The organism is Marinobacter sp. (assembly GCF_048266785.1).
Lineage (GTDB): Bacteria > Pseudomonadota > Gammaproteobacteria > Pseudomonadales > Oleiphilaceae > Marinobacter.
Genome location: NZ_JBLWYX010000002.1, coordinates 1 through 54,260, shown reverse-complemented (window position 1 = coordinate 54,260; position 54,260 = coordinate 1). Strand labels below are relative to the sequence as shown.

63 protein-coding genes and 1 pseudogene are annotated in these 54,260 nt (G+C 55.0%); 31 read left to right on the top strand and 33 right to left on the bottom strand.

Features of this window, described 5'->3' with window-relative positions; genetic code table 11:
• The first annotated feature begins 229 nt into the window (after window positions 1-229).
• Together ACN0V1_RS03705 and ACN0V1_RS03700 are read left to right on the top strand one after the other, a co-directional pair.
• Entirely contained in the window at window positions 230-2,140 is a 1,911-nt protein-coding gene (locus tag ACN0V1_RS03705; protein WP_417543709.1) for a 3-oxoacyl-[acyl-carrier-protein] synthase III C-terminal domain-containing protein, read from the top strand.
• Between the two features lie 280 nt (window positions 2,141-2,420).
• Window positions 2,421-3,230 carry a PEP-CTERM sorting domain-containing protein gene (locus ACN0V1_RS03700; RefSeq protein WP_417543708.1) on the top strand — a complete coding sequence of 270 codons (810 nt, stop codon included), beginning with the start codon at window positions 2,421-2,423 and terminating at the stop codon, window positions 3,228-3,230.
• A gap of 415 nt (window positions 3,231-3,645) precedes the next feature.
• Here ACN0V1_RS03700 and ACN0V1_RS03695 read toward each other — a convergent pair whose 3' ends face one another.
• Window positions 3,646-4,731 (bottom strand): aldo/keto reductase, encoded by a 1,086-nt coding sequence (locus ACN0V1_RS03695; RefSeq protein ID WP_417543707.1) that lies wholly within the window; start codon window positions 4,729-4,731, stop codon window positions 3,646-3,648.
• A gap of 106 nt (window positions 4,732-4,837) precedes the next feature.
• Between ACN0V1_RS03695 and ACN0V1_RS03690 the strand changes: the two genes are divergently transcribed.
• The 8 genes from ACN0V1_RS03690 (at window position 4,838) to ACN0V1_RS03655 (ending at window position 10,006) form a co-directional block, all read left to right on the top strand.
• Entirely contained in the window at window positions 4,838-5,356 is a 519-nt protein-coding gene (locus ACN0V1_RS03690) for an AraC family transcriptional regulator (protein WP_417543706.1), read from the top strand.
• A gap of 208 nt (window positions 5,357-5,564) precedes the next feature.
• On the top strand, window positions 5,565-6,566 hold the full coding sequence (locus ACN0V1_RS03685; protein ID WP_417543705.1) for a TRAP transporter substrate-binding protein: 1,002 nt from the start codon (window positions 5,565-5,567) through the stop codon (window positions 6,564-6,566).
• A gap of 60 nt (window positions 6,567-6,626) precedes the next feature.
• Entirely contained in the window at window positions 6,627-7,127 is a 501-nt protein-coding gene (locus tag ACN0V1_RS03680; protein ID WP_417543704.1) for a TRAP transporter small permease, read from the top strand.
• The gene (locus tag ACN0V1_RS03675; protein ID WP_417543703.1) at window positions 7,120-8,400 is read left to right on the top strand and encodes a TRAP transporter large permease; all 1,281 of its coding nucleotides are present in this window, start codon (window positions 7,120-7,122) and stop codon (window positions 8,398-8,400) included. Before ACN0V1_RS03680 ends, ACN0V1_RS03675 begins: the two co-directional genes overlap by 8 nt.
• Window positions 8,401-8,436: 36 nt before the next feature.
• Window positions 8,437-9,336, top strand: a complete 900-nt coding sequence (locus ACN0V1_RS03670) for an amidohydrolase family protein (protein ID WP_417543702.1) — start codon at window positions 8,437-8,439, stop codon at window positions 9,334-9,336.
• Window positions 9,337-9,435: 99 nt separating this feature from the next.
• Complete coding sequence (locus ACN0V1_RS03665) at window positions 9,436-9,561, top strand: hypothetical protein (RefSeq protein WP_417543701.1); 126 nt, start codon at window positions 9,436-9,438, stop codon at window positions 9,559-9,561.
• 23 nt (window positions 9,562-9,584) lie between these two features.
• Window positions 9,585-9,824, top strand: a complete 240-nt coding sequence (locus tag ACN0V1_RS03660) for a DUF2780 domain-containing protein (RefSeq protein WP_417543700.1) — start codon at window positions 9,585-9,587, stop codon at window positions 9,822-9,824.
• A 29-nt stretch (window positions 9,825-9,853) separates the two neighbouring features.
• Window positions 9,854-10,006 carry a DUF2780 domain-containing protein gene (locus ACN0V1_RS03655; protein WP_417544038.1) on the top strand — a complete coding sequence of 51 codons (153 nt, stop codon included), beginning with the start codon at window positions 9,854-9,856 and terminating at the stop codon, window positions 10,004-10,006.
• A gap of 20 nt (window positions 10,007-10,026) precedes the next feature.
• Here the strand turns inward: ACN0V1_RS03655 and ACN0V1_RS03650 are convergent, their stop codons facing one another.
• The 4 genes from ACN0V1_RS03650 to ACN0V1_RS03635 all read right to left on the bottom strand — a co-directional run bounded on the left by ACN0V1_RS03650 (window position 10,027) and on the right by ACN0V1_RS03635 (window position 12,516).
• The gene (locus ACN0V1_RS03650; protein WP_417544037.1) at window positions 10,027-10,257 is read right to left on the bottom strand and encodes a VF530 family DNA-binding protein; all 231 of its coding nucleotides are present in this window, start codon (window positions 10,255-10,257) and stop codon (window positions 10,027-10,029) included.
• Entirely contained in the window at window positions 10,197-10,682 is a 486-nt protein-coding gene (locus tag ACN0V1_RS03645; RefSeq protein ID WP_417543699.1) for a CAP domain-containing protein, read from the bottom strand. Before ACN0V1_RS03645 ends, ACN0V1_RS03650 begins: the two co-directional genes overlap by 61 nt.
• 90 nt (window positions 10,683-10,772) lie before the next feature.
• Window positions 10,773-11,171: a hypothetical protein gene (locus ACN0V1_RS03640; RefSeq protein ID WP_417543698.1), complete on the bottom strand. Its 399-nt coding sequence runs from the start codon at window positions 11,169-11,171 to the stop codon at window positions 10,773-10,775.
• Window positions 11,164-12,516, bottom strand: a complete 1,353-nt coding sequence (locus ACN0V1_RS03635) for a GMC oxidoreductase (protein ID WP_417543697.1) — start codon at window positions 12,514-12,516, stop codon at window positions 11,164-11,166. The genes ACN0V1_RS03640 and ACN0V1_RS03635 overlap by 8 nt, the downstream gene beginning before the upstream one ends.
• Window positions 12,517-12,989: 473 nt before the next feature.
• Between ACN0V1_RS03635 and ACN0V1_RS03630 the strand changes: the two genes are divergently transcribed.
• The 4 genes from ACN0V1_RS03630 to ACN0V1_RS03615 all read left to right on the top strand — a co-directional run bounded on the left by ACN0V1_RS03630 (window position 12,990) and on the right by ACN0V1_RS03615 (window position 17,790).
• Window positions 12,990-13,931 (top strand): selenium-binding protein SBP56-related protein, encoded by a 942-nt coding sequence (locus tag ACN0V1_RS03630; protein ID WP_417543696.1) that lies wholly within the window; start codon window positions 12,990-12,992, stop codon window positions 13,929-13,931.
• Window positions 13,932-14,012: 81 nt separating this feature from the next.
• Window positions 14,013-14,609, top strand: a complete 597-nt coding sequence (locus ACN0V1_RS03625) for a hypothetical protein (protein WP_417543695.1) — start codon at window positions 14,013-14,015, stop codon at window positions 14,607-14,609.
• Window positions 14,610-14,673: 64 nt separating this feature from the next.
• Entirely contained in the window at window positions 14,674-15,702 is a 1,029-nt protein-coding gene (locus ACN0V1_RS03620; protein WP_417543694.1) for a DUF6635 family protein, read from the top strand.
• A gap of 99 nt (window positions 15,703-15,801) precedes the next feature.
• Window positions 15,802-17,790 carry a hypothetical protein gene (locus ACN0V1_RS03615; protein ID WP_417543693.1) on the top strand — a complete coding sequence of 663 codons (1,989 nt, stop codon included), beginning with the start codon at window positions 15,802-15,804 and terminating at the stop codon, window positions 17,788-17,790.
• A gap of 19 nt (window positions 17,791-17,809) precedes the next feature.
• Here the strand turns inward: ACN0V1_RS03615 and ACN0V1_RS03610 are convergent, their stop codons facing one another.
• The gene (locus ACN0V1_RS03610; RefSeq protein ID WP_417543692.1) at window positions 17,810-20,266 is read right to left on the bottom strand and encodes an EAL domain-containing protein; all 2,457 of its coding nucleotides are present in this window, start codon (window positions 20,264-20,266) and stop codon (window positions 17,810-17,812) included.
• Window positions 20,256-21,098 carry a tetratricopeptide repeat protein gene (locus ACN0V1_RS03605; protein WP_417543691.1) on the bottom strand — a complete coding sequence of 281 codons (843 nt, stop codon included), beginning with the start codon at window positions 21,096-21,098 and terminating at the stop codon, window positions 20,256-20,258. Before ACN0V1_RS03605 ends, ACN0V1_RS03610 begins: the two co-directional genes overlap by 11 nt.
• Before the next feature lie 177 nt (window positions 21,099-21,275).
• Between ACN0V1_RS03605 and ACN0V1_RS03600 the strand changes: the two genes are divergently transcribed.
• The gene (locus tag ACN0V1_RS03600) at window positions 21,276-21,833 is read left to right on the top strand and encodes a cytochrome b (protein ID WP_417543690.1); all 558 of its coding nucleotides are present in this window, start codon (window positions 21,276-21,278) and stop codon (window positions 21,831-21,833) included.
• A gap of 99 nt (window positions 21,834-21,932) precedes the next feature.
• Complete coding sequence (locus ACN0V1_RS03595) at window positions 21,933-22,277, top strand: hypothetical protein (RefSeq protein ID WP_417543689.1); 345 nt, start codon at window positions 21,933-21,935, stop codon at window positions 22,275-22,277.
• Between the two features lie 364 nt (window positions 22,278-22,641).
• On the opposite strand, the gene ACN0V1_RS03590 is transcribed toward ACN0V1_RS03595, so the two are convergent.
• The 4 genes from ACN0V1_RS03590 to ACN0V1_RS03575 form a co-directional block, all read right to left on the bottom strand.
• Complete coding sequence (locus tag ACN0V1_RS03590; RefSeq protein WP_417543688.1) at window positions 22,642-23,097, bottom strand: CopD family protein; 456 nt, start codon at window positions 23,095-23,097, stop codon at window positions 22,642-22,644.
• Between the two features lie 165 nt (window positions 23,098-23,262).
• A complete protein-coding gene (locus ACN0V1_RS03585; RefSeq protein ID WP_417543687.1) occupies window positions 23,263-24,954 on the bottom strand; it encodes a methyl-accepting chemotaxis protein in 1,692 nt (563 codons plus the stop codon).
• Window positions 24,955-25,189: 235 nt separating this feature from the next.
• Entirely contained in the window at window positions 25,190-26,020 is an 831-nt protein-coding gene (eutC, locus tag ACN0V1_RS03580) for an ethanolamine ammonia-lyase subunit EutC (protein WP_417543686.1), read from the bottom strand.
• Window positions 26,013-27,425, bottom strand: coding sequence for an ethanolamine ammonia-lyase subunit EutB (locus ACN0V1_RS03575; RefSeq protein ID WP_417544036.1), 1,413 nt, complete (start codon window positions 27,423-27,425; stop codon window positions 26,013-26,015). Before ACN0V1_RS03575 ends, eutC begins: the two co-directional genes overlap by 8 nt.
• Before the next feature lie 223 nt (window positions 27,426-27,648).
• Here ACN0V1_RS03575 and ACN0V1_RS03570 point away from each other — a divergent pair, with 223 nt between their 5' ends.
• A complete protein-coding gene (locus tag ACN0V1_RS03570) occupies window positions 27,649-28,605 on the top strand; it encodes a helix-turn-helix domain-containing protein (protein WP_417543685.1) in 957 nt (318 codons plus the stop codon).
• Window positions 28,606-28,743: 138 nt separating this feature from the next.
• On the opposite strand, the gene ACN0V1_RS03565 is transcribed toward ACN0V1_RS03570, so the two are convergent.
• On the bottom strand, window positions 28,744-29,292 hold the full coding sequence (locus ACN0V1_RS03565) for a PRC-barrel domain-containing protein (protein ID WP_417543684.1): 549 nt from the start codon (window positions 29,290-29,292) through the stop codon (window positions 28,744-28,746).
• A 193-nt stretch (window positions 29,293-29,485) separates the two neighbouring features.
• On the opposite strand from ACN0V1_RS03565, the gene ACN0V1_RS03560 reads away from it, so the two are divergent.
• A complete protein-coding gene (locus ACN0V1_RS03560) occupies window positions 29,486-29,827 on the top strand; it encodes a DUF3135 domain-containing protein (protein ID WP_417543683.1) in 342 nt (113 codons plus the stop codon).
• 41 nt (window positions 29,828-29,868) lie between these two features.
• On the opposite strand, the gene ACN0V1_RS03555 is transcribed toward ACN0V1_RS03560, so the two are convergent.
• Complete coding sequence (locus tag ACN0V1_RS03555; protein ID WP_417543682.1) at window positions 29,869-31,662, bottom strand: DEAD/DEAH box helicase; 1,794 nt, start codon at window positions 31,660-31,662, stop codon at window positions 29,869-29,871.
• Between the two features lie 87 nt (window positions 31,663-31,749).
• Between ACN0V1_RS03555 and ACN0V1_RS03550 the strand changes: the two genes are divergently transcribed.
• Window positions 31,750-32,040, top strand: a complete 291-nt coding sequence (locus ACN0V1_RS03550; RefSeq protein ID WP_417543681.1) for a hypothetical protein — start codon at window positions 31,750-31,752, stop codon at window positions 32,038-32,040.
• A 30-nt stretch (window positions 32,041-32,070) separates the two neighbouring features.
• On the opposite strand, the gene ACN0V1_RS03545 is transcribed toward ACN0V1_RS03550, so the two are convergent.
• From ACN0V1_RS03545 to ACN0V1_RS03530, 4 genes are all read right to left on the bottom strand, one after another.
• Window positions 32,071-32,232: a hypothetical protein gene (locus ACN0V1_RS03545; RefSeq protein WP_417543680.1), complete on the bottom strand. Its 162-nt coding sequence runs from the start codon at window positions 32,230-32,232 to the stop codon at window positions 32,071-32,073.
• A gap of 211 nt (window positions 32,233-32,443) precedes the next feature.
• A complete protein-coding gene (locus ACN0V1_RS03540; RefSeq protein WP_417543679.1) occupies window positions 32,444-33,748 on the bottom strand; it encodes a ferric reductase-like transmembrane domain-containing protein in 1,305 nt (434 codons plus the stop codon).
• Between the two features lie 512 nt (window positions 33,749-34,260).
• The gene (locus ACN0V1_RS03535) at window positions 34,261-34,503 is read right to left on the bottom strand and encodes a hypothetical protein (protein WP_417544058.1); all 243 of its coding nucleotides are present in this window, start codon (window positions 34,501-34,503) and stop codon (window positions 34,261-34,263) included.
• A 12-nt stretch (window positions 34,504-34,515) separates the two neighbouring features.
• The gene (locus tag ACN0V1_RS03530) at window positions 34,516-36,117 is read right to left on the bottom strand and encodes a winged helix-turn-helix domain-containing protein (protein WP_417543678.1); all 1,602 of its coding nucleotides are present in this window, start codon (window positions 36,115-36,117) and stop codon (window positions 34,516-34,518) included.
• 177 nt (window positions 36,118-36,294) lie between these two features.
• Here ACN0V1_RS03530 and ACN0V1_RS03525 point away from each other — a divergent pair, with 177 nt between their 5' ends.
• Window positions 36,295-36,516: a tautomerase family protein gene (locus ACN0V1_RS03525; protein ID WP_417543677.1), complete on the top strand. Its 222-nt coding sequence runs from the start codon at window positions 36,295-36,297 to the stop codon at window positions 36,514-36,516.
• A gap of 120 nt (window positions 36,517-36,636) precedes the next feature.
• Here the strand turns inward: ACN0V1_RS03525 and ACN0V1_RS03520 are convergent, their stop codons facing one another.
• Window positions 36,637-37,530 (bottom strand): DUF4124 domain-containing protein, encoded by an 894-nt coding sequence (locus ACN0V1_RS03520; protein WP_417543676.1) that lies wholly within the window; start codon window positions 37,528-37,530, stop codon window positions 36,637-36,639.
• Window positions 37,531-37,701: 171 nt separating this feature from the next.
• Here ACN0V1_RS03520 and ACN0V1_RS03515 point away from each other — a divergent pair, with 171 nt between their 5' ends.
• Complete coding sequence (locus ACN0V1_RS03515) at window positions 37,702-37,944, top strand: hypothetical protein (RefSeq protein ID WP_417543675.1); 243 nt, start codon at window positions 37,702-37,704, stop codon at window positions 37,942-37,944.
• A 135-nt stretch (window positions 37,945-38,079) separates the two neighbouring features.
• Here the strand turns inward: ACN0V1_RS03515 and ACN0V1_RS03510 are convergent, their stop codons facing one another.
• The 4 genes from ACN0V1_RS03510 to ACN0V1_RS03495 all read right to left on the bottom strand — a co-directional run bounded on the left by ACN0V1_RS03510 (window position 38,080) and on the right by ACN0V1_RS03495 (window position 41,673).
• Window positions 38,080-38,559, bottom strand: coding sequence for an FKBP-type peptidyl-prolyl cis-trans isomerase (locus ACN0V1_RS03510; RefSeq protein WP_417543674.1), 480 nt, complete (start codon window positions 38,557-38,559; stop codon window positions 38,080-38,082).
• A 70-nt stretch (window positions 38,560-38,629) separates the two neighbouring features.
• Window positions 38,630-39,271: a DUF1294 domain-containing protein gene (locus tag ACN0V1_RS03505; RefSeq protein WP_417543673.1), complete on the bottom strand. Its 642-nt coding sequence runs from the start codon at window positions 39,269-39,271 to the stop codon at window positions 38,630-38,632.
• A gap of 331 nt (window positions 39,272-39,602) precedes the next feature.
• Window positions 39,603-39,977 carry a hypothetical protein gene (locus tag ACN0V1_RS03500; RefSeq protein ID WP_417543672.1) on the bottom strand — a complete coding sequence of 125 codons (375 nt, stop codon included), beginning with the start codon at window positions 39,975-39,977 and terminating at the stop codon, window positions 39,603-39,605.
• Window positions 39,978-40,146: 169 nt separating this feature from the next.
• Complete coding sequence (locus ACN0V1_RS03495; RefSeq protein WP_417543671.1) at window positions 40,147-41,673, bottom strand: M28 family metallopeptidase; 1,527 nt, start codon at window positions 41,671-41,673, stop codon at window positions 40,147-40,149.
• Window positions 41,674-41,959: 286 nt separating this feature from the next.
• Here ACN0V1_RS03495 and ACN0V1_RS03490 point away from each other — a divergent pair, with 286 nt between their 5' ends.
• Window positions 41,960-42,763: a DUF3750 domain-containing protein gene (locus ACN0V1_RS03490; protein WP_417543670.1), complete on the top strand. Its 804-nt coding sequence runs from the start codon at window positions 41,960-41,962 to the stop codon at window positions 42,761-42,763.
• Between the two features lie 184 nt (window positions 42,764-42,947).
• Window positions 42,948-43,172: a hypothetical protein gene (locus ACN0V1_RS03485; RefSeq protein ID WP_417543669.1), complete on the top strand. Its 225-nt coding sequence runs from the start codon at window positions 42,948-42,950 to the stop codon at window positions 43,170-43,172.
• A gap of 164 nt (window positions 43,173-43,336) precedes the next feature.
• On the opposite strand, the gene ACN0V1_RS03480 is transcribed toward ACN0V1_RS03485, so the two are convergent.
• The 4 genes from ACN0V1_RS03480 to thpR (ACN0V1_RS03465) all read right to left on the bottom strand — a co-directional run bounded on the left by ACN0V1_RS03480 (window position 43,337) and on the right by thpR (ACN0V1_RS03465) (window position 44,963).
• Window positions 43,337-43,765, bottom strand: a complete 429-nt coding sequence (locus tag ACN0V1_RS03480) for a DUF4399 domain-containing protein (protein WP_417543668.1) — start codon at window positions 43,763-43,765, stop codon at window positions 43,337-43,339.
• A 183-nt stretch (window positions 43,766-43,948) separates the two neighbouring features.
• Complete coding sequence (locus ACN0V1_RS03475; protein ID WP_417543667.1) at window positions 43,949-44,218, bottom strand: hypothetical protein; 270 nt, start codon at window positions 44,216-44,218, stop codon at window positions 43,949-43,951.
• 5 nt (window positions 44,219-44,223) lie between these two features.
• Complete coding sequence (locus tag ACN0V1_RS03470) at window positions 44,224-44,394, bottom strand: type II toxin-antitoxin system HigB family toxin (RefSeq protein WP_417543666.1); 171 nt, start codon at window positions 44,392-44,394, stop codon at window positions 44,224-44,226.
• Window positions 44,328-44,963: an RNA 2',3'-cyclic phosphodiesterase gene (gene thpR, locus ACN0V1_RS03465; protein ID WP_417543665.1), complete on the bottom strand. Its 636-nt coding sequence runs from the start codon at window positions 44,961-44,963 to the stop codon at window positions 44,328-44,330. Before thpR (ACN0V1_RS03465) ends, ACN0V1_RS03470 begins: the two co-directional genes overlap by 67 nt.
• Window positions 44,964-45,178: 215 nt before the next feature.
• Between thpR (ACN0V1_RS03465) and ACN0V1_RS03460 the strand changes: the two genes are divergently transcribed.
• Together ACN0V1_RS03460 and ACN0V1_RS03455 are read left to right on the top strand one after the other, a co-directional pair.
• Complete coding sequence (locus tag ACN0V1_RS03460; RefSeq protein ID WP_417543664.1) at window positions 45,179-45,730, top strand: hypothetical protein; 552 nt, start codon at window positions 45,179-45,181, stop codon at window positions 45,728-45,730.
• A 39-nt stretch (window positions 45,731-45,769) separates the two neighbouring features.
• The gene (locus ACN0V1_RS03455; protein ID WP_417543663.1) at window positions 45,770-46,384 is read left to right on the top strand and encodes a PEGA domain-containing protein; all 615 of its coding nucleotides are present in this window, start codon (window positions 45,770-45,772) and stop codon (window positions 46,382-46,384) included.
• Window positions 46,385-46,583: 199 nt separating this feature from the next.
• Here the strand turns inward: ACN0V1_RS03455 and ACN0V1_RS03450 are convergent, their stop codons facing one another.
• Window positions 46,584-47,276: a transposase gene (locus ACN0V1_RS03450; protein WP_417543662.1), complete on the bottom strand. Its 693-nt coding sequence runs from the start codon at window positions 47,274-47,276 to the stop codon at window positions 46,584-46,586.
• 92 nt (window positions 47,277-47,368) lie between these two features.
• On the bottom strand, window positions 47,369-47,533 hold the full coding sequence (locus ACN0V1_RS03445; RefSeq protein ID WP_417543661.1) for a hypothetical protein: 165 nt from the start codon (window positions 47,531-47,533) through the stop codon (window positions 47,369-47,371).
• A gap of 211 nt (window positions 47,534-47,744) precedes the next feature.
• Here ACN0V1_RS03445 and ACN0V1_RS03440 point away from each other — a divergent pair, with 211 nt between their 5' ends.
• Window positions 47,745-48,494 (top strand): SDR family NAD(P)-dependent oxidoreductase, encoded by a 750-nt coding sequence (locus ACN0V1_RS03440; protein ID WP_417543660.1) that lies wholly within the window; start codon window positions 47,745-47,747, stop codon window positions 48,492-48,494.
• 118 nt (window positions 48,495-48,612) lie between these two features.
• Here the strand turns inward: ACN0V1_RS03440 and ACN0V1_RS03435 are convergent, their stop codons facing one another.
• Window positions 48,613-48,939, bottom strand: a complete 327-nt coding sequence (locus tag ACN0V1_RS03435) for a hypothetical protein (RefSeq protein WP_417543659.1) — start codon at window positions 48,937-48,939, stop codon at window positions 48,613-48,615.
• Between the two features lie 331 nt (window positions 48,940-49,270).
• Here ACN0V1_RS03435 and ACN0V1_RS03430 point away from each other — a divergent pair, with 331 nt between their 5' ends.
• The gene (locus ACN0V1_RS03430) at window positions 49,271-49,951 is read left to right on the top strand and encodes an arginine N-succinyltransferase (protein WP_417543658.1); all 681 of its coding nucleotides are present in this window, start codon (window positions 49,271-49,273) and stop codon (window positions 49,949-49,951) included.
• 52 nt (window positions 49,952-50,003) lie between these two features.
• Here ACN0V1_RS03430 and rho read toward each other — a convergent pair whose 3' ends face one another.
• Window positions 50,004-51,209, bottom strand: a complete 1,206-nt coding sequence (rho, locus tag ACN0V1_RS03425) for a transcription termination factor Rho (protein ID WP_417543657.1) — start codon at window positions 51,207-51,209, stop codon at window positions 50,004-50,006.
• A gap of 27 nt (window positions 51,210-51,236) precedes the next feature.
• Between rho and ACN0V1_RS03420 the strand changes: the two genes are divergently transcribed.
• Entirely contained in the window at window positions 51,237-51,668 is a 432-nt protein-coding gene (locus ACN0V1_RS03420) for a tautomerase family protein (RefSeq protein ID WP_417543656.1), read from the top strand.
• Between the two features lie 93 nt (window positions 51,669-51,761).
• The gene (locus tag ACN0V1_RS03415) at window positions 51,762-52,085 is read left to right on the top strand and encodes a thioredoxin family protein (RefSeq protein ID WP_417543655.1); all 324 of its coding nucleotides are present in this window, start codon (window positions 51,762-51,764) and stop codon (window positions 52,083-52,085) included.
• A 92-nt stretch (window positions 52,086-52,177) separates the two neighbouring features.
• Here the strand turns inward: ACN0V1_RS03415 and thpR (ACN0V1_RS03410) are convergent, their stop codons facing one another.
• The gene (gene thpR / locus ACN0V1_RS03410; RefSeq protein WP_417543654.1) at window positions 52,178-52,723 is read right to left on the bottom strand and encodes an RNA 2',3'-cyclic phosphodiesterase; all 546 of its coding nucleotides are present in this window, start codon (window positions 52,721-52,723) and stop codon (window positions 52,178-52,180) included.
• A gap of 217 nt (window positions 52,724-52,940) precedes the next feature.
• Here thpR (ACN0V1_RS03410) and ACN0V1_RS03405 point away from each other — a divergent pair, with 217 nt between their 5' ends.
• Window positions 52,941-53,264 (top strand): type II toxin-antitoxin system RelE/ParE family toxin, encoded by a 324-nt coding sequence (locus ACN0V1_RS03405; RefSeq protein ID WP_144778183.1) that lies wholly within the window; start codon window positions 52,941-52,943, stop codon window positions 53,262-53,264.
• The gene (locus tag ACN0V1_RS03400) at window positions 53,261-53,551 is read left to right on the top strand and encodes a helix-turn-helix domain-containing protein (protein WP_417543653.1); all 291 of its coding nucleotides are present in this window, start codon (window positions 53,261-53,263) and stop codon (window positions 53,549-53,551) included. The genes ACN0V1_RS03405 and ACN0V1_RS03400 overlap by 4 nt, the downstream gene beginning before the upstream one ends.
• A 46-nt stretch (window positions 53,552-53,597) precedes the next feature.
• Here the strand turns inward: ACN0V1_RS03400 and ACN0V1_RS03395 are convergent, their stop codons facing one another.
• The gene (locus tag ACN0V1_RS03395) at window positions 53,598-54,053 is read right to left on the bottom strand and encodes a metallophosphoesterase family protein (RefSeq protein ID WP_417543652.1); all 456 of its coding nucleotides are present in this window, start codon (window positions 54,051-54,053) and stop codon (window positions 53,598-53,600) included.
• A gap of 14 nt (window positions 54,054-54,067) precedes the next feature.
• Window positions 54,068-54,260: pseudogene (locus tag ACN0V1_RS03390) on the bottom strand (hypothetical protein); the annotation flags it as partial.

The window sequence follows — 54,260 nt, the reverse complement described above, 5'->3', positions numbered from 1 at the left end:
CATAACAATAACCAGGCACGGGCTGCAGAATCGGTGGAACAACTCCATACCGTCAGGAGGCAAATATGGTCAACGAAAATGATATGAAACACCTGGGCCGCCGGGTTGGCCTTGGGCGAATCGCGACTATACTGCCTAGTACACAACAACGAGAAACTGGCGAATTATCGGGGCAAGCTTTGGTTCCCGAGGCCGGCAGAGACGCAGGCAAAATCTGCACGGAGCATTCATGAAACCGTTTCGACTGAACAGACATGGCAAACTGGTGTTTCCCTCAAGCATCTTTACCGAGCTCGACTTCTCGATCATCACCGATCTCAACCAGTTGAAGGCAATCATTCGGCGCGACTTCGAAGTGAAGGCGCCGACTGGCACCGAAATCGCCGAGCGAGCGGCGGCAGGTGGCTATGCGACGCGCTACGATCTGTTGCGTGATATCGGCTTGCACCTTTTCTGGGCGAACCGGTACCCGCTGGTGATGTACAACAAGCAACCGATGCGCTGGCGCGATGTCCCGCGCACCCGCGACGATGTATTCGTGCCTCTGCTGCAGCCCTGGGAGGGGCGCGCAGCCAAGTCCGCAGGTGTCCGCGAGGCCTACGAGCAACTGCCGGCAAAGTGGAACGGAACGGCGGAGGACGAGCTGTTCGACACACTTTTCGACGGCTTCTCAAACAAGCTCTACCTGGCAGCGTCACTCCCGCCGATCAAAGCCACGATTGCCGAGGCGCTCGCCACTGGCGATGCCAAGACGACCACCCTCGGCAACTATAATCCCGACCATCCGCGCTACAGCGTCGACGACATCCTTGATGTCTCAGAGGAGCAGCCCGAACTTGAGGCGCTCCGGCGCTGGGCGATGGTGCTGCACAACCAGCACCCCTGGGACCGGAGCCAGGCCAGGCTGAAGCCGTTGGCCGACATGCAGGATGACGACATCGTCGTGCTGTTTTATCCGAAAAACCGCCACGTGCTCGACTTCATCAACCGCGAAAAGAGTGGTACCACCGACGCGAAGCAGGCGCCGACGCCAGATCCAGCGGTCGAGCCCGTGAGACCCTATCCGCCGGTGGTAATTGGCGACAATGCGCCGATCCAACCGAAAGTCGAGGCGCTGGCAATCCGCAAGGGTGAGGTCATCTGCTCAAACGAGGATGTGGTCCGGAACTCCCCATCCTCGTGGTCGCCAATGAGCGCGCAGGAAATCACCGACAAAACCGGCATCGAACGGCGCCGTTATACCGCCGAGCCACTGGAGAATATCGCCCTTGAGGCCGCGCGGGCAGCGATGAAGCATGCCGGTCGCGGGTCCGAGGAGATCGGTGCGGTGCTGTTCTGCTCCTGTACCTCGAGCCGCCTGATCCCGTCGACCGCCACCTGGCTATCAGGCCAGTTGGGCATCATGCAGACCCATTGCTCGGTCGACATGGTCGCTGCGTGCGCCGGGTTCCCGTATGGCGTCGCCGAGGCGATCCGCTTGCTGCGGGAGATCGAACGTCCGGTCCTGCTGGTCATGGCCGAGAAGTTCTCGGACAAGATCGGCAATGCCCGACCGTCGCGGATGATCTTTGGCGACGGCGCCGCCGCCATGGTGATCGCGCCGTCCGACGGTGAACGTGACATTCATGTGGTCCAGACCTATGCGAGCGGACCCGCCAGTCAGGTGAACTCCATCATCTGGCCGAATCACGACTTCGACAACGACATCACGGTCTATGGCCCCGAGGTCAAGGCGTTGGTCAAGCGCTACCTGAACCAGATGATGGGCGAGCTTTCCGAACTCGGATTTGAGATCGACATAATCGTGCCCCATCAAGCCAACAAGACAATGATCATAGAGATCGCCGAGCCCCAGGGGATCGACGCCAAGGACATTTACTTCAACATCGCCGAGGTCGGCAACGCCTCTGCGGCGAGCATCCCGATTGCGCTGGCCGACGCCGTCTTCGACGGGGCGGTCAGCAAACGGTCGCTGGTTTTCGCTCCGGGCTTCGGCGCCGGCGCCGTCGGTGGCTACGTTATCCTGTCGCTGGACCCGGCGATGGTCGCGCCGGAGGTGACCACTTCTCTCGCCATGAGCCCATGGCCGACGAAGGCGCACTCCTCGATTGAAGATATCAAGGAGGCGTTCCATACATAAACTCTCGTTTCAGCGAATTGACGAGTCGTTTCTGTTGCGCCTTCTGGATTTGCCGGAGTTGCTCGGAAAACCGGGACCGAAAATAAATCGGACCGAAAATAAATCTGTCCCGGTTTTCCACTCGAAACAGCCCTCAATTCTGTCAACTTTTTTTGCATATTAGGGCGTGCGCTTGTTCGTTGTGCTTTCAACCCACTGATAAAGATAGTTATCCAAACCTGGTACGGATATCGCTTTATTTATGCTGGATTGATGAATTACCTAATTTGGGGATACTCCTATGACACGAACAAAAAGCACCTATCTGGGCTTACTCGCGGTCCTGCTGGCGCCGATGGCGGCGAATGCAGTTCCGATTACACTCATCTACGTTAACAGCAGCTCCGGCGCGTTGTATTCATACGATTCGAGTGCCGCATATTCTGAGACGCTCATTGCAGGCTCGACCGGGGCTTTCAGCATTTCCTCGGGGCCAGCAGCGAACACCATCTACATCCAAGCTGGCAGTGGAGCGCTATCCACGTACGACCTCACGACTGATGTGCAGACTAACGTCGGCGGCTCCGTTCCGGGCAATGCGCTTGGGGAAGGTCGCGATGGATTTCTGTATGCCGGTTCAGGCGCAAGTCTTTATCAGGTAGATCCCGGCACCGGCATTTCCAGCTTGATCGGAGGTGGCACATACGGTTACGCAGGCGACATAGCCGTTGATCCAACCAGTCTCAGTTCAATGTATGGCGCCGTTTCGACCTCGACCGGAGTATCGCTCGTGACGGTAGACAAGACAACCGGGGCGCAGTCGCTTGTTGGATCCTTCGGCGTCGCCGGCTCTATTTTCGGGCTCGGCTTTTCGCTCGACGGGTTGCTGTACGCGACAGGACCGACCGCGAGCGGTGGCGGTATCTATACCATAGACAAAACGACAGGCGCAGCGTCGCTGGCTCGCACGGTTGGGTATTCACCATTCGACATGGCGACACAGCCGTTCGAAGTTGACGAGCCAACCACCGTTCCAGAACCTGCCACCCTTTCCCTACTAGGTCTTGGTCTTCTCTGCATGGGTGCGGCAAGACGCAGATGTAAAGCCTGATCCATTCCGACAGTTTGCAAAAACCCGTCCTATGCGTCTGCGCGGCAGAAGTGTTCTGAGCAAGGGGTTCTGCCGCGCCAAATCACAGTTGGCCTAAAACCAGGACAGATTTATTTTCGGAGCGACGTAAGGGGAAAATTCAGCGCAATAATTGTGGCCTAGACGGGCATAAACTTCTCCTTGCGTCTATGGCACTGAATCCCTTCGGTACATCGAACACAAACGTTAACCGAGGTGTTGGGGAGTTTCATACCGATCAAACCACGCTCCCGACCAGAAAATAAATCTGTCCCGGTTTTCCTGCTCGCCATGAGCCCATCGCCGACGAAGGCGCACTCCTCGATTGAAGATATCAAGGAGGCGTTCAATACATAAACTCTCGTTTCCGGCAAAATCGAAGGGGCACTGTCGGAGACTACGCCCTCATATGAGCCCGATACTCGCCCTGTCGCTCCAACATCCATCCCGGATACTCCGCGGGCAGGCGGCTGACGTTCTCCAGAGCCGCCAGCTCATCGTCTGACAAGCGAATGCGCGCCGCCTGAATGTTATCCCGCAACTGGTCTTCCCGTTTCGCGCCAACAATCACCGAGCTAACAGCGTTCTGGTGCAGCAGCCAGGCGAGGGCAATTTGAGCAACACTGGCCGGATGGCCGTCGATCTCCTTACCTACGGCAATCTCTCGCATAACGTCGATGACCTTGCTGCCGCGTTCGCGGTTAACAGGGGGAAAATCGAATTTCGCGCGGCGATTTTCTTCGGATGCTTCCGGCCCCTCATACTTGCCAGAAAGGTAGCCACCTGCCAATGGGCTCCATACCATCAGTCCGATGTTTTCGGACTCCAGCATGGGAATGATTTCCCGCTCCACGTCCCGGCCAACAATGGTGTAGTGGGCTTGTAATGACAAAATCGGACACAACCGGCGGGCCTGGGCAATACCAACAGCTTTCATCACTTGCCAGGCGGCCCAGTTCGACAGGCCGATGTAACGGATATGGCCGTGCTGAACCAGGGTATTCAACGCCTCCAAGGTTTCTTCCATCGGCGTGGCCGGGTCAAAACCATGGATCTGGTACAGGTCAATATAATCGGTTTGCAGGCGCTGCAGACTGGCCTTGCACTCGTTCATGATGTGCACCCGGGAGGCACCGCGGGCATTCGGGCCTGCGCCCATCGGGCCGAGCACCTTGGTGGCTATCACGACGTCTTCGCGCTGGACGTCAAGATTTTTCAACGACTGGCCCACAATGCGCTCACTGGAGCCCCCGCCGTATACATTGGCGGTGTCGATGAAGTTGATGCCTGCGTCCAGCGCCATTGTCATCAGCTTGTCGGCCTGCTCTTGCTGCAGTTGGCCGATCAGCCCCCACATATCGTCTCCGCCGCCAAAGGTCATCGTGCCCAGACATAACTCGGATACAAACAAACCCGACTTACCCAGTGTGCGGATACGGAGAGGGGCGTCATTCGTGGATTGGGGTATATTGGGCGTTGTCATAATCGATCACCTCATCTTTGCGGAAGAACCTGCCGGTGCAGGATGCGGGATTCATGTTACGGTGAGATAGAGGAAATTCGGCTGGCAAAAACTCTCAGGTCCTTGCATGATCCTATCAACTCGAAAAGCCTCAGCCCGGAAGCTGCTCCGCGATCTCGTCGAGCAGCAGTGGCTTTCCCATGGCCCTGAGTGCGCAATTGATGGCTTGCGCCTTACCCGGTCTCTTGAGCCCAGCGGCACCATTCGGGCCCTGTATCAGACCTCATGCTGCATGGTGTTGCAGGGCGCCAAGGTCAGTGCGATTGGGGATACGGTATTTCATTATGGCCAGGACGAGTGCCTGTTTGCGTCCGTCAATGTCCCGGTGAACTCACGTATTGTGGAAGCCACTGCCGATAGACCCTATCTGGCACTGAGTCTATCCATTGATCCGACGGTGATTTCCGAGCTGTTGGTGGCCCAGCCGGAAATGGCGTACCGGGGGCCAAAGCAGGCGGCGCTGGTAACAGCCAGAATGCCGGATGATTTGTACGATCCTGTCATTCGTTTGCTCCATCTGCTCGATCAACCACATAACCGCGAGGTACTGGAGCCGCTTGTCCGCCGGGAAAAGACAAGGTCATAATGCGATCGAGCGTGGCAATTGAAACATGGACATGAGGCGATCAGAACGAAATGGCAAAGCAGGGGCAAAAGCCAGGGTCTGCCCCCGGTTCTCGTCTTTTACAACATTGCACTCCGGAAAATCAGCACTACACTGATATTGTTTATTTTCTTGGCTCCTGGCCAATCCCTAATCTAACCGGCTATAAGAATAACCCCCGGAGATTCAGATGGTTAATCATACCCTTACTCGATCCACCTCTCTTTTTGCCTCCACCGTTGCTGTCTTTTTATTTGCAAGTAGCGCTTTCGCCGCCACCGAAATCAAACTCGGATGGACGACCTCCGATAGCGAGGTAGACCCTTACGCCATCGCCGCTCGTTACTTTGCGGAAGAACTCGAAAACGCAGCACCCGGTGAATTCGACGTTTCGTTCTTCCCTAATCACCAGCTCGGTAACGATACCGCGATGCTTGAGGGGCTACAGTTTGGCACTATGGATGCTGGTGTGATCACCGGCACCCAGGTAGGCCAGTTGGAGACGGCGTTTCAGCTCAATGATCTCCCCTTTCTTTACGCCGATAGCGCCCAGGCTCATGAGGTGCTGGACGGCGAAGTCGGTCAGGAATTGCTCAAGCGACTTGAGGCCCAGGGCATCATAGGACTGGGTTTTGCCGAGGCAGGTTTCCGGCATACCATCAATAATTTACGACCAGTGGCAAAGCCAGACGACTTCAAGGGTATCAAGCTGCGTGTCCAACCCAGTGACCTGTTTATCGACAGCTTCCGTGCGATTGGCGCAAACCCGACGCCAATGGCCTGGAGTGACGTTTTTACTGCAGTACAGCAGGGCACTGTCGATGGCCTGGAGATTCCGCTTGCAGTCATCTTTGCTAACAAATACCCGGAGGTTACAAAGTACCTCTCATTGACCAACCACACCTACAACGCCCTCGCGTTGTTGATCTCAAAAGACGTCTTCGACGGCTTGTCGGAAGAGCTTCAAGGCGCCGTCGGTGAAGCCGCCAAACGCGCCATCGAACGCCAGCGGGCAACTGTGGCCGCCAATGAAAAAGACATCCTGCAACAAATCAAGGATGCCGGTATGGAGGTCAATGACATTGACGATGTCGAGGCTTTCCGAGCCAAAGTCGCCAGCGTTTACGATGCGTACAGTGACAAAATCGGTGCCGACCTTGTCGACAAGGCGCTGGGCCAGGTGAGCGAATAAGCAGGCATACACCGAGCGCCGACATAAATTGGAAATCGATCTTCGTGGGACATCTTCTCAATGTATCGTCATGTGGATACTGCCGGACGCTGGGTAGTCAGAATCTCCTACCTTCTGGGGGCGATGAGCGCGCTGGTTATGCTGGGCAGCCTCCTCGTCGGGGTCTTCTACCGTTACGTACTTGACGCTTCTCTGGCCTGGAGCGATGAGGTCGCTACCCTCGCTTTCATTTGGACCATATTCCTGTTTTCAAGCGCTCTTGTCCGCGACTTTGGCCATGTCCGGGTCGCACTTTTGCTGGACGCCCTTCCCCGTGTGGCCGCTGAAGTTTTCGAGCGGGCCATCGTTATTCTAGTGTTAATCTTCGGCTATATCCTGCTCACGACGGGCTGGGATTATACCGTGTTTACGGCGAACCGCGTGTCGGCGGCTGTCCGGTACCCGATGTGGCTGCAGAATGCGGCAATCCCCGTTTGCGGTGGTCTGATTATCTTCCACGCGGTGGTTCTCTTGCTGCGCCCTACGTGGATCAGGGATATGCCTGAGGTGAACAATGGGTGACATCGGCTCAGTCATGATTGTCGGTCTTTTTGTCATGCTGATTCTCGGGGTCCCCATTGCCATTACCCTGGGCCTGCTCACAGCTGTCGGCGTCTGGATGGCGGACAGCAACCCCATGATCATGGCCCAGCGCTTTCTGGCAGGTGGTTCAGTTTCCAGCCTTCTGGCTATCCCCGGATTCATTCTTGCCGGCGAATTGATGAGCGCGGGCGGGCTCTCCCGCCGTCTTGTGCGAGTGGCATCGGTATTTTTTGGTCATCTGACCGGTGGACTTTCCATGTCTACTGTCGTGGCCGGCACGTTTTTCGGGGCAATTTCCGGTTCTGCGCCAGCGACTACCGCGGCAGTCGGCTCGATCATGATCGATGAGCTTGAAGCCAAGGGGTATAAACGGGGTTATGCCGCAGCACTGGCTACCGCCGTGGGACCGCTTGGCCAAATGATTCCACCGTCTATCCCGATGGTCGTTTGGGGCGTACTTGCAGAGGAGTCCATTTCCAGACTTTTCCTCGCCGGGATTATTCCCGGGCTTATTGCAGCGGCTGGCTTTTGTGTCGTCAGTGTTCTGTATGCACGGCGCATGGGAATACCCAGGGAAAGCCGTGCAACCAAAGCAGACATTCTGTTTGCACTGCGCGATGGGTCCTGGGCACTGTTAGCGCCCGTGGTCATCCTTGGGGGTATCTATAGCGGGATCTTTACACCCACAGAGGCTGCAACGGTAGGCGCATTCTATAGCGCTCTGATCGGCCTGTTTTTTTACCGCGATCTGCAGTTCAGGGAACTCCCTGCCATCCTGATCAAATCCATGCGTACAACGGCTGTCATCATGTTCATTATCGCTGTTGCCTATGGTTTCGCGTGGGTTATGGCCAGCGAACAGATCCCCGGGAGACTTACAGAAAGCTTGCTCGCGCTGACCACAAATCCGTTTCTTCTCCTGTTGATCATCAATCTCATGTTGCTCGTTCTGGGCGCAGTGATGGATAACATCTCCGCCATGGTGATTCTCAGCACGGTATTGATTGGTCTGGGTCAACAGATTGGTCTGGACCCTATACAACTAGGTGCCATGGTAGTTATTAACTTTGCCGTTGGAATGGTAACGCCTCCCGTTGGTTACTCCATTTTTGTCGCCTCCAGTATTAGCGGAATGCGGGTCGAGACCATAGCCCGCCATATCTGGCCGTTCCTGTTGGTACTCCTCGGTGTGGTTGGCCTGATTGCCTATGTACCAGCCGTGACGCTCTGGCTTCCTGGTTTTTATGACTGAACATGCCCCCCACGACCAACAGGCGAGACACCGACGATGATTGCCCCATCCGATATTCCGGCACCGAATCCAACTCCCAGCCAGCCTGCTCAAAAGCTACCTGCTGGCGCCTGTGACACCCACGCTCATCTCTTTGGGCCCCAGGAACGTTACCCCTATCATCCAGATCGAAACTACACACCGCCCGATGCCAGCGAAGAAGCTTATCGACACTTGTTAAAAACCCTTGGATTTGAGCGCGCGGTGTTAGTACAACCCAGTGTCTATGGGACCGACAACAGCAGGATGCTAGACACACTCTCCCGCATCACCGCTGACGACGAGCTGCAATGGCGGGGGGTTGCTGTCGTCGATCGTCATGTCAGTGATGACGAATTACACTACATGCACAAAGTAGGGGTACGTGGGATCCGAGTGAACCTGGTGTTCTCGGGGGGAGTCACCTTTGATGACGTCAAGGCCCTCGCTGATCGCATCAAGGCGCTGAATTGGCATATTCAGTTTTTGGTTGATGTATCAAAGTTTGAGCGCCTGGCGGAACGGCTGAACAATTTGCCGGTGCCCTCGGTGGTAGACCACATGGGCCATATGCCGGCCTCGCTCGGCATCAACCACCCAGGCTTTAAAGAGCTTCTGAGCCTGTTAGCAGATGGACGAACCTGGGTGAAACTCACGGGTCCAAATCGCATCAGCGCTCTGGATCACGCGCCGTTCACGGATGTTGATCCCTTTTTCCGGTCACTACGCGCAACCCGTGAAGACCGTTGTCTCTTTGGCACAGATTGGCCGCACGTCAAGCTTCCAGGTTCCATGCCCAATGATGCCACTCTTGTCGATGAGTTTTTGAGACTGGTGCCTGAATCTTCTGGTCGTCAGGCTATCCTCGTCGATAACCCTGAGCGCTTGTATCAGTTCACCCAGAACACAAGTGATTAGCTCTATAAAACCGGGACAAATTAATTTCCAACAGCCGGTCTCCCCGGTATTCCAACCCCGTGATCCACTTACGGGCTGCATTACACCGAAGGCTCTTTGATGCCTCTGCTGATTATGCGCCAGGTGTTTGAACAGGTAAAAACCAGCCCGATGATCAAGACGCAGAACGTGACAATGAACGCTATTCTCAAGAAATTCCTTTTGTTTCAAGCCTCTATCTGCTAGCGCCTACCGCCGGCGCTTTCAGCTTGGATGGCGCCCTCTCCAGCGGGGCACAAGCACTCTCCCCAGCAACGGAAATCAATGGTGAAGCCCGGCAACTGCCAGGTCAGCTCAAGGATCAACTCGCCATCACCGAAACTCAGGCGGTTGGTGGTACCGGTGCATTACTGCAACTGGCAAAAAATGAGCTTGGCACCGACACCATGAGCACTCTCCCTAGCAAAGCTTCGGGCCATCCAGCCTGTTGGGGGGAGCCAGCAATCTGAGCGAAGGCCTGCTCTCCAATATTTCGTCCATGAATGGGGTGCAGTCGGCCTTCTCAGCGCTGGGTATGGACAGCGCCATGATCCAGCAATTTGTACCCATTATAATGGGCTTCTTGGGAGACCAGGGGGTTGGCTCTTCATTGCTTGGCCAGTTGCAGGGTCTTTGGACGCCTGCCAACTGAGTGGATAACCGGGATTCGGTTTAAGGCAGGCGGGGAAATGTTGAGATATACAAGCCTTCAACCTTATCTCGGGCCCACTGGGTCTTACGTAAAAACTTCAACGATGACTTGATTGACGGATCGTTTTTAAAGCATTTTATGTCGATTCTTTGGGCTAACCCATCCCAGCCGTAGTGTTCTTGAAGACTTGTTACAACTCTCTCCAGAGTAACCCCGTGCAATGGATCATTCGGTTGTTCATTTCGGTGAATTCGGCGCTCATTATATTGGCGCAGTGTCCCGGGCTTGAAAGCCACCCATCAACGACTTGATCGACAGAGCTCTGGCCCGCTGCGATATTTTCGCCCACCGCCGACCAGCTGTAACTTCTGTCATCTACCCGCTCGCCGGTTTGAACACCTTCAGGGCCGGTATGACTAAAGAACTCCAGCTCTGCCATATCCTCCGAATGAGCCCGGGCGGCATCCTCGAGCTTGCAGTTCCAGGCCAGCGGTTCTGCTGCATCAAAGTCCTGGTCGCCGCATTGCCGGGGCTGGCTGCGAGCTTCATTGACGCGATTCAGCAAAGCCCGATCAGTTTCGTCCATCTTGCAGTCGCCGGCCACAAGAAAACCGGAAAACCCGAGCAAAACCAGCAGGGCAAGGGCGTATGATGAACGGGGAAATGAGAAAGTCATAACACACCTACCAAGTACGCTACAGAATGGGCAAAAAAGCCAGGCCCAGTCGCTGGCGCCTGCTGTTAGTTAGGCTTACTGATCAATGCTTTACTTGAGTTCATCTACAGCGTGATAGTCATTAGACGATAGCAGGTATGCCAGGGCGTACAACTCGAGTTCAGTCTGTGTGTAATAAAAGCCTTTGTAGATAATGAGCGGCTCATGCAACGCCAGGTTGATCATCTTTTTATGGTTTATTCCGTGGCGTGTCGAGATAACGCCTTTGTATGCCATTTCTGAGTGGAGCGCATCCACAGACCAGCCTGCAGAGTATTCGAGGAAAAGTGGGTCTGCGAGCTCCGCAAGCTGGTCACTGAGCGTCGTTGTGGGCGCCTCTATGTCGCCGCTCTCAGGGAGACGCCCGTTGAGCACAAGCCGCGCGCAACTGCTGATGCTGAGCCATATCGCCGCAGCGCTGAGACCGGTGAGTAAGGTGCGCCTATCCATCAGCATGACCTTTTAAAGTGCTGGCAAGGTACGCGCCCAGGCGCAACGCCAGTGCCACAATGGTGAAGGTTGGGTTGGAGGCGCCGCCGGCTGGAAAGACCGACGACCCGGCCACGTATAGGTTATCGGTCGTGTGCACGCGGCAGTTGCTGTCGACCACCGAATCGGCCGCCGACAGACCCATTCGTGTTGTGCCCATCAGATGTCCGCCATCATGCAGCTGGAATTCGGGCTGCAGAATAGAGGGGCGCCCCAACCCCGAGCGCAGCAATGCCTCGCCGAACAGCTGCCAGCTCTCACGCGCCAGGTCATGGTAGCGGTAGTGAAAATCAATCCGTGGCATGGGGAGTCCAAGGTAATTGCTCCGATCGCCCTCGCGTACGGCATTCCTGAAATCAGGGGCAAGCTCGGCCCGAAGGGTAACCGGGGTATGAAGCATCTCGCGTCGCTTGCCCAGTAGCACGGTTGGGGTCATCTGCTGCATATTAAAATCAGCGCTGAAAGACAGCACGCCGTTCTCGACGCAATAACTGTCTGATAACTGGAGTGCGTGTACCAGGTTGGGATCTTCTTTGAGGCCAATTGGCAGCCGGTCCTGGTCCAGGTACATGTCCGCCACCGCGTAAAGGTGTGGATGCTCCATCAGGCCCAGTCCAACGGGCATGTGCTCAACAATATCAGAGAGCTGCAACAACCTCGGGTTGCCCACCCCACCAGAGGCAAGCACAAAGGTGTCAGCTGACACGAACGTTGGTGAGAGCTGGGGTGCCAGTGAGTCTCGCAGCTCCAGAGCGGTGACGGTGCGCCCCCGCGCTATCAGGCGCAATCCGGTGGTGCCAAGTATCAGGTCAACGCGGGGATGGTACTGGAAAAAGGAATGGTACTTTTTATTAAACCGGACTGGCGGGCTCACGAAGAAAGGCTTGTAAACCAGCTCCGATGTTCCTTCAATGGCCACCGTCGGTTGGCGATAGGCGTCGTCGGGCAGCTCGATAATGTGGGCGGCCGCTGGATACCAACGGTTTAATTCCTGGTAGGAGATAGGCCACGCTTGAGCTGTGAAGGCTCTCTCCTCCAGCACGGCACAAAACCCGCCCCAGATGGTCGAGGTACCACCAAAGCAACGTTGCGTGTGCATGGGGAAGTAATTGTCTGGCAAATCGCCATGTAACTGCACATTGGCCAAGGTCTGGATGGTTGGGTGTGGCTCGAGCAATCCGCTCTCGATGACGGCGATTTTAAGGGAAGTATCTTTGGACAACTCAAACGCCGTGGTGATGCCGGCGGGACCGCTACCGAGGATAATAACGTCATAATGACGGTGCTTGGGTTGATTGAGAATCATAGATTTAGCCTGGCTCGCCCGGGACCGCCCGATTACGTTATGAACTTAATTCAGTATTGGCGACATCCCGTAAAAAGCACTAATTTCTACGGGAATTCTCGACATGGCTGGAGGTAGGCTATGGACAAATCTGAGCGCTGGTCGCACGAGAAAAATTAATCTTTCCCGGCTCTCCATTACAGGTCTACGGTGTCTTGGCTTTACGATAAACCTCACAGGTTTTATTCCTCTCACGCGCCAGTTTGGGATCGCCCTGAATCAGCATGCCGCTTCACTTGGAAATATAAATCTGTCCCGGGTTTCCTTGTCCCGGGTTTCCTTCTTAATCTGTCCCGGGTTTCCCGGGTTTCCTGAGTTTTGAATCCATAAAGAAAAACTCCGTCATTCAGACTGGGCTTTGAAGTCTGGAGCGGCTACCCGCCGCTATACCGATTTCATTTGTCGATGAAGGGAGTGCGCAGTAAACTAAATCATTGCGCCGAGGGACTGATGGCCCTCCAGGCATTTTCATCATGGATTGTGAGACCTTCGATATCCTTGGCCGTTATGAAATGGATAGGGGCGTTCAGGACAAGCACTACGACTTCTGGTGGAACCTGCCGCGTGACTACATGGTTAGTTCCGAGTGGGGGCTACCGCCGCAGTTTGAGAACGGTCTGGTAGCAGAAGACCTGCTTAGCAACAAATATGGGCACAGCATCCATTTCTGGGACCTGCGCGCGCGCAAAAATATCCAGACCATCGACCTGGGTGCCAACTACCAGATGGCGTTGGAAATCCGGCCTGCACACGATCCCGCCAAGCAATATGGCTTTTGCGGCGTCGTGGTCGATACAACCAACCTGCAAGGCGCAGTATTTACCTGGAGGCGAACTGCGGATGGAACATTCGAGGCCAGGAAAACCATTACAATTGATCCCGCTCCTGCTGATCCCGCCGATCTTCCAGAGATGCTAAAGGGCTTTTCGGCAGTACCTCCCCTGGTCTCGGATATTGACTTGAGCCTCGACGACAAGTTCCTTTATGTCTCCTGCTGGGGCCTGGGGGAAATGCATCAATATGATGTATCCGATCCGATGAATCCGACACTTGCTGGCAAAGTCGAAATCGGAGGCATTGTTGCCAAACATAAGCACCCCAACGGCCGAGAATTTGGCTATGGCCCGCAGATGGTCGAAATCAGCCGCGACGGCAAACGCGTCTATTGGACCAATTCGCTTTATTCCACCTGGGACGATCAATTCTATCCTGGTGATCGGGGGGCGGCGATGGTTTGCGCTGACGTTGGAGAAAATGGCGGGTTGACCCTGAACAAAAATTTCTGGGTTGACTTCCCTAAAGGCTATCGAAGCCATCAGATCCGGCTGGAAGGGGGCGATTGCTCGACCGATAGCTTCTGCTATCCGAACGTTTGAGCTTTGAGCGAGCCAACAACGATGACGGCCCTTTGGTGGGCTGTCATCGTTTCAGGACTCCATCATGGGGTGAACCCTGGCATGGGATGGCCTCTGGCGGTCTCTGCTGCTCTGATGGAACGCCGATCTTCTGCAATGCCTGCGGCACTGGTTGCGCTGGCCGGTGGACATTTTCTCGCAATGCTGGCGATCCTTTTGCCGTTCTCGCTAATGACGACCCTTGTAATGTGGGAACGGGAGTTGCGCATTGGCGCGGGGCTGTTAGTTTTGTCGATGGGCCTGCTCATACTGATCTACCGCCGCCACCCACGCTTTCTCGCACGGGTGCCGCCGGGCAGAGTTGCATTCTGGTCTTTCCTGGCAGCCATGGCGCATGGGGCGGGACTGATGCTGGTGCCAATCTATCTGGGGATGTGCAGTGATCCAGCCATGCAGAACGCTGGCCACGATGCGGCGGGCGCGTTAATGGCCAATAACCTTGGATTTGCGTTGCTGGTTGCAACCGTACATACCACTGCGATGAGCCTTGCGGGTAGCGGGCTTGCTGTCGTGACGTATGTCTGGCTCGGGCTAAAATTTCTGTCGCGCAGCTGGTTCAATCTGGACGTGCTCTGGGCATTGAGCCTTATTCTTGTCGGATGCATTGGTGCTGGCACTGCATTGATTCAAACCAGATAAGCCGTCGGTCGGCATTGGGTACGTCAAAGGCCTGGTCGATGCGACGGTACGTTCCGGATCGGTGGTGTGGTTTACTCAATTGCGCTTTAATGCGCGAGACACTCACTTGCCTGCAGATACGCCTGTCACTATGCCCCTAGTCACATCGCCCGAACAAAATGTCTCCGAAATTGAGATAGAGCAGGCAATCCGCACAGGCATCGAACGTTACTTTGACGACTGCCGGGCGCGGGTACCGGCGTTTATTGATCGTCATTTCCATTACCCCGGTGCCATCGCGACCAACCGGATGGCGCTGGGATGGGACATGCTGCGGGCACCCGTCAATCTACTTTGGGCGCCGGTTTACGCCCTGGCGTGCCTGGTGAAAATTCTGACGCGCAAACGAACAGGCCTGATGTGGCCGCATGGCTTGGCGAATCGTGTGCCAGCCGGTTTTACCACCCGGGTACAACAGCACATCTCGCACCTGATCCTGGTGGACCTGTTGAACAATGGCCAGGAAGGCCAATTGCTGGAGAGCTATCTGGTGAAGGCCCTGGAAGCGGTCTATGCGCACCATACCCATGAACCAGTCGATCACCAGCAGTTCAGCAAGCTGATTGAGCCGCTGGTTGCGGACGCTCTCAGTCAGTACCGGGTGACCCGGACGGCGTCTGCCGATATCACCAACAGTATTTCATGCACGGTGTTGGGCGCGTTTGCGTTCCAGAAGTTTACCCCGGGTGGTATCGGGCTCGGAGTAGTGCTCGCGTCCATGCTCGCAAAGACCCTGGCCGCCAGGGATTTTATCCTGGGTGAAACCATCGGAAGTTGGTACTACAGCTGGCTTCCACCGGAGCCTTCGCTGGCGACGACAGTCAGCGTTATGGTCGCTGTCATGGCCTCATTGGCGGCGTTTGCGGCCTTGTCCGGTGTTATTTTCGATCCCGTTCAGGCGGCGGTCGGTTTACATCGTCGGCGCCTGCACAAGTTACTGAATCACCTGCAGAGGGACGTGTCACTCAGCACCCAAAGCAGCTTTCGCCCGAAAGACCAGTTTGTGGCGCGGATTCTGGACACGTTCGACATGGTCAAATCGGGTTTACTTTAATTACCGGAGTTTTATCCAAAAAAATAAATATGCCCCGGTTTTCAGCGCTTTAACAGGTCAGGTTGACATCTCCGGAAGTTAGCTGAAGGATAGGACGGTATGACCAGAGCCAACCACGATCCCGAAAACCAAAATAACGGCGCGCCAGGCGAGCTCGTAAAGCCATTTGACGCGGCCATCAACCGCCTTGCTGAACTCAACGCCGTTGAGGGCGTCTCGCCGGTATTCGAGGTAATCGATACTGCACGGCCTCTGATGTTCAGTCCCGAAGGTCTGGAGGCGCTTTACGAACGCGTGCCGGCCATTGAGTCGGCGAGATTCTTTGGTGGGAGTGACTGGGACTATCCCCAGACACTGGTGCCTTCCCTGGCCGCACGCACGGTTCGCCACGGCGATCCGGCCGCAACCATGGTTGAAAGCCTGAGTCAGATTCGCCTCTTGGCGGTGGCCAAAGGCGACTACATCCACGCTTCTATCTCAGCAGAGCACGCCCATCACTTTCTCGCCCAAGTACTGGCGATGAATCTCGATCTGGTGGTTGGTGATCTCCAGGAAGCCGACCGGCTGCGGCCTGATCAGCTCGGCTACGCCGTACAGAACCTGTATCACTATCTGCTCCGTCATCTGGGCTACGAAAACCTTTTGGAACACCTGGTGGAAGAAGTCTGGCGGATTCTTGCGCAACGGCCTGTCCAGGTCGGGGGTGTTAAACAGATGGTGACCCAGATTGCGGTCTGCCTGGAAAAACCGGACGCATTGGGTGGTGAAGTTGGCGACAACGCGCTGCAACTGATCAACGCCGTATTCAGCCCCACCGAAGATTGCCGTGAAGACCCCGGCCTTGATGTCTACGCTGAGCGACTGGCGGAAATGGACGATACCACTCTGCTGCAGGAGGCTATCGCCTTTGCCCAGGCCATGCACAGCACCGGCCTGGTATCGGCCTACATGCCGGTATTCATACGCTACCTGCGTGGCCGCTGGAACGCCCTGATTCCCACGGCGTTGGGGCTGAGCCACACAGGTGCCGACGCTTTTCACTGTTACCCCGCATTGATTCAAACGCTGATTGACGAGGCTGTGTTTCCCGAGACCAGCCAATGTACCTATGGCCTGGCCATGATGCTCGAGCGGGGAATTCTCTACTCGCCCTCGGTGGCGCCTTCCCTGTGGCGCCAAATACGGCTGTCGCTCTGCGACGCTGCGGCGGAAAAAATTGGGGCCGTTTTTGGGAGCAGCCGCTCTCCCGAATGCTTTTTGCTCGCCGACGTGCTCAACGTACTCGGGCGCCCACTGGGCATTGGACAAGGCAACTATCCCACCTGCCAGTCGACGCGCGCCCTGTCCATGTGGGCTTACAACATGCCGGCAGAGCTGCTCCGAATCCTTGCCTGGGCGGCGCGCGACGATGAAATCGTGATGCGCTTTGAAGGCGACAGTATTTCTTCGCGGGAACTCGGCACCGGAATGGCGGCCGAGCCGCCGGTGGATGTGGATGCAGTATCACTGCTAACCGTGCCCCACCTGGATCGCATCTATTTTGAAATGGGCCGACGCAGTATCGGGCGCGGAGAGGATCCGCACAAATGGGTCAACGCCGAATTCCATGGCGATCATGTCGGCCACGGATTCCGCATAGCCGTAGACGTTTTCACGGGTAACCTGAAAGACTTCGAAGGGTTTATTCGGGATTTCTATGCGGCCTATCATCCGTTCTACAATGGCAACATTCCGGTTATCAGCCCACAACCCGCCGGTATTGCGGTGACCGACAGCGCCACGCGCTTTCTTGGCTGGCACGCCATCACCATCCAGCGGCTTGCGCTGGACCCGGACGAGGTTATGCGCGTCTATTTTTTCAACCCCAACAACGACAGCGGGCAAAACTGGGGCCAGGGAATTGTCACCTCAACCCAGAGCCACGGCGAGCTTTACGGTGAAGCCTCGTTGCCGGTGGCCGAGTTCGCCTCCCGACTGTATGTATTTCACTACGACCCGCTCGAAAAGGGAGAGCCGGGCGATGTCCCAACTGATGACGTCAAACGGGCCATGCAACTGGCCCAAAGCAGTTGGGCTTCGGCGCGCTAATAATCCCCAAAGCGACCGCTTATTTGTTTTTCCAATCGTTAGCAGAACTGGCTTTTCCTGTTCCAGTTTGCCCGTCCCGACCCAACAGCTCTGCCGCAGGCATACCGAAGTACTCTCCCTGCGAGAAATCAATGCCCAGCTCCACGACACGTTCCTGCACCGCTTCACTGTGCACGAATTCTGCCACCGTTTTGATCCCCAGGCTCCGGGCAAATTGCACAATCCCCTTGGTCACCAGAAACGCCGTGTGGTCCTGCGCCAGATAGCGGATCAGGCTACCGTCTATCTTGATGAAATCCACGTTCAGCTTTAGCAGATGGGAAAAATTGGAATAGCCGGTTCCGAAGTCATCAATGGCGATCCGGCATCCAAAGGATTTCACTTTGTCGATAAAGCGCAAGACCTCGCTGTAATTGCCGATGCCATCGGATTCAAGAATCTCGAAGATCACCCGCTCGCCAATATTGCTCGCTTGCAGATGCTCCAGAATCAGAGCAAGGGTTTCCGGGTCAATGACATCCATGTAGGACAGGTTGATGGAAAACTCGTGGGGCTGTGTGGCAAACGCGGCGAACGACTTTTCCACCATGATTCGGGTGATCTGACGGTTAAGCCGGAGCTTATTGGCCACTTCGATGAACTGCCCGGCTGCGATCACGCCGTGCTCGGGGTCTTCCATCCTCACCAAGCACTCATACTTGGTATACGTGCCCTGCATGTTGTCGTGAATCGGCTGGAAGTGCGGGAGCAGTGTGTTCGTCTCGATCGCCTTCTTTAGCCGCTTCGCCCAATAGATATTTTTCTCGTAGCCTTTTTCAACTTCCTGGCTTTGATCATAAAAAAGGTACCGGCGCATCTGGTCTCGCGCCTGCAATACAGCAATGGTTGCCTGGTTAAGCAGGCGGTCCGGTGCGGTACCGTCTTTACGTTCTCTCTGGAAGGCAATGCCCGCACTGGTATCCAGACCTAACGCCTGCTGCTGCCAGGTAACCGGTTGCGCACAAAGAAATTCGGTCAATTCACTGGCGAAAGTGCGCACCCGGGACTCAGCAACACCAGTACCCAGGAGTGCAAATTCATCACTGGACAGGCGGTAAAATTCGAGAGAACGCCCAAAGGGGTGAGAATGCGTGCGGATAAACGAGCGCACATGCTTACGCATGGCTAAGAGCACGGCATCGCCACATTCATTCCCAAACAGGCTATTGACCTCCTTGAAACGGTCCAGATTCAGGAGGATAAGACAGGCGTCTTGCCGGTCCTGCAGGTCTCTCAACAAGCGCACACGATTGGGCAGGCCGGTCAGAGAATCCGTGTAGGAGGCCTGCAATTCACGCATGAGCTGTATGATCCGATAAAGCAGGTACAGGCTCAGTACCAGCAAAACCGAGCCTGTAATCAGCAGTATCCGGTAATTGGTATCGCGCATGGGCACCAGCACCCGGTCGATCTCATCCTTTGGAACGCCAGCACCGTAGACCATACCTGCCGGTGTCGTGGCGTAATACAACTCATAGAGTCGCCCGCCGACGTCGAGCTGCTGTGTCCGCATGCGCTTTTCAGCGGCTTGGCTATCACCTGCTACTGATGGCGTGTCTGGATCATTTCCGGAAAGATTCGCTGCCAAAATAGCATCGATAAGCTTCTGCTCCTGAACCGGATCTGCGTTTTGGCTGAGACTGGACAGGTTTCGGTTGTTGCGATCGTTGAGAAAAGCAAAGCTGCTTTGCGTGACTTCCATACGGCTGACCAGATCAACAACCTGATCTGAAGCCCAATCGATGGTCGCGACGCCAATCAACTCACCCTCGGCGCTGACCACTGGCTGAGCAAGGGTGAGAACAGCGCGCTCAGTTGCCATGTCAAAGTACACCGGTGACCAGTAGACAGACTCACCGGAGGCTGGATTGCCCCCCCTCAGGGTCAGGTCAAACCAGCGAGTCTGCTTGAAGTCGGTCGATTGTGATTGCATTCTGGGGCCGCCAACTCCGGCCTTGACCAGGTAGGGCGCGTAGCGTTCGCCGGCTGGCGCTACAATACCCGGCTGATACCAGAGGCCGGCACCGGAGACATCAGCCTCGCTCTCAAGAAGGCTTTGCAGCGTTTTTTCGAGCTGGTTCTGCAGTTGGCGCTGGGCTTTTGGAGAGCCCGGCTGTTCCCGCGATAACCGGTAGAATGTCTCACCGATCGTCGCGAGCGTTGCCACCTGTCGTTCCAGAGCAATTTGGTGGGCATCAATGCGGACCAGTCCGGTGAAGAATACATCCTGAATCTGATCCCGGCGCAACTCATACATCGCCTGTTGGGAGTAGTTAAGATTCAAGTGAGATAACAGGAACATGCCAGCAGCAAAAAGCGCAACCAGCAGGAGTAGCAGCCCCATGATGGAGTGCATGGCGTAGCTGCTTTTCCAGAAGCGGAGATGTGGCCGTGCCCACTTGGACAAGGCTGGCCACGGCAGCTGTTTAATTGGCATTGGCACCCGCAGGAGCTGAAACCAGATTGGAGAGAGCGTTTTCAGCCCCTGTGTGGCCGAGTTCTGCGGCGGTTCTGAACCACTTCGCGGCCGCATCCTTATCCTGCGCGACGCCACGCCCCTGAGCGTACATTTCGCCTAGCAGATAGGCCGCCTGACCGGATTCAGGCGCAGCCATCTTGGCCCAGCGATAGGCTGACTCATGATTACCCAGAGCGTTCTGGATCTTGGCCATGCTTGCCTGCGCACCAACAGCGCCCTCTTCGGCAGGGCCGCGACAGGCTGCAAGGGCACCGCTGAAGTTGCGAATCCGGGTGAGCAGATAGCAGTCGTTCAACTGGCGGGATACAGCAACTTCTTGAGCTTCGTCATCGCGCACCTCACTATCATTGTTCAGAGGTTCACTGACTGGCTGCCGTGCCGGTTTTGGCGCCTGCGGCATGGCTTCGAGCCGCGCTTCATAGGCTGCCACATCCTGCGGACAGGAAAAGCCATATCCACGGCGATACGCGGCCAGACCGGTTTCGGTAATCTCATCTGTGTTGTAACGCAGGGCGACAGCGGCACAGCGGCCTTCACGCTCCTCACTCACTTGCTCGAGCTGGGCTGTGCGGGCCGGGTCATCCGCGTAACGCTGCAGATGCTCCGTTAGCGGATCAATGTATGGTTGATCAAAAAGCGGTTTAATTTCCTGATCAGGATCACCAGCGGGAGCCTTTTGCCCGATTTTGCTCAGCGCGTCACCGGTGCGGCTCAGGAAGTCACTGGTCTTTAAATTGCCGCAGCCTGCAATTAGCACTGCGCTCATCATGATGACAGGCAATCGATACATCGGATTCACCAGAAGATCTCAAAATTGCAGCCGCACGTCAGGAAAATAGCACAGCTTGACGGATTCTAATCCACCTGTTTCCCGATGTCGCTGATGACATTGTAACGTATTGAAACCAGGCCAAGATCGTTTTAGTGACTAAACTGAATTGAACAGAATGATTGTCAGGAGCGCCACATGCAAGCACTGGATCGCTATGTCTACCCGCACCGGTTACTCCACTGGTTAGTGGCTGGCGCGGTTCTGCTCTCCTTAGCCAGCGGCTTGACGTTGGGCTTTCTGGGGTTTGATGGCACCGTCGATCTGATAGGTAAAACACTAACTAACGTGCTATATGCCAGCCATAAGACGTTGGGTGTATTGATATTACTGCTGATGACACTGCGTGTTATAACCCGCCTGACCTTTGTGGTGCCTGACTATATGCCACCCTTGAACAGGTTCGAGAGAGTTGCCAGTGCCACCGTCCATCACCTGCTCTACTTAGCGCTGATTGTCATGCCTTTAATCGGCTGGACAGCCACAGCAAGCGGCGGCTTCCCGGTGGAGTTTTTCTTCTGGCAGTTGCCGGGATTCATTGATAAGGATGAACAGCTCTCTGAACAGCTCTTTATGCTTCATGGATGGCTGGGTTGGACCATTTTGGGTTTGGTGGTGCTGCATGTGACTGGTGCGATGTTCCATTGGAAAATCAAGCGCGATAACGTTATGAAGCGTATGAGCCTGTTTGATTGAAAAATAGCGGTTGTGATGCGCCCGGCTCTTTTGCGTTCTCGAAAGCCTCGGGATAACGCCGTTTCATTTTCGCCAATCTGGAGCGCTTCAAGCGTGTGAATGAACAACCTGAAACCCTGGACCCCACAAGCTCAAGCCAGCGACCGCCAAAAAGAGCACTATAAAATGCACTACCAGTTTGACGACCTCAAAAAGAACTGCCCAACCGAATGGCGCGACTACATCGAGCACAGCTTTGTTCGGCAACTGGGCAATGCCTCACTCGCCCCGGAAGCGTTCCAGCATTACCTCAAACAGGACTACCTCTTCCTGATCCAGTTTGCCCGCGCCTTTGCCCTGGCCGATGTATCTCCTGCGCGGCTCGAACAACTGGTCCGAATCTTCCGGGACGCAACCCGTCTGGAAATCGACTTCTGGGACATGGGACTGAACCTGAGCGACTGAACGCCTATGCCTGAACTAACCCCGCTTCAAACCTTGCTCTCCACCAGTGAACCCTCCTGAACCTTGTTCAACAGGTCCACCATGGGCGGGGTGGATACCAATCCATTCCACTCTGCCGCATTGGCGGCGTTTGCGGCCTTGTCCGGTGTTATTTTCGATCCCGTTCAGGCGGCGGTCGGTCTGCATCGTCGGCGCCTGCACAAACTACTGGACCACCTACAACGGGACGTTACACTCAGCATCCAAAGCAGCTTCCGTCCGAAAGACCAGTTTGTGGCGCTTGTTATGCGGCCGGTTACAACCCGGAAAATGGATCTGTCCCGGTTTTCCCTAACTATGCTCCCCCCATCAGGACTCGACGAGTTTACAGATACCGGCCGCCGGCACCGATCGCCACCACAATCAGCCCAAGAACCAGGTTGGTACCGACCAGCTTGCGGATCTGTCCCACCTGGCGCCCGCCTTCCTGGGGATCCTGGTTGGCAACGGCCTGCTTCAGCCGCCGGAAGGGAGCAAAATAGACGTGAAAATAGAGCAGGATCATCACAATCCCCAGCCCCTGCATTACATGGATATGGAAGCCGGCACCAGCCATGCCACCGAACACACTGAAGATCATCCAGTAACCGGTCACCAGCAACAGGATCACGGCCGCCCATACCCACCGAAAAAACCGGGACAGGGTGTGACACCAGAGCACACAGCGCTGCGACGCATCAATCACCTCGACCACCGCCGGCCGCATGGCCATATAGGCGAAAAACATACCGCCAACCCAGATCACAGCAGAGAGAACATGCAGTGCGACAGCCAGACTCATAAAGCGACTCCTGGATGAGAAATGTGTGTGATGAGCATAAGCTTCACCCGCCTCAAAACCAACTCCCGCGAGTCCGAACCCCGCTTTGTGACCGGCCAGAACTTTGTGATCGACGGCGGCATGACCCGCAAGATGATTTGCGAGGAGTAGGCCCTCGGGGTTTCGTCAATCCCTATCGTTTCCAGCCAACAGAAGGTCCGGATTGAAGCCCATGACCACCGCACCCCAATGCTTGCCGTCCACATACACGGGGATCGAGAGGTCGTTTAGAATTTCTCCCGTATCCCGGATGTAGGTTTGCAGAAGGAACCGTTCCGTGTGACTGGCCCGTCGTTTTTCAGTCTCGTTGCTGTTGTAGAGCCGCTGATCACGGCTGTAGAGAAGGTCTTTTTCAGGGTCGCCGGTGATCGGCTGCGAAGTGGCTCTATGGTGAACGGGAATGTAGCCATTGACGTCCATCAACAGGCTGTAGACCGTGCCATCAAAGCGCTCTTTACTGCGGTCTGTCAGGTCCTGGAACGCTTGTTTAAAGCGATCGACGAACCGGGTCCGGTACTTTTGCGGCCAAGTGTTCAGAACCGGTTCGTAGCCACGATCAAAGATGTCCACACCCTGCTGGACCAGGTCGGTGAGCCTGTCTCCGAATTCGGCAGCCAGCGTCTGGCGCGCCTCCAGAATCTCCTCGAAGGCGCCTTGGCCGATCCGGTAGCGGGCCAGCAGCGCCATGGAGGCCTCGGTGGCTTTGCGCAGTTGCTCGGAGTAGGCGTCTGATTCAGCAATCTCCCTAGCCAGTTCGCGGCCCAGGTGATGGATCTCGTTGCCGTGCTCGTGCACCTGACGGTTGGTAATACTGACTTCCTCCACCGAAGAGGTGATGGAGAGAAGCTCCGCGTGCGCCTGCTCGATGTACTGCAACATGTCGTCGAACTGGGAAGCGGTCGAGGTCACCTCTTCCCGGGCCTGATCGGTTTGCTCAAGCAACAGCTCCGTATCCTTCTCCGTGCGACCGACCCGGGCATCCATGTCGCTGATGATCTGATGCACGTCGCCGGTCGCCGACGCAATTTTCTGGGCCAGTTGACGGACTTCATCCGCCACCACGGCGAAACCGCGACCGGCCTCCCCTGCCCGTGCCGCCTCGATAGCGGCATTCAGCGCCAGCAGGTTGGTCTGGTCCGAAAACCCCTGCACCATCTCCAGAATCTTACCGATCTTGCCGGCGCTTTCGCTCAGCCCGGCCACGGTCTCGCGGAAGCTCTGCAACTGGTCGTTGACCTGCCGAATTCGCTCGGCCACCTGGGACAACGCCTGATTGGACTCGCGCACCCCGTCGAGATTACGGGAATTGAGCTCCGACACCGACCCGGTACGCTGGGTAATGTCCTCCAGTGCCGTGGCACCCTCACCACTGGACTGGGCAATCAGCTCGGAGACTTCTTCCTGCTTGCTGGCGCTCTGTTGCGCCTCGCCGGTAAGCTTGCGCAGCCTGGCCGACTGCACCGCCACCTGCACCGCATGATGGCGCAGATCCGACAGGGCGCCCCGCATGCTGGCCAGCAGTTCATTATGTTCTCTGGCAATCCGCCCTGCCTGGCCGGAGCCGACCGGTTGGTCCCTTGATATATCCAGCACCCCGTGACTCTGACCAGCATCGGGTTCATTCGGCGCTTCGTCGCTGACCACCCGGCCACGGCCCAGCCACAAGGCCAGCCCGGTTATCAGAGCCGCCAGCACAAGCCCGCCCAGGGCAAACTTCGGCAGCACCACGGCCAGCGCGAATAAAGCCAGCACCAGAACGTTGCTGGCACGGCTGACCAGAGGCTGCCACGGACCACTCTTTGAATTCACTGCATTCATTGTTGTAAGTATCCTCTGCAGAATTGTTGTGTATTGGGTTATCGGCAGGGTTCGACAAAACTTCAAAATGCAGAAAATAAAATGGTATGTAAACACCCCTCAGATTGCTGACAAACCCCCGCCAAAATGGCGAGCAGCTCTTCTACCGACCGCCGTTCCTTTCTTTAGCTGGCGCTTGGCCAGGTAGTCCTTGTCTACATTGCTCGTCATCTGTGTTCTCCGGGTAAGTTCGTCATCAATCCGTCAGGAAGTTTTTGTTATTCCCCGTTTTTTCGATCACAACCTCTTGTGTTCGATCTTTAAGACTGACTCCCGATGTCCCGAGCCGTCTTGCTTCACGCATCAGATAGAGGAGGCGTTGGCTGGCATGTTCAAAACTCAAACCCGCGGGCCGCACATTCGAGATGCAATTGCGGCGCGCATCGCTCAAACCACTTTTCGGCCCCCAGGAAAGATAAATCCCCAGGCTGTCGGGTGAGCTGAGGCCGGGGCGCTCACCGATCAGCACAACCACCACGCTGGCTCCCAGGCATTCACCGATCTCGTCACCGATAGCCACCCTTCCCTGCTCGACAATGATCAGGGGCGCCAACAGCCAATCTCCTGCTTCTTCCTCCAGATCCCTGAGAAACTGCGTGACCATGGGCACTGCGTTGTTCTGGATGGCGGATGAAGACAGGCCATCAACAATCACGATGGCCACATCTGACTTACCCGAATTACCACTGCAGAACCCGGCAAGGCACTCCAAAGACTCTTGGGACAGACTCCGGCCGAGATCCGGCCGCTGAAGGTAGGTCAGCCGGTCTTCCGCCTGGCTTTTCAACAACAACGGAGACTGTCCCGGTAATGCCGCAGCAGATTCGCCCAGGTCTTTCAACAGGCGTTTCACATCCAGGGGAAAGTGGACAGCATCTCTTGCCTGGGCATGGGCGAGCTGAAACTTGAGCAACTCATGGGTGGGCAGGCTGACACCGGCCCGGCCCAGGCCAATTCTGGCGTCCGTGAACTGGCGCAATACCCGCCAGACATTCTCGGTTACCAACGATTTTTTTTGCTTACTCATGCCCCGCCTCCCGGGTCAGCCCTTTCAATGGCCCCCTGAACAGGTCCGGTAATTCCCTGCTTGGCTGATAGCTCGCTGCACTCTCGAAAATCTGCATGCGAACAAGCCAATCCTCAAACTCGGGTGCCGGCTTCAGGTCAAGGACCCTGCGTGCATACAGGGCGTCGTGGAAGGACGTGGTCTGGTAATTCAACATGATGTCATCGGAGCCGGGAATACCCATGATGAACGTGCAACCGGCAACCCCCAACAGGGTAAGCAGGTTGTCCATATCGTTCTGGTCGGCTTCGGCGTGGTTGGTGTAACAGATGTCACAGCCCATGGGCACGCCGAGCAACTTTCCACAGAAGTGGTCCTCCAGTCCCGCCCGAATAATTTCTTTGCCGTCATACAGGTATTCAGGGCCGATGAAGCCAACCACGGTGTTAACCAGCAAGGGGTCGAAATGCCGTGCCACAGCGTAAGCCCTGGCCTCACAGGTCTGCTGATCGATACCATGATGGGCGTTTGCCGATAGCGAGCTGCCCTGCCCGGTCTCAAAATACATCACGTTGTTGCCGACCGTACCCCGCTTCAGTGACAGGGCCGCATCCTGCGCCTCCTGCAGTGTCGACAGACTGAAACCAAAGCTGCTGTTGGTGGCCTCCGTACCCCCGATGGACTGGAACACCAGGTCCACAGGCGCACCCTGCTCTATCGCTTCAAGGGTGTTGGTGACGTGGGTGAGCACACAGGACTGGGTGGGGATGTCGTATTTCCGGATAACATCATCCATCAGGCGCATCAGTTTGATGGCCTGGCTGACGTTGTCCGTCGCCGGATTGATGCCGATCACCGCATCGCCGTTTCCGTAGAGCAGGCCGTCCAGGAGGCTTGCGGCGATGCCCGATATATTGTCGGTCGGATGGTTCGGCTGAAGGCGGGTGGAGAGATGGCCAGGCAGGCCGATGGTGTTTCGGAAGGCCGTTGTCACCCGGCATTTCTTCGCCACCAGGATGAGATCCTGATTGCGCATCAGCTTGCTGACAGCAGCCACCATTTCCGGTGTCAGACCGCTGCGGAGCTTTCCCAGGGCGGCCGGCGTGGCATCATCGCCCAGCAGCCAGTTCCGAAAGTCCCCCACCGTGAGATGGGAAACCGGTGCAAACGCGGCCAGATCGTGTGTATCCAGTATCAGGCGTGTCACTTCATCCTGCTCATAGGGAACCAGCGCCTCCGAAAGAAACGCCCGCAGCGGCAATTCGGCAAGGCGCATCTGGGCAACGACGCGTTCTTCCGCCGACTCGGCGATGACTCCGGCGAGCCGGTCGCCGGAGCGCGCCGGAGTGGCTTTCGCCAACAGGTCAGCCAGATTCCTGAAGTGCCAGGTACGCGCTCCCAAGGTATAGGTGTACTTGTAATCCATGTGCTTTCTCGCCCCTCGACAGGGTTCACCCGGAACACTCTCCAGATCCGGGGGAACGGATATTGCTATCCATTCCACTGTAATCCTCCTGTCACAGCTGAGTTATCGAAAAATGGCAAATATCAAGGGGCACGGAAGTCGTATGGAATTAGGCGCTAAGTCCTGTTGGCGGAATCAGGAAGACAGGTCCACACTGAAAAGAAGCGGCTCTTTCGGAGTTCCCATGGACCAACAACAAGAAAAAGAAGCACCAAAGAAGTGCATTTCCGTTGCGAACGATGCCAATGAACACGCCGGCAACCTGACCAACTGGCATCAACAATATGACCAGGTAGGCAATGGCCGGTTCTACGGCAGAATTGACGAGCTGCACCTTGATGGTATCCAGCTTTTCATCGAACACACCAGCCATGCCGTAAGACAGCAGTGCATGGTGTGGCCCGATTCTGTCTGGTTCGGGATACCAAGCAGAACCGAGGACGTCCGCATCAACGGCCAGAACGCAGACCACACAGACATCCTGTGTCGCCCGGGAAGCCGGCACTTCGAACTGGTGACACCCGACAGCTTCGACATGCTCAGCCTGGTGGTTCACCAACGTGAACTGAAACAGCAGTCAGAGTCCCAGGGTATCGAACTTAAGGTTCTGGACACCTCAAGCCACCCAAGACTGAAGCTGCCAGCCCAAACCCTTCTGAATATTCAGTATTTGTTGCGGCGAATAGTGCGCACCGAGGCCTGCCGGCTGGATGGGCAGATTCACCACGATCTGCTGATCATGGCGGTACTGGAGTTACTCTCTGTGGAGAAGCCCAACCAAAAAGTTGCGCCTAGCTATGCCCATCGAAAAGCGGTGGTGGAAAAGATCAAGGCCTACATAAATACTGTCGACGACCTGCCCGTTACAATGTCAAAGCTCTGTGAGGTTGGCTGCGTCAGCCAGCGCACGCTTCAGTACAGCTTTGAGAGCATACTGTGTATCAGCCCCATCCAGTTTCTGAGAATCAGCAGACTGAACAGGGTCAGACGTATGTTGAGAGCTGACAACGCGCAATCCGTATCGGATATTGCGGCGTTCAATGGCTTTTATCATCACAGCCAGTTTTCCGCCAGCTACAAGCAGTTGTTTGGCGAGTGTCCATCAGAGACACTGAACCGTTTCTCAGGGCACGTGGCCTAGCGTTCAGAACGCGCCCGGAGAAAGCTGGCGCGAATAGGGATAGGGGGGAACCAATAGGATCCGCCCCTCCCACCTCACCCGGCAAGCGCCTCCGCACCGGCCGGTTCGAGAAGTTGAGGTGTCATGAAAGACGCGGCACTAGTTGTTGTTGGTTGCTTCTTTTGCTTTGTCGCCCATGCTATCGACACCCTCACGCACGTTGTGCCATGCCGAAGACGTTGCTTCCTTGGTGCTTTCCCAAGCGCTTTGGCTGGTATCTTTCGTATTCTCCCAAGCCTGACTGAGGCTTTCCTTGGTCTGGTTCCACCATCCCTCGTTGTATTCCGGAAGCGCCTTTACAGCATCCTGAGTGGCTTCCATATGCACTTCGTAGTCAATATCGTCAAAGGCCTCGTTGTCGTCCTCCAGCTCCACCCTGACGGTAAAAGTTCCACGCTCGGCTACTACCTCGCGGCCCCCCAATCCCAGTAGTGAACCCGTTTCGATGATCAGCGAATGAATCGACATATCGTCGCTTAACAGGATGTCCTCTACTTCACCAATTTCCTGGCCATCAGCATCATAGACATCGGCATCCAGGAGTGCTTCGACCGAATACAAACCCTCCGTCGCGGACGCGGAAAAGCTTAAAACCATACTCCCTGCCAATAGGGGAACGCCCAATTTACGAATCAGTTGAGTGCGCATTATGTTCTCCTTTTCTTTGCTTTGAGTTGATTCCATTTTTCCTCATCACAGCACTTAGCCTCAAATTATCCGAACATAGCTCCGGGCCATGGTCAATTACATGTCCTAATTTTAACGCACTGTCGCCTTCTCCCGACTATAACTTGGTAATACACAGGAGCGAATCCATCGGCGGTTTCCCGGGAGAAACATTATGGACAAGCCTACATTCGATGAGCTCAGAAACCTTTCAGAGAACCACCCGGAGGAGTTCGAACGATTACGGGCGGAGTTGATAGAAGACTGTATCCGCAGCAGCAGCAAATTCAGCCAGAACCGCCTGCGCGGGTTGCAGTTCGTCATTGATAGCCGCCGCCTACTGGCTAGCAATCCCACGAAAGCGCTGCTTGAGATCCAGGGGATGATGCACGAAGCCCTGCAACGCCTGGACCGCGCCCTTCATTCCCAGGCCGAAACGCCACCTGCTCAGGAAGCACGCATACTCGGTGGACAGCAACGATGGCCGCGCCAGCATGACCGGGAGAAGCCGCACTGACGCGTGGCAATTAAGGCATCAGGCTTAACCCTTAACAGGCTTTACGCTTCATACGCCTTACGATAGCTACCCTGATAATCAAAGATCCGTTCCTGCACCAGCCAGTAGTGCTTTTGTTTGCGGGCAATGACAAAATCCGGTGCTGGCATTAAGGCTTGCATCTCAAGCACCTCTTCAATCCTGCTGAACGCTTGCGGGGCCTGGCTATTCGCCAAGCGCCGCCCAAACAGTTTGTTGAAAACGTTGCGCTGTGCCGGTTTGCTGAAATCAAAAGACTCGCTGAGTTCTTCCCCATCTTCACCGTGATAGGTAATTCTCAATTTGCTCTCGTTTTTGCTGTCAGTTTTGCCGTGATGGGCGCTTACCGTGATCCCGGCACAACGGATCACCATGGCATCTTTGAGTTTCAGGGCATCCCTTAGCTGATCATCCGGATCGATAATGGCTTTTTTACATTGGTGGCAGTTCCGGGCCGCAATATCATTCTCGGCACCGCAGTGGGGGCACTCCTTGAAACGGAAGCGGTAATCGCACTGTTCAGGGCGCCCATTCTCTTCAGCAGGCCCCAGCAGCCCCTGACAACGGCGCCCGTAGTGCTCGATAACACGGCCTTCACCGTCTGTTTTGCCCCAAAAAATATTGGCAAAACCACAGCCCGGGCAGAATACCTGCACCGGCTCACTATCGGGGTTCGGTTTCTTCTCCCCCACTTCCGGGTGATGCAGATTGACACTGTTGCCCGCGTAATCAATCACCAGACAATCCTGTTTACCTTCGTCCAAACGAAGACCGCGACCCACGATCTGCTGATACAGGCTGACCGACTGGGTAGGGCGAAGAATGGCGATAAAGTCTACATGGGGCGCATCAAAGCCCGTGGTGAGCACGGACACATTCACCAGATACTTTAACTGCTGCTGTTTGAAGCGCTGAATCAGCAGGTCCCGTTCATTCGAATCGGTAGCACCGGTAATCAAAGCGGTTTGGTGTTCCGGCAAATAGCCGGTGATCTCCGTCGCATGATCCACCGTTGCAGCAAAGATCATCACAGCGTTGCGCTTAACGGCCAGCTCCATCACCTGCTCAATAATCGCACGGGTCACACGCTGGTGTTTGCCCAGCAGCTGGTTAACGTCTTTTTCGGCATATTCGCCAAAGCGATCCTGAGACAGCGCGGAGAAATCGTATTGCGCCACCGCCGCGTCAACCAACTCAGGTCTGGTGAGATAGCCCCGATTGATCATGTAACTGAGCGGCAGTTCATAAATGCAATGCACAAAGGGCTTGTTCTGCTCGTTACTATCTTCACTACGGCCACGGACAAAACCCCGGTAGTGATAGCGATAGATCCAGCCCATGGCCAAACGATAGGGGGTGGCGGTTAGCCCGAGCACTTTTAGGGAGTCATTCTGTTGCCGTAGCAGCTCGATAATCGTTTGATACTGACTGCTCTCCTCACCGCTGACCCGATGGCACTCATCGATGATGATCAATGAGTATTCATCGCTGAACTGGTCCAGATTAGCCGATACGGACTGCACACTGGCGAAGGTTACCTGATACCGGTTTTCCTTACGTTTTAACCCGGCGGAGAAGATGCCGGCGGTTAATCCATAACTCTGGTATTTGGCGTGATTCTGCTCAACAAGCTCTTTTACGTGGGTAAGCACCAGAATTTTCCGCCGGGCAAGGCGGGCCAACTCGGCAATGACCAGGCTTTTACCCGCACCGGTCGGCAACACAATAACGGCAGACTCGTCCGATTTGCGAAAGTGCTTCAAGGTGGCGTCAACGGCTTCCTGCTGGTATGGCCGCAGTTTAAAAGGAGCATTCATGTTGCAGCGCTTAATCGCTATCCGGATGGAAAGGCGGTCATACTAGCAAATTATGCCCCCGGTCTCATTTGACCTCCACAAAGCGCCGTGAGATACGAGGACCATAATCGGACGGCTGACGGCGACAACACTCAACACCCGGAGTTTGCAATCGGGCGCTGGGCGGCAGCCAACATGACGCCGGATGAGCGTGCGGCCTGTACGGTATACGCTTCTGGCGAGCACTGCCCGATGTGTGCAGCCGCCCACGGCTGGGTTGGCCTTGGTCGAATTGTTTACGCCAGTTCCTCAGAACAGTTGGCCTTCTGGCTGGAAGAAATGCATGCACCCCCTCGCCTGTGGCAACTCTGCCGATCAATAACCTTGTGCCCGGCCTGACACCTTTCAACGCGTAATCCGCTCTGATATTCAGCTAACTTTCGGGTTAACCTGCGTTGAGCCTGTAGAGGCGAATTGCCCACTTTTACCCTTGCCAACATACTCAACAGCGCCGCCGGACTTTAAAAACGCAGCAGTCTGCTTCTCAATCATGGCAGTCGTTAATGTCGCTTTTACGGGGGTCTTGCTCATTATAATCTCCAAGTTAACTTTTGGCTTACTAACCAACTTCAAGTATTCATGATATTCGAAATAGGAAATAATTGTTTGGAGTGATAGGCGCCGGTTTTCCCAAGCCATCAATTAACGCAACACAAAAACGAGAAGGGTAAAGCACAATGTGATATTCAGAGCCCAGATGATCAAAGAAACCTGTCGCCGCGGACTCACACGCTTGATTGGATTAGTCATAGTTGAAACGCTCCGACAGGATACGATGAGAGGGCGTGCCCCTATTGATCAGGTGATCTTCGACGATATCCATCATGATCACCGGGCCGCACATCACAAAGACCCATTCGCTGAACTCCCTCTCTGAAAAGACACGATCCATCAGCGCTGCATCTATGAGGCCTGTCTCTCCCTGCCAGGTTTCTGGCGGTTCTGACAGCACGTAGATTACGTCGTCTGCATTCAGCTCATCACGATAGGCAATCTGATCGATCACCCGGTTTCCATAGATCAACTTCACCTTGCGCGAATCGCCGATCAGGCGCATTTGCCTGAGCATGCCCAGCAGCGGAGCAAGGCCAACGCCACCCGCGATAAGAGCAACCCCGGGTTCAGCACGACCATCGGCGGAAAGGTTGCCATAAGGGCCGTCGAGATAGGCGACTGTTCCGGTTTTTATCTGGCCAATTGTTCGTGTGAAATCGCCAAGCTCTCTGATCATCAGGGATATCTCCGACCCAGCCGCCGGCGCCGAGCAAATGGAGAACGGATTTTCTTTCATCGAGAATGGACTGTGGCCTACATTCAGCCAGACGAATTGCCCTGCCTTGTAATCAAGACCACGATGACCGTCCGGTTTTACGGTCAATTCCCATTGCTTTGGCGTCAATTGGGCTATGGAAGTCACGCGCCAGGGCCGTGCCTTCTGCCGAAGGGGAATCAGCAGGTAAACAGTGAGTAGCGACCCTACAGCCACTCCAGTCATTGCAAGCCACACCCAGGTCATCACAGGCTGCGATCCGTAACGCCCTGCGTACACGGTGTGATGCAACAGTAGAGTTGCGATCAAGAGAGCGCCGATCCCGTGTAAAAGGCGCCATGTCTCGTATTTGTAGTCCAGTTGGGTGCGCCCGATGGCCAGTAGAGCAAGACTTGGAAGAAGCAGATAGGCGGCAATGCCTGTCGACAGAGCGGAAAAATCGGTCGTGATCGTCAATTCGCGCGCCGGGTCCCACGGCCGCTGCCCACCCGACGGTGTTCCCTGGTAAAGAAACGGGTGCAGCAACGCAAAAACCAATGCTGTGCGAGCCATCATCTGGTGGAACCGCATGGTTACGTCCAGCCCGACGCCATTTGAAATGGCCTTGAAACGACCCGACAGGATGAATTCCATGAGAACCATGGAGAACGCCAGGATGCCAAGGCCAGATGCCAGTTCCTGATGGAACTGGCGAGGCGCCCCCCCGACCCACGCGGACAAGATCAATGGCAATGTGACAGCAACAAGGTAAGCAATGATCAAAAAGAGTGGTTTCATCTGTCTGGCCTCGTTCACGTCCTCCGGACATCCAATCCAGTCTTCCACAGAGCCCTTGGCAACGCGGTCGCAGCGAACACTAGCCAGCCTACCCGGTTTCTTATAAGTGCAAGGTAACGCCGTTTTGACTCAGCACTTCCGTGATGGTCTCAACATTCGGCGGGCCCGGCGGTTCAAGCCCCTCCCGGAGCACGGTGCTGAGCCAGTCTGTAACGTTTTGGTCGTTAAGCGATGTTTTACCCGGCCAACAACATCTGGTCGTTATTTCAGTTTAGAACAGGCAGCGAAAACCACACTCGAAAAACCAAAATGGGAAAACCGGGATTAGAACCGAACTGAAGCTGCGGGGCCCAGCGTCACCGAGGCTGACTCCGGTTCAGGTTTTATGCTGTGTCAGCTGTCACGAGACCGGTTGTGCCTGCGAGTTCAAATAAGCATGTTGGGCAAGTTGCCGGGGCGAGGAATATAACCTCACCACAGCACTCCGCCAGAGCGCTTTTCAGTATGCGTTCTCATGGATGTTCTATCTGCCCGTGGCCATATTGGGTTGCCCGCCAGTGGTCTTTGTTGGTCAGTTCATCATGCTCAAGCTGTATCAGCTTTGGCTTCATACCCAGAGCATTAACCGCATTCCCCTGATAGAAGGGATCATGGCCAAACATCACAAACGAGTATTCATCCCGGAACTGAGCCAGATTTGCCGATACCGACTGCACACTGGCGAAGGTCACCTGATGCCCGTTTTTGGCCGGCACAGTCGAGTGCTTCTACGACGCCAGCCCGGCCAGCAACCCTCCTTTTTGCAATAACAGCATTTCGGCGCTACTGGCAAAGCGCGCGATGTCTCTCTGACCCAGAGTCGGCCGGATACGACGGGCATCGCTCAAGGCATCAACTGCCCGAGGAAGGTTACCTTCATGCACATAGGCAATGGCGAGAACAACTCTGGGGAGGAAAATTCGGTCATCACAACGACAGGCATCGCTGGCTGTCCGAATGGCCTTGTCAATCTGGCCGAAGTTGAGCATTCCCCGAGCGAGTAACGCGCCCCACGCCGAGCGACGATTATCACGCGGGCTGATCTTCATGCCGCGGAGCATAAAGTCGATGCCTTGAACATCGCCCTGGCGAATCATGGCCGCCCCTAGTGCGGTCATTGCCTGAGCGTTACTTGGGTCCAGTTCCACCGCTCGTCGTAACATGCCGACGCCCCGTTGCAGGTCCCCCATATCGGCGAACGCACAGCCGGCATAGCCCAGAACATCAGTATCCTGCCCGTCCAGAGCCACGGCTTTTTCGGCGGATTGGCTGGCCTCAACGAGCCATTCATGCCCACGGATGAGCCCCACCAGATGACCAATGGCGATAATCAAGGCCAGATAGGCGTGGGCAAACGCAAGTTCCGGATCCCTCTGGATCGCTTGTCGCAGAAGATCTGCAGCTTCTGTAAAACTCTCCTCGCTCCAGCCTTTTTGGCCGAGAATGGCGTGTCCCTGTCGATACAATGCCCAGGCGCCCAGATCCACCGTGCGTCGTTTTCGGAGCTGGATCAGCTCAGCCCGATTGAGTTGGGGCTCAATCCGGCTCACGATCTCGCGCACCACCTCCTCTTCCAGCACGTTCAGGCTTTCCGCTGCGATCAGTTTCCGGTCCGACCAGAGCATGTTGCCGCTCGCCGCATCCAGCAGTTGGACTCCAACTCGCAGGTTGTCACCCATGGGCCACACCGAGCCTTCGATGACGTAGTCCACACCCAGCTCTCTTGCGATGTGCTGAACACTCACTTCCCGCTGACGATACTGAGATGCGGTATTGCGAGACAGCACCAAAAAGCCCGGAATGCGGGCCAGGTGAATACTGATGTCTTCACAGAGCACTTCCGCTATCCAGGCGGTCTGATCAACGCCCACGCCGTGAGAAAACGGAAGCACCGTTAGCACAGGCTGTTCATTCTCCCGTTCATTGCGGGACGAAAACAGGCACGCGGCGGCCAGCTCCTGATGCGCCTCGGCAGCGCTCTGCTGCATGACATCATCCCCTCGGGCCTGCGCAAGCGACTCGGGCGAATCCATGTCTGCCACAAAGCGATAGCCCCGGCGATTGAATGTGGCAATAAAGGCTTGGGTCTTCCCGTTATCCCCCAAGGCGTGACGTGCAGCTTTGATGGCACTGCTCAAGGCGGACTCGCTGACAACCTTGCCCGACCACAGCTGGTCCAGCAGTTCCGCCCGGCTTACGACACGGTCGCGATTAGTTACCAGATAGGTCAGCAAATCAAAGACAAGGGGCTCCAGGGGCTGGGCTGCGCCGGCGCGACGCAGCTGGAGCTGATGGGTGTCCAGCTGAAAATCAGAAAAACTGAAAATCATGGATCCGTTCCGCTATGGCTAGCTGCTTTCTAAATTAGCAGACAACACCCCGAGATTCTCCACATATTCCTCACACCTTCCTCAAGTACGGCTTGGCGCAACCTCGTAGACTGATCTCAAGTTGTTCTACACGCCACCCATCAAGGGAGGCTCTCAACCACAGAAAGGAGCACAACCATGCCATTAGTCACCATCAACCTGATTGAGAACGTATTCGACAAAACGCAGAAGCAGGAGATGATCGCGAAAGTCACCGACGCCATGGTGGGCATTGAAGGCGAAGCCATGCGAGGGCTGACCTGGGTAGTCATCAATGAAGTCAGTGAGGGGGAATGGGGAATCGGCGGCAAACCCCTAAGCAGTGACGATGTCCACCAAATCCAGGCTTCCGCTGGTTGAGGTCAAGATAGGCCGGTCACTCGACCGGCCTATCTTGCAGCGCAGGGCTGCCAACCGTGAAGGCGTCATTAATAGATCTGTCCCGGTTTCTATTGTCCCGGTTTCTGGTTTCTCAGAAAGCTAAAGCCTGACAATCCCCTCACCCTGATCGTGCAACCAACGCCTCCAGTCCAGCCCCAACATGGTTACACCGCCAATGTAATTATCATCCACCAGGTAATACGAGAGGGTGCGATCACCCCGGTTAAAGTTGTGCATTAGCCGCACCACAAAGTTACGACTAGTCGGTTTGGAGAGCAGGAAATACACGAACTGGCCAGCCTGAGCCCGAAGGCTCCCGTTCCCGGACCTCTCTGAATGGTGCCACTTATTACTGGGTAGTTTCAAAAACTGGTCGATGTCCGCTAAACGGCCCTGTTCACGGGCTTGAGCGACAACCCACCGATTTTCCGGGTGACGTTCAAAATACAAACCCGATTCATCACGCTCCAGCATTTCCATCTGCTCGGCAAGCCCCTCATGCAACCAGGCAGGCGCATAGGGAACGATGGAATCAACAACCGCATGACTCACCTCGTGCTTGATCGTTTTGAAGGTGAGGCTTCTGTTTTCCCGCACATAAACGACAATCTGATGTTCAGAGGGTATATACAGGCCGTACGAAGCAACCGACATGCCTCTATTATTACGAATCAGGTAGTTCTGGTATTCAGCCTCATCTCTGAAAATCAGGATATTGACGGGCACCGTTCTGTATATGTCAAAGGACATAACACGATCAAAAAATTCGTAGACATTATTCACGCCGTCAACAATCTGCTGGTTTTCCTCGTCACTCAGCTCAACGTCTACGGTTTTAATGTCGATATCAAAACGCGACCACTTCGACGTGCCGGGCTTCACGTCGACCTCTTCCTGCTTAACGCTATGGTCTTTTCGGTCACTGAAATGAACCTTTCCGTCTTCATCCACCCATTTATAAATCTTTGCGTAACCTGAGTTCGCAACAATCATAAAGAGCGAAAACACGAGGGCTGGATGTGCGGCTTTCGTTAACCTTTTAAACACTGCGCGTTACCCCACGGAGAGATTGAGGGCCTCAAATCGTTCAATGATACCCACCAGGCCCGGCGTTGACTCCAGTGAGTGTTTGATTTTGGACTTGACCCACAGGAAGCCATCAATGTGCCTCATTACCAGAATACGAACAGCAGCAGTTCTACCTCAGCAACCGTTCTAGAGGCACCCATCCCGGGCGTGACGCTGGATTATGATGTCGCTGCACTTGAGTCCGATCTGGAAGAAGGCCGGGGGCATGCGGTTGGCATCACGACCCTGACCAGCGGGTTGTCCCTGATACAGGTCACCCCGGGCGGTTTTGTTGGCGGAGCCGACATGCGCCGTGATGGCGCAATTGGAGGGCGCTAGGCTGCCATACGCAAACCTTGCTTAGAACAAAAGGCCGGCCAGGTTATGGGCCGGCCTTTTTGTTCGCAGATAAATCAGATCTGTCCCGGTTTTCGCTATGACACAGATTTGCGTGCTTCAGCTACCGATTATCGGTCAATGATGCCCACCCGGCCCGTGCGCGTGGCCGTGCGCTATCTCTTCCGGACTGGCAGCGCGTACTTCGAGGATCTCGACATCGAAGGTCAGGGTTTTACCGGCCATCGGATGGTTGGTGTCGACATCGGCAAACTTGAGGCCGACCTTGGCGACGATCACATGGCGCGGGCCCTGCTCGGTTTGCACTTGGGCGACCATGCCCCGCTTCCAGCGTTTGGCACCGACCAAATGCTTGATCGGCACGCGCTGTATAGCATCGGCCTTGCGCGGACCGTAGGCTTTTTCCGGAGTGACAGTAACGCTGAACGTATCGCCGGCGTCGCGACCGTCCAGGGCTTCTTCCAGACCTCGAATAACGCCGCCGTGGCCATGCAGGTAAGCGTTCGGCTCGCCGCCACGGGAGTTTTCAACGACTTTGCCTTGGTCATCACTGACACTGTAGTGAAACAAGACCACTTGATTCTTTTCGATTGGCATAAAGTTCTCAGCGATGGTTCGGGATACGCCATTATAGGAAAAACCGGATAGATTTATCTTCCTTTGTCAGCTACCAGATAAGCGGCCGCAAAGAGTTCAACAAATCAAAATCCAATTGCTGTCGCAAAGTGCTCGCTTCCGGGGCAACAAGCAGCCAACCCAGAGCGCCCAGATTGGCGACGACCGCCAGCCAGAAAACGAACTGATAGCTCCCCTTTCGCGTCTTATGCCGAAAAACCTGCTGGGCCATAAGTGCACCGGGCCAGCCGCAACAAAGCTCAAAGAGATGCAACGTGTTCTCAGCCGTACGTTGCCCACCCCGCTGCGCCGCCCGCTTATCGATCCAGTACATCACAAACAACACCAGACTCACCCCGCCGTAGGCAGCCAGGATAAAGACTGGCAGATAACCTCGATGGAACAGACCAACCAGAATGGTGAAAAACACCAGCACAACAGCAGCGGCCACCCAGACTCCCGGAGCAATGCAGGCGCCAACCTTTGCCGCTCCAGCATACTGGAACCGCCCTGCCCTCGGCCGGCCCTGGCTATCCTTCGTGATACTATAGGCCACCTTGCGATCAGAAACCGGCCGGCCCCGGCCTGCATAACGGCTGATATGAGCAAAGACTCGCTCACCACCGCCCTCAGGAGTAATGAAACCAAACCCCTTGGCATCATTCCATGCAGTGAGTAACCCTTTCTGGTTCAATTCACTTCTCCCTTGAACCAGGGCGATTTGACCAGGCCCGCAATGATGGCAAGAGGTAACAGATACCAGAGTGCAGCAATAAGGGGCTGGTAAACCGGGCTCAAATCCATTTCTCAGACATCCTTGTTATGCACCCTTGAATCAATCTGACGTGGAACATAAATCAGTCTTTGATTCGATGCCTTAGGATTTTTGTAACTCCTCGCCAATGGAACATCAGGCCATCATGGCCGAGAAACAGAGGTGCCCCAGTCTTCACGTCCACTAGTAAAAGGCCGACAAAAGCTGACGGCCAAAGCAATTCCAGGTACCTAGCTTGTAAGAATTTAGCCTATGCGCGTCCGCTGCAACCGTCGATTTCCTGATCGATAATCAGATTCCCTTCCACACGGAATCCTATCCGACCAACCAAGAACGCCTGCTGCAGGCTGGTTATGACCAGGTCAGTCAGTCCAACGGCGCACCGATCTTTTTCAATAGCATCATCTACAGCTGTCTTTACGTGTGGAATACCGAGCGGAAACAGGACAACGGCAACGATGTCCTCACCGATTACCCGATCACCTTTCAGAAAACTTGCTGAATTGATGTTGTAGTTTTTGGTGCTGCCGACCGTCAGATCAGCGACGCGGTGAGCACAACCAGACGCCAAAACCGTAGCCGCGATTACTCCAACATTGGCAAGGCGTTCGATGTCGGTGTGCAACCATCAAGAAATAAACCTGTCCCGGTTTTCCTCTTGTCCCGGTTTTCCTCTCGCGGGCAAACGTGTCTTGTCCGTCTGAAGCCGTTTCAGGGAATCCTCGAGCTCCCGCTCTATGCGCGAGGCAGTGGCAAAGCGACCATCCCTGATCGCCTGCCATCATATTGCAGCTTTATTTAACCAGACGAGATCCACGATATTCCATATCGTTCTTGATCTTACCAAGCCCTTTACCTTTATCGGTTCCGTTAACCGAAGAAGTGGTCATGGCGAAGGTCATCACCGAATGTGCAACGGCATCAGACATCTCGTCGAGTGCCTGCAGACTAATGTTATCGAAGGTGTCACAGGCAAGGTGGTAACAGGGGTCGTATTGCTCACCGGCTGTACCACCGTATAGAGCGGCTTCATCAGGTGATTTGATCCCTTCCGCGCCGGTGAAAAGCCCGCCTGCAGGAATTCCGATTTCGATAAAAGGTCCGTAGTCGGAGCGACCGTCGAATGCCGTAGCCTCAACGGGCAAGGACATCCTTTCGAAATACTCCAGGAAAACACTTTCGATCGTCTTTGAACCGTTGGGGCCTGCCAGGGGTGTGTCAGAGCCATCACCATCATAGACAAAGCGAACGAAATTCGGCGAGCCTATCATGTCGAAATTCAGGTTCAGCGCAATGTCCTTGATTTCTCGCGGCGTCAACTGATCAACGTAATGTTGCGCTCCGAGCAAGCCGGCTTCTTCCGCACCCCACCAGGCAAAGCGAACCTGATTTCTCGGGCTGATTTGCTGGTTTGCCATCTGGATAGCCGTTTCGAGGATGGCTGCCGAACCACTGCCATTATCCTGAATACCGGGGCCTTCGGCGACCGAATCAAGGTGCGCACCCACCACCACCACCCGGTCGTCCCGGCCTTCGGGAGAGTCGGCGAGAACATTCGATGTGGTGCGGAATTCCGAACTGGCATCTACCAGGAGCCTCACTTCAACACCGCCGGCGGCCAGCTCAACGCCGACCTCGAAGGCAGACCCAACCACCGGAACAGTTAAGCCAGGGCCACCGAGCGTTCCCAGAAAGTTTTCGGTACGCCCGGGCTGGCCTTCATTGAAGATAATAACTCCGCTAGCACCGGCGTTCTCGGCATTCTGTGCCTTCTGCCCGAATGAGCAGGAGCCCCTCTGGACCACCGCGATGTTGCCGGGTGTAAACCCGGAGAAATCCGTTGCCTCACAGCCACTGGTCGAGGTGTCGGCATCGGTTCCGGGCGGTAAAGCCAAATCCACACCCTCAGCGACTGCCGTCACGTCGCCACTGCCGGAATAAGTCATGGTGGCAAAGCCAGCGGTACCGAAATACTCATAGGCCATCGGGTTGGGGGATATCTGCTCTAGAATGGCGGGAGTATTTTCCTCAAAGAATGGGTAGTCGAACTCCTGAATCGTTACGTCATACCCTGCCGAGTTCATCCGCTCGACGACGTAGTCCACCGAGGCTTGATAGCCGGGCGATGACGCTTCCCGGGTTCCTCCATTGGCATCGGCCGCTTGCTGGAAAGCAGCCTGGTGACTGCGAACACCATCAACAGTAACCGCTTCTCGAAGGGTGTAGGTATCAACGCTGGTAGCGGCGAAGACAGGTAGGCCGGTCGCTGCTGCGACCACTGCAATGGCAAGAGGTGTACGATTAAACCTGACGTTTAACATGGTGTAGCTCCTTGCTGCGTTATTTTTATCTTTCTTTGGGTACCGCTCGCTCGCGCCTTGCCGCAGAATCAGCTGCGGCAAATGAAGCGTATCAGGTTTCCTCCATTCCGCCAGTTTTAGCCCCCAGGGGCGGAGGGAGAGGCTGACCCCGGCACCTCTTTGAGCCGCCGGAAGCCTTAATAGCAGCTGTCGGTAAGGCTTCGCATTGATACTTGAGATTATATGAGACGTATACTGATTGGGTTTTGACCACCAACCAATGCATGCAGTCCGAGGTACCCCTAGAATGATTAACCCCCTTCAATGGCTCATCAGAACCACAGTATTTTTGTTGGTTCTGCTGGCAGGCCCCGCATTGATTGCGGCCTGCAGTAGTCAGTCTGGCCAGAGCTGGCGTGACACCGATCGCTCCAGCGCAGGCATTGCGCCACTGCCCGGCCAGACCGAAGAAGCCATTGTGCAGGTTTATGGTGCCCGCGCTTATAATTGGCGCGGAAACTTTGCGGTCCATACCTGGATTGCGACCAAGGTGCGCGGGGCATCCACCTACGAGGTTCACGATGTCACCGGCTGGGGTTCTAAGGCGGTGCGGTCCCGCCCCGGTGAGCCGGATACCGCTTGGTATGGCAACCCGCCGATGTTGCTGGCAGATCTCCGTGGTGAGAAAGCCGACGCCGCCATCATCAATATCCGGACAGCTATCGACGCCTACCCCTTCCCGAATGAATACAAAGCCTGGCCCGGGCCTAACAGCAATACCTTTGTAGCCTGGGTAATCCGGCAGGTACCCGAACTGGATGTTGCTCTGCCCAACATTGCCATCGGAAAAGACTATCTCGCTGACGGAGTATTCGCGAAAGCGCCCAGCGGTTCGGGCTACCAGTTCTCCCTCAATGGTTATTTCGGCCTTATGGCGAGTATCCGGGAAGGTGTTGAACTGAACATACTCGGCCTCAATATTGGTATTGACCCTCTGGCTTTGGCCGTCAAATTACCCGGGATCGGGCACATTGGCCTGCGCGACCCCTGGATGGATCGCTCGACGTGGCACAAAGTCCCGGTTATGGAGCAGGTCTCAGATGCCAATTGACAGACGGGGCTACTAAACTACCCATATTGGGCATTATTTTACCCAATATGGGTACTCGTAAGATTTATCCTGTAGTAAGTGCAACCACGGCTCGCCTGAGTTCTTCTGTTATCTCCATGAGACTTGTCACCAACGCTTCGTCTACGTCGATATCGCCTTCATATTCTGCGAGGTTTCGCTTGCGATGGGCTTGATCAAGAACCCGCCATTTGGCTGGCGACAAGTCGAGCGTATGCTGCAAGCATTGATGAAGCTTGAGATCGAGCCAAGTTGGTTGAATGCTGACTACCGGGGTCTATTCGTTGAGCTGTGCGGAGAGGAGCACGACTATAATCTGCACGTAAAAACGAATCAGTTGATCAAGCCTTGGCAATCCTTTCGCTGCACCTTGCCGGTAGAACCGCAATAGACTCGATTCATCGTGCCTTACGAGCAACTGCGTGCGGCGGTTCGGTTTTTTTCTCTAAAGCAGAACCGATTTAACCTGAAAGACCCTCAGAAAATCAATCTGATGCGTTGGTTAAAGCCGCGCGCGAATATCCGAGCCCATCGGCCGTTCCACCCCGAGCTCAGTTATTCAACGGTGATCGTGATCTGATCAGAGACAACCGGCTGACTGTGCGGCACATGCGCATAATTGCCAAGCAACAACCGCAAGGTGTGCTCGCCAGGCTGCAGCGTAATCTCTGTTTCTGTTTGCCCCCCACCGAAATGCTTGATTTGATCGGTGGCTGGAAGCGGCTTGCTCAAATCGGACGGCACCTCAGTGTCGATCAACAAGTGGTGATGCCCGGTACTCGCTTTCTCGACACCCGCAGGCGCGACGCCCATATTCCGCAGACCAAACACTACTTTGAAGGTGCCCTCAACCGTTGCACCATCGCTTGGTTGAACAAAATACAGTTCTGCATTCGCAGGGGCATCTGTCATCATGCTCTCGGCGAACGCATTTACTGGCGCGATCAACAGAGCTGAGAATAAGGTGATTGCGATCCTGTTCATTCCACGTACTCCTTTACATTCATCAAATGTCAGTATAGTGGGCAAAATGAAGTATCGAAACCTGCCCGGAGTGATTATTATTTAACCTATAGCGAGATGGTAATCCCCCCGATTAATACCGATTTCGCTCAGAAAAACAATGTCGGAGGCACCCCAAACCGCTTGCCAAGCGCTTCCATGTGTTTACGAGTCAGCTGTTTTCCTTCGGCACCATTGAGAATTTTGCTCACATTGCCCTTTGACCCCAGCTCTGGCAGATCCGCCAGCCTGATCCTCCCAGCGTTCAATGCTGACGGCCAGAACCTCAATCAAAGGCTTATTGTCGTCATAATCTTCCACCAACTGATCCATCAGTTCTAACCCACGCTCATAGTCATCCTGAGTCTCAATACGGGCCACAAATGGCGCCTGAGCCAGCGCGTCTCTAATTTGAACAAAAGCAGGCGATAACATAATCCTCACTCCCGAGTGCGCCTATATTTATCAGTCAGCCGGTCGTACTCGGCATGACTGCAAATATGTTTCACGTACATGCGGTTATCACGAAACTCAATGAAGGCAATCAGCCGTAAATTGTTGCCGCCAATATCGATAACCCACCATTTGTCGCGGTATTTGAAATTGTCCAACGATCGGGATGCTTTGGTAAATACCTATACCACATTGCGAAATGGGAGGTTCGATAGTCCGGACCACCGGAGCGCTGTTCGCTCTCAAAGAGTACGAACTGAACCACCTGAAACGACCCAAAAGCCGTTTCCCCATACTCGGCCAGCAAGCTCTGAACTGAACCGGGCCGGCGCTTGAATCTGGCCAAGGTGATATGGGGACGAAATGCCCGACTTTCCGTTGTTAATCCGAGGTTCTCCATTTGGCCTTTAATCACGCTATGGAGACTGGCAACGGGAGCCACCGGCTGGACTCCCGCCCAAAGATTTCGGGGGGCACAAGGCTGACCAAAACACCCCAGGCACGTAACGCTCAGCTCAAAAGCCGCAAGTGGAACATGGCGGGCAGCCTCGCACACCGCCGATAGACGTTCTTCTTCCACGTCGCCAAGGAACAGCAAAGTGATGTGTATCTGCTCAGCACTTTGCCATTTGGCACCAGGCACCTCTGCCCTCGCCTTCAACAGGCGAGCTTTGATCTGAGCGGGAATCTCTAGTCCGAAGAATAGTCTGCGCATGGGCTTATTCATAATGACTCATCTTACGCACCATACCACTGGGAAACCGGGACAGATTTCATCCGTTGGCTCCCGAACTCCTTTGATTTCACAAAGTTTTACTCCGTCTACCCCCCCCAGTTTATAGCAAGCTCACCAACGCTCGGCTACCATGGTGCGCCGCTATGAGCTCCAGCTCATCGGCAAGGAATACCCAAAATAATCAAATAAGTAAGAAGGAATCTACTGTGCGAAGCGCAAGGGTTTTAGCAATACTGGCCGCGATACTCTACCTCTCTGGCTGCGCCTCCGGCGCAAAAATGGGCAACATGGTGTATGAGGGGCCAGTGAAGGCCTACGACACAGCCCTGGAAAGCAATGTGGATGTGACCAACGTGTCCGGAGGCAAAGAAACGAACCCCGCCTGGACCTCCGAGATTGACAATGACGCCTTTGCAGGCGCCCTCCAGCAAAGCCTGAGAAAGCAAGGACTGCTGTCCGGCAATGGCCGTTTCCAGCTTGAAGCTCTCCTGCTGGAAGTAGACCAACCCATGTTCGGGCTGGACTTCGAGGTAACCACCCACGTGAAGTACATCCTGACCGACCGTGAAAATAACGGCACCGTGGTCATGAACGAAACCATTGTCGCTCCCTACACCGCCACCATTGGCGATGCCTTTGCCGCCATCAAGCGCCTGAGACTGGCCAACGAGGGCTCGGGAAAAGCCAACATCCAGAGCCTGCTGGAAAAACTCTCCAAACTCCAGATCCAACCCGGTGACATCTCCCTGGGGCAATAACCCCCCCACTGGAATCCCGCACGATTACAAGGAAGCATCATGAAGTACCCGCTACTACTCACACTGGCCGCCGTCGCGTTCTTGTCTACCGGCTGCGCATCGATCGTGTCCGGAACCGATCAAAAACTCACCTTCAACAGCGAACCGCAGGAAGCCACCGTTACCGTCTCCGGCCGTGCGCTCGGTAAAACGCCCTTCACCGTGCCGGTGGACCGCGGCTCCAACCAATCCATCACTTTTGAAAAGGAAGGCTACAAGACCTACACCGCTCAGCTGTCGACCACAACCAACCCGTGGTTTTTCGGCAATATCGTACTTGGGGGCCTAATAGGTTCCACCACGGACGGCGCCTCTGGTGCCATTCACGAGTTTTCCCCGGACCAATACTTCGTCACCCTGAAGCCTGACACCCCAACGGGAATCTCGACCTCCAAACCGCGACAGATCAAGGAAATCATCATTGCGTTCAGCGGTGAGCTTCGCCACAACCTCGCGAGCGGCGGTGGTGAAAAGGTGGACACCATCCTTCAATTGCTGGGTATCGACGCCTCGGAAAATGACACCACCATCCGGGCACTGAACCAGCTTGCGCTGGCAAACGAGAATGACCTTGAGCTGGCCAATACCATCATTGAGGTCTATGACGTTCAGTAAGGATCATCTCTTGAACCCGAGACAGATCTATTTTTCGTCGTGCCTCCTGAGACGTCTGAGAATAAGTCTGTCCCGGTTTTTCCCATCGGCCGCTGCGGCTGGCACTTGAGAGGCAAGGCCTCACGGAGTCGGAATTTCGGTTAATGCAGCACGGGGAAGTGTGGCCGCCAAAGTGATTCGCGGGAAAACCGGGACAGATCTATTTTTTAGTTGTCGGCCTTCCCGGCTTGCGGGTTTCAACTCTGATACCGATACGGTTTTCAATTTCATCGACGAACTTGTTGCCGCCAGTCAGCTTGTTGCTATTGATCGCCGCGCGAATCAATTCATCTGACGGCGAACCATTTTCCTGCCCAACAAACTGCCGATAGGCCTCAACCCTCATTTGGTGACTGCCTGCCAGTGCCCGAAAGGTGTCGGGCTCATCCAGCCAATGGCAATGCGACTCCCCTACCCGCGCAGAATAGCTCGACCACTCATACGACTCAGGTTTATCCACCATCCCTGCTTTAACAGGATTGAGTTCCACATAGCGACAACAAGCCAACAGATAGGCGTCTGTATCAATCGGGCTAATCTTATAGCGTCCTTCCCAGAGTGAACCACTGCGTTTCTCGATGGCGTTCACAAAGCGTGTCTGACGACCAGCCAGACGTTTCATCAATTGAGGAATTGCGGACAGGTTGTCGTTCGCTTGAACAACCAGATGAACATGGTTCGTCATGAGGCAGTAACTGAACACATCCAGCTCATAGACCTGCTTCCATTCCTGAAGATTCGCCAGGTAGTACTCAAAATCACGGCGTTCGACGAACACCGGTTGGCGGTTATGACCGCGTTGAACAATATGGTGGGAAAAACCGGGCACAATCACCCTGGCCTGTCTTGGCATCAGCGTCTCCTTGCTTCTGATACACAGAATCCATTCTGTGCGATGGCAGCCGATACTAACCGAAGTGCGGAGAGGGTTGATAGTGATTCAAATCAGCTCCAAGTCATCAGAGAAGCCGCGAAAATAAGTCTGTCCCGGTTTTCCTCGTGGCCGAGGAATTCCAGATCCTGAACATCGGGAAGATCCGCTGCACGGCCTGTTTTGTCGATATTGCCGCGAATCGCAACCACCGGCGCGATCGCCTCACGAAACTGCAAAAATAAATCTGTCCCGGTTATCGTGGTCCCGGTTATCGTGTCCTATCTTGAGCGCCCCCTTCAGCGAATAGTATCCAAAGCATCGTTCGCGCAGCCCAGATCCTGGAATCGGGCTGCCACGACCGCCGGTTCGGCGTAAAGTAGCTGGAGATTCGAGCCACTGGCGCGACCAGAGGCGAGACCAAATCTAATGGGAAAACAGGAGCATTCAATGACGTTTAATTTCCACGGCCGGCGCGTAATCGTCGCTGGCGGCAGCAAGGGTATTGGCCGGGCCATCGCGTTGGGGTTTGCCCGAGCCGGTGCCAGCGTTTCCGTGTGCGCGCGCGGGCAGGCGTCCCTGGACGCTCTGGCGGAAGAGGTGACAGGCGAGGGGCTGGAGCTGCATGTGCTGCCCTGCGACATCGGCGACAAGGCCGCTCTGGAGACATATCTGCAGAGCGCCATGGGCGAGTTGGGTGGCCTGGACGTGTTGGTCAATTGCGCCTCGGCGTTCGGGCGAGAGGACAACGAAGAAGGCTGGCTGAGCAGCGTTGAAGTGGATCTGATGGGCACGGTTCGCGCCGGCCATACCTGTCTGCCAGCGCTTAAGGAGAGCGGGGGCACGATCATTAACATTGCCTCCATCGCCGCCCTGCACGCCTCGACACGCACCGCCCCCTACGCGGCCATCAAGGCGGCCGTCGCTCACTACACCGGCAGCCTGGCGGTGGCCATGGCCCCGCATAAAGTGCGGGTTAACGGCATTGCCCCGGGCTCGATCGAGTTTCCGGGCGGCGTCTGGGATCAGGCCCGTCAGCACAATCCGGAGCTATACGAGCGTATTCGCGGGGGTATTCCCTTCGGGCGCCTGGGCACGCCGGAGGAAGTCGCCGACGTGGCGCTGTTCCTGGCCTCCGATCTGGCCCGGTGGATGACCGGCCAGACGCTGGTGGTGGACGGCGGCCAGGTTCTGTCCTGAGCCGTGAGGCGACAGAAGGAAACCGGTCGCGCCAGAACTCCCGCGGAAATTAAATCTGTCCCGGATTCCGCGCCGGATTCCCCGGATTCCGCCAGCCCTCACTGCAGGCTTGTGCATTTCAGCAGTTGCCCTTTTTCGCCTGACCCGGCGGGCAGAAATGGCCACGAGACTTACGGTAAGACCGGTGATCGTCGTAGTCATCACGGCGGCGATCATGATCGTAATAGTCTTCTCTCTGATCTTTGGTGGTAATGGCCGTTCCCGTTGCCGCACCGACGGCACCCCCGAGAATCGCACCATCTCTGCCACCTACCTCGTTGCCGATGGCAGCCCCAATCGCTCCGCCAATACCGCCACCCAGCGCGGCGTCGGCTGTGTCATCCGCAACGGCACCCAGTGAGGTGGCACTCAGAGATAAAAAAACGAGCAGCGATTTCATTTTCATTGATGTAAATCCCATTTTCACCATCGTCCCATCAGGCACTTGTCAGCTTTTTGAACGATTCGAGAATATCAGAAATACACGCGAAGCAAACTTTACATATTTTTATATTTCAAAAGGTTACAAAAATGCAAGAGAGACACACTCCTCATGAATCGGTCCTGAACAAGACGCTCGTGCACTTAATTAGATACACCAATGCCAGTCCACAGCATCACCTAGCACAACAAAACGGCCCACATTAGAAAGCCGGGACGAAAAACACCTCAAGCTAGGGTATTGTTCTAAAGACCGCGTCAAAGCGGTTTCAAACTGCAATCAGGTGACATTCGCAATGAATAAGACAACCGAGGATAAAACAGCATCAGCGCCGCCACCCGAAAAGAAGGGCTTCAGTGGCTTGCATGTCTTTGGCATTGTGCTGCTCACCATCGTTGCCACCGTCGGCGTTGGTTACTGGTGGTTAAGCCACTATGTGTTTCCTGAGAACTTCGAACCCGTAACCCTGAATGCCAGTGAACAGGATTCACTCAACAACAAGCTGAATACTCTGGGCATTGATACCCAAGGCGGTGAACCTGGCCGCCCGTTGCAGCCGGTACCCTACAGTGAAGAAGGCGCCAGCCGGGAGGTACGTTTCAGCGAGCGGGAACTCAACGGCATGCTGGCCAATAACACCGATCTGGCTCAGAGACTCGCAGTCGACCTTTCGGACAGTCTGCTGAGCGCCCTCCTTCTGGTGCCTCTTGAAGAGGACTTCCCTGTACTCGGTGGCAGAACCCTGCGAGTAAATGCCGGTGTGGAACTGTCCTTTGCCAACGGTCGACCCCTGGTTAAGTTAAAGGGCGTCAGCCTCATGGGCGTACCCATTCCGAATGCCTGGCTGGGTAACCTCAAGAATGTGGACCTGGTTAACGAGTTCGGCGCCAACCCGGGATTCTGGCAATCCTTTGCAGCGGGTGTGGATTATGTCCAGGTTGAGGATGGCCGGTTGCTTGTCCGGCTTAAGGAATAGCAGGGAAATAAATCTGCCCCGGTTTTCCCGAGGTCATCACTCACACGCATCATCATCCTGGCCCGGGGATGTTTTTCAGAAGCTCGGCATTTGTGGGGTACTTCTCAAGCAGCTCAACCAACTTTTTTGTGCCCTCTAGCGGTTTAAGACCGCCAAGCGCCCGGCGCAATGCTCTTATTTTGTCCAAATCTTTTGGATCCAACAGCAGCTCTTCACGGCGTGTACTGCTTTTCGAAATATCCAGCGCGGGAAAGATTCGCTGATTCGCAACGTCTCTCGATAAAACCAGCTCCATGTTCCCCGTGCCCTTAAATTCCTCAAAGATAACCTGGTCCATACGGCTGCCGGTATCCACCAAAACGGTTGCCAAAATGGTCAGCGAGCCGCCATTCTCAATGTTTCGTGCAGCGCCAAACAACCTCCGCGGAATCTCCATCGCTCGAGCATCCACCCCGCCAGACATAGTACGACCGCTGCTCTTTCGCTCCGCATTATGCACACGCGAAAGCCTCGTGAGAGAATCAATCACAATCATGACGTTATGACCCTCGCCCGCTTGTTGGCGGGCGATATCAAGAAGTTCATCGGCAACGCGAACGTGATGAGCATAGCTTTCATCCGAAGAAGAAGCGTGTACCTCAGCCGGGACGCTACGCCTGAAATCAGTGACCTCTTCGGGTCGCTCATCTATCAATAACGCGTAAAGTTTAATCTCCGGATACGCCTTTCCCACCGCCTGGCAAATATGTTTCAGAATCGTCGATTTTCCAGACCCCGGCGGCGCAACTATCAAACCTCGCTGCCCCATTCCAATCGGCGTGATCAAATCCATCGCGCGCACCGTGAGTTTTTCTGAACCTGACTCCAAGCGAATCCCCGGCGTTGGATTGATGGCCACAGCATTTAAAAAACGTTTTTGTGGATCGGCCTCACCTTCCACCTCAACCATAGCTTCGGCTTCCTCAGCCACTGGTTTAGCGTCTTTATTTCGTTTTCGGGTTAAACCTAATGTCTTTCTCGTCATGATTGTTTGATAGCTCTTGTTTGATAGATATTTTTCGAAATGGGCTGATAACGTCAAAAAAACAGAAGCCCTAACGGATTGCTGAACACCATTTTCGACAAAGACAGCCCAAGGCAAAAAACCAGTGTGCACAAAATAAGTCTGTCCCGGTTTTTCATGCGCGTGGCCATGCTGACAAGCGTTGCTATAGTGAAACAAGCCACCCCACTTTCCATCTTGGCCAGACTCATGCATACATGCAACGCTCGTTAGGACTTCCCAATGCCCACTTACACTGTAACGGTCGCGAATCTTTCCCTGTCGCTGCAGCAGAAATCACAGATAGCGGAGGCCATCACAACGGCCCATCACACGCAAACCGGCGCGCCCCGTTTCTTCGCCCAGGTTCTGTTTTTTGCGACCAACGAGGGCGAGCACTTTGTCGGTGGCCGCGTAAACTCGGCGCCCCAGGTGTATGTGCACGGCCTGGTACGCGAGGGCCGCAATACCGAGGTCAAGCAGGCCCTGATGAGCCAGATGCTTGAAAAGGTAGTGCAAATCACGGGCATAACGGCTGAGGACGTCTGGATTTATCTGCAGGACATTCCAGCCACTCAGATGATCGAGTTTGGCCGGTTTCTGCCAGCGCCGGGCGACGAAGCTGAGTGGGAAAAGGAAATGACACCAGAGAAGCGTTCCGGGTTGCCCGATTAAAGGAGCACTAACACTCGACGACCTCAGAAAACCGGGACACAGAAAACCGGGACAGATTTATTTTCCAGACGGATAACCCAACAAGGAGACACCATGTCGTACACCAGCCGATATACACCCGAAACCCTGAGCCGTGATGAGCTGAACCAGAGCACGGGCCCAATGGTGATCGAATTCGGCACCAACTGGTGCGGGATCTGCCAGGGTGCTCAGGCGGACATCAAGGCGGCAATGGACAATCACCCAGACGTTCCGCATGTGAAGGTTGAGGATGGCAAAGGCCGCAGATTGGGGCGGACGTTTGGCATTAAGCTCTGGCCGACCCTGATTTTTTTGAAGGATGGTGAAGAAATAGCGCGGGTCGTCCGCCCAGAAGACAGCACCGACATCGAAGATGCACTGCTAAAAATTCGCTAAGGCCGGCGCCGGCAATTGCTGGCCTGCCAGGAACAATACGGAAACTGGAAAATAAATCTGTCCCGGTTTTCGGTGACCAACCTTGGCGACGATCACATGGCGCGAGTCATGTAAGGAAAGCGTTCAATCACCGTGTATACCGAACCACCGGAGCCTTGTTCGCTCTCAAAGAGTATGAACTGATCCACCTGAAACGACCCGAAAGCCGTTTCCCCATACTCGGCCAGCAAGCCCTGAACCGAACCGAGCTGGCGCTTGAATCTGGCCAAGGTGATATGGGGACGAAATGCCCGACTTTCAGTTATCAATCCAAGGTTCTCCATTTGGCCTTTAATCTCGCTATGGAGACTGGCAACGGGAGCCGCCGGCTGGACTCCCGCCCAAAGATTTCGAGGGGCACAAGGCTGACCGAAACAACCCAGCCCCGTAACACTCAGTTCAAAAGGCGCCAGGGGAATATTGCGGGCAGCCTCGCACACCGCCGATAGACGTTCTTCTTCCACGTCGCCAAGGAACAGCAAAGTGATGTGTATCTGCTCAGCACTTTGCCATTTCGCACCTGACACCTCTGCCCTGACCTTCATCAGACGACCTTTGATCTGAGAGGGAATCTCCAGTCCGAAGAATAGTCTGCGCATGGGCTTATTCCTCATAACTCATCTTGCGCACCATATCACCGTCTATCTTGAGTGCCCCCTTATGCGAATAGCATCCAAAGCATAGTTCGCCCCGCCCAACGCAATCATCGACTTTGAGATTTTCCATCCTCTGCATAAATAAATCCGTCGCGGTTTTTCAAGATATTTCCCATAGCTGGAGTTATCATATATGATAACGAAAAAATACGGAGCACCCATGGACTGGGACATTGAATTCTACAGAAAGGTAGACGAAGAATTGGCCGGGATGCCGCCCAAGATTCAGGCAAGAATGATCCGGCTAATGGAATTGATGGAAAAGCACGGAGCGAACCTTGGGGAGCCACACACCAAGTCACTTGGTGATGAGTTGTTCGAGATCCGCGCAAAAGCTAAAGAAGGCATCGGGAGAGGTATTTTCTGCTATATGCAGGATAGGAAAATCATCATTCTCCATGTCTTTGTGAAGAAAGATCAAAAAATACCGAAGAAAGACCTAGAGCTAGCAAAAGAGCGTTTGAGGGAGGTCAAAAAGTTATGAGCTTCAAACAGTTTAAGCAGAAGGCACTTGAAAATCCTGAAGTGCGTAAAGAGTACGATGCCCTTCAGGAAGAATTTAGCCTGATCGACCAATTGATCACCATGAGAACGAAAGCGGGCCTTACCCAAGAGGATCTTGCAAAGAAACTGGGAACGAGCAAAAGCAACATCTCCAGACTTGAGCGTGGCCGGGGAAACCCTAGCTGGGGAACGCTCAGCAAGTACGCCGCAGCCTGCGGTTTTCGAGTGAAACTGGAAACCGCAGAAAACGACCGAGCTTCCGCATAACCCCGGTTGATGCCCTCAGTGTGTCCGTACTGGTTCTTAAAATTCATCAAACCGGCAGTTCGATAATTTCCCCAACCACACCGTCTTCTTTCACCTCCAGCCGTCCTACCGTGATCGGCAGAGTAAAGCGCCGGGGCCCGGCGCCACCGGGATTGAAGTAAAGCACGTCACCGATCCACTCGTTACGGGGTTTGTGGGAATGGCCGGCGATCACCACGCGGTAACGACCTTGCGGATCGATGTCGAGGGTTTTGACGTCGTGGAGCATGAAGAAAGCGTGGCCGAGGAATTCCAAATCCTGAACATCGGGAAGATTCGCTGCACGACCTGTTTTGTCGATATTGCCGCGAATCGCAACCACGGGCGCGATCGCCTCCAGCGCTTCCAGAACCTCGTCCCGCCCGACGTCACCGGCGTGAAGGATCAAGTCCGAACCTTTCAACACCTCCAGGGCTTCGGGACGCATTTTGCTGTGGGTGTCTGCGATGACGCCGATTTGCATGCTTCAGCTACCGATTATCCTTCAATGATGCCCACCCGGCCCATGCGCGTGGCCTTGCGCTGGCCGTAGGCTTTTTCCGGGGTGACGCTGTAGTGAAACAAGACCACCTGGTTCTTTTCGATTGGCATAGTGTAGTGGTCAACTAATCCCGGACAGTATTTTAAGTTTTTCTTCCGCGACCACAGGTGGCATGCCGTCATTGAATGT

Bases quoted from the DNA above. Each gene is read 5' to 3' on its own strand.
- ACN0V1_RS03705 (WP_417543709.1), top strand. From the start codon at position 230: ATGAAACCGTTTCGACTGAACAGACATGGCAAACTGGTGTTTCCCTCA.
- ACN0V1_RS03700 (WP_417543708.1), top strand. From the start codon at position 2,421: ATGACACGAACAAAAAGCACCTATCTGGGCTTACTCGCGGTCCTGCTG.
- ACN0V1_RS03695 (WP_417543707.1), bottom strand. From the start codon at position 4,731: ATGACAACGCCCAATATACCCCAATCCACGAATGACGCCCCTCTCCGT.
- ACN0V1_RS03690 (WP_417543706.1), top strand. From the start codon at position 4,838: ATGATCCTATCAACTCGAAAAGCCTCAGCCCGGAAGCTGCTCCGCGAT.
- ACN0V1_RS03685 (WP_417543705.1), top strand. From the start codon at position 5,565: ATGGTTAATCATACCCTTACTCGATCCACCTCTCTTTTTGCCTCCACC.
- ACN0V1_RS03680 (WP_417543704.1), top strand. From the start codon at position 6,627: ATGTATCGTCATGTGGATACTGCCGGACGCTGGGTAGTCAGAATCTCC.
- ACN0V1_RS03675 (WP_417543703.1), top strand. From the start codon at position 7,120: ATGGGTGACATCGGCTCAGTCATGATTGTCGGTCTTTTTGTCATGCTG.
- ACN0V1_RS03670 (WP_417543702.1), top strand. From the start codon at position 8,437: ATGATTGCCCCATCCGATATTCCGGCACCGAATCCAACTCCCAGCCAG.
- ACN0V1_RS03665 (WP_417543701.1), top strand. From the start codon at position 9,436: ATGCCTCTGCTGATTATGCGCCAGGTGTTTGAACAGGTAAAAACCAGC.
- ACN0V1_RS03655 (WP_417544038.1), top strand. From the start codon at position 9,854: ATGAATGGGGTGCAGTCGGCCTTCTCAGCGCTGGGTATGGACAGCGCC.
- ACN0V1_RS03645 (WP_417543699.1), bottom strand. From the start codon at position 10,682: ATGACTTTCTCATTTCCCCGTTCATCATACGCCCTTGCCCTGCTGGTT.
- ACN0V1_RS03640 (WP_417543698.1), bottom strand. From the start codon at position 11,171: ATGGATAGGCGCACCTTACTCACCGGTCTCAGCGCTGCGGCGATATGG.
- ACN0V1_RS03635 (WP_417543697.1), bottom strand. From the start codon at position 12,516: ATGATTCTCAATCAACCCAAGCACCGTCATTATGACGTTATTATCCTC.
- ACN0V1_RS03625 (WP_417543695.1), top strand. From the start codon at position 14,013: ATGGGATGGCCTCTGGCGGTCTCTGCTGCTCTGATGGAACGCCGATCT.
- ACN0V1_RS03615 (WP_417543693.1), top strand. From the start codon at position 15,802: ATGACCAGAGCCAACCACGATCCCGAAAACCAAAATAACGGCGCGCCA.
- ACN0V1_RS03610 (WP_417543692.1), bottom strand. From the start codon at position 20,266: ATGCCAATTAAACAGCTGCCGTGGCCAGCCTTGTCCAAGTGGGCACGG.
- ACN0V1_RS03605 (WP_417543691.1), bottom strand. From the start codon at position 21,098: ATGTATCGATTGCCTGTCATCATGATGAGCGCAGTGCTAATTGCAGGC.
- ACN0V1_RS03600 (WP_417543690.1), top strand. From the start codon at position 21,276: ATGCAAGCACTGGATCGCTATGTCTACCCGCACCGGTTACTCCACTGG.
- ACN0V1_RS03595 (WP_417543689.1), top strand. From the start codon at position 21,933: ATGAACAACCTGAAACCCTGGACCCCACAAGCTCAAGCCAGCGACCGC.
- ACN0V1_RS03590 (WP_417543688.1), bottom strand. From the start codon at position 23,097: ATGAGTCTGGCTGTCGCACTGCATGTTCTCTCTGCTGTGATCTGGGTT.
- ACN0V1_RS03585 (WP_417543687.1), bottom strand. From the start codon at position 24,954: ATGAATGCAGTGAATTCAAAGAGTGGTCCGTGGCAGCCTCTGGTCAGC.
- eutC (WP_417543686.1), bottom strand. From the start codon at position 26,020: ATGAGTAAGCAAAAAAAATCGTTGGTAACCGAGAATGTCTGGCGGGTA.
- ACN0V1_RS03575 (WP_417544036.1), bottom strand. From the start codon at position 27,425: ATGGATTACAAGTACACCTATACCTTGGGAGCGCGTACCTGGCACTTC.
- ACN0V1_RS03570 (WP_417543685.1), top strand. From the start codon at position 27,649: ATGGACCAACAACAAGAAAAAGAAGCACCAAAGAAGTGCATTTCCGTT.
- ACN0V1_RS03565 (WP_417543684.1), bottom strand. From the start codon at position 29,292: ATGCGCACTCAACTGATTCGTAAATTGGGCGTTCCCCTATTGGCAGGG.
- ACN0V1_RS03560 (WP_417543683.1), top strand. From the start codon at position 29,486: ATGGACAAGCCTACATTCGATGAGCTCAGAAACCTTTCAGAGAACCAC.
- ACN0V1_RS03555 (WP_417543682.1), bottom strand. From the start codon at position 31,662: ATGAATGCTCCTTTTAAACTGCGGCCATACCAGCAGGAAGCCGTTGAC.
- ACN0V1_RS03545 (WP_417543680.1), bottom strand. From the start codon at position 32,232: ATGAGCAAGACCCCCGTAAAAGCGACATTAACGACTGCCATGATTGAG.
- ACN0V1_RS03540 (WP_417543679.1), bottom strand. From the start codon at position 33,748: ATGAAACCACTCTTTTTGATCATTGCTTACCTTGTTGCTGTCACATTG.
- ACN0V1_RS03530 (WP_417543678.1), bottom strand. From the start codon at position 36,117: ATGATTTTCAGTTTTTCTGATTTTCAGCTGGACACCCATCAGCTCCAG.
- ACN0V1_RS03525 (WP_417543677.1), top strand. From the start codon at position 36,295: ATGCCATTAGTCACCATCAACCTGATTGAGAACGTATTCGACAAAACG.
- ACN0V1_RS03520 (WP_417543676.1), bottom strand. From the start codon at position 37,530: ATGATTGTTGCGAACTCAGGTTACGCAAAGATTTATAAATGGGTGGAT.
- ACN0V1_RS03510 (WP_417543674.1), bottom strand. From the start codon at position 38,559: ATGCCAATCGAAAAGAATCAAGTGGTCTTGTTTCACTACAGTGTCAGT.
- ACN0V1_RS03495 (WP_417543671.1), bottom strand. From the start codon at position 41,673: ATGTTAAACGTCAGGTTTAATCGTACACCTCTTGCCATTGCAGTGGTC.
- ACN0V1_RS03490 (WP_417543670.1), top strand. From the start codon at position 41,960: ATGATTAACCCCCTTCAATGGCTCATCAGAACCACAGTATTTTTGTTG.
- ACN0V1_RS03485 (WP_417543669.1), top strand. From the start codon at position 42,948: ATGGGCTTGATCAAGAACCCGCCATTTGGCTGGCGACAAGTCGAGCGT.
- ACN0V1_RS03480 (WP_417543668.1), bottom strand. From the start codon at position 43,765: ATGAACAGGATCGCAATCACCTTATTCTCAGCTCTGTTGATCGCGCCA.
- ACN0V1_RS03475 (WP_417543667.1), bottom strand. From the start codon at position 44,218: ATGTTATCGCCTGCTTTTGTTCAAATTAGAGACGCGCTGGCTCAGGCG.
- thpR (WP_417543665.1), bottom strand. From the start codon at position 44,963: ATGAATAAGCCCATGCGCAGACTATTCTTCGGACTAGAGATTCCCGCT.
- ACN0V1_RS03455 (WP_417543663.1), top strand. From the start codon at position 45,770: ATGAAGTACCCGCTACTACTCACACTGGCCGCCGTCGCGTTCTTGTCT.
- ACN0V1_RS03450 (WP_417543662.1), bottom strand. From the start codon at position 47,276: ATGCCAAGACAGGCCAGGGTGATTGTGCCCGGTTTTTCCCACCATATT.
- ACN0V1_RS03440 (WP_417543660.1), top strand. From the start codon at position 47,745: ATGACGTTTAATTTCCACGGCCGGCGCGTAATCGTCGCTGGCGGCAGC.
- ACN0V1_RS03435 (WP_417543659.1), bottom strand. From the start codon at position 48,939: ATGAAAATGAAATCGCTGCTCGTTTTTTTATCTCTGAGTGCCACCTCA.
- ACN0V1_RS03430 (WP_417543658.1), top strand. From the start codon at position 49,271: ATGAATAAGACAACCGAGGATAAAACAGCATCAGCGCCGCCACCCGAA.
- rho (WP_417543657.1), bottom strand. From the start codon at position 51,209: ATGCATGAGTCTGGCCAAGATGGAAAGTGGGGTGGCTTGTTTCACTAT.
- ACN0V1_RS03420 (WP_417543656.1), top strand. From the start codon at position 51,237: ATGCCCACTTACACTGTAACGGTCGCGAATCTTTCCCTGTCGCTGCAG.
- ACN0V1_RS03415 (WP_417543655.1), top strand. From the start codon at position 51,762: ATGTCGTACACCAGCCGATATACACCCGAAACCCTGAGCCGTGATGAG.
- thpR (WP_417543654.1), bottom strand. From the start codon at position 52,723: ATGCGCAGACTATTCTTCGGACTGGAGATTCCCTCTCAGATCAAAGGT.
- ACN0V1_RS03405 (WP_144778183.1), top strand. From the start codon at position 52,941: ATGGACTGGGACATTGAATTCTACAGAAAGGTAGACGAAGAATTGGCC.
- ACN0V1_RS03400 (WP_417543653.1), top strand. From the start codon at position 53,261: ATGAGCTTCAAACAGTTTAAGCAGAAGGCACTTGAAAATCCTGAAGTG.
- ACN0V1_RS03395 (WP_417543652.1), bottom strand. From the start codon at position 54,053: ATGCAAATCGGCGTCATCGCAGACACCCACAGCAAAATGCGTCCCGAA.